Below are 57134 nucleotides of genomic sequence, written 5' to 3'. Positions count from 1 at the left end.
AACGCCGCAACGGCTGCGCCTGCCTGGTCATCGCCCTCGTGCTGGCCGGCGGCCTCGGCGGCCTCGGCTACGTCGGCTACAACTTCTGGAGCGACCGGTTCGGCGCCGCCCCCGACTACTCGGGCGAGGGCGAGGGCTCCGTGACCGTGGAGATCCCCGAGGGCGCGACCGTCACGCAGATGGGGAACATCCTCAAGGACAAGGGCGTGGTCAAGAGCGTCCAGGCGTTCATCGACGCCGCCGGCGACGAGATGCTCCACCCCGGCGCGTACACGCTGCACAAGGGCATGTCGGGCGAGGCCGCGGTCGAGATGATGCTGAGCCCGGAGGCGGCCAACCAGCTCGTCATCCCCGAGGGCCGGCGCGCCACCGCCGTCTACGCGATGATCGACGAGCACCTCGGGCTCGACGAGGACACCACCGCCAAGATCGCCGAGAAGGGCGACCTGGGCCTGCCCGACTGGGCGGACGGCAACCCCGAGGGCTTCCTGTGGCCCTCCAGCTACTCCGCCGCCGAGGGCACCGACCCCAAGAAGCTGCTGCGCGAGATGGTCAAGCGCGCCAACGGCAAGTACACGGAACTGGGCCTGGAGGCCAAGGCGGAGAAGGTGGGCCAGACCCCGCACGAGATCCTCACCATCGCCAGCCTCATCGAGGCGGAGGGGCAGTCGAAGGAGGAGTTCGGCAAGGTCTCGCGGGTCATCTACAACCGCCTGAAGCCGGACAACACCGCCACCAACGGCATGCTGCAGTTCGACTCCACCATCAACTACGCCAAGGGCGAGTCGAACCTCGACATCTCCAACCAGGACACCCAGTTCGACTCCCCGTACAACACCTACCTCCACGCCGGCCTGCCGCCCGGGCCCATCGACAACCCCAGCGAGCGGGCCATCGAGGCCGCCCTCGACCCGACCCCCGGCGACTGGCTGTACTTCGTCACCGTCAAGCCGGGCGACACGCGCTTCACCGCCAGCAAGGAAGAACACGACAAGAACGTCGAGGAGTTCAACGAGAACCAGCGCAAGAAGGAGGACGAGTGAGGGACCGGCCCTCGCGCGCGGCCGTGCTCGGCTCGCCCATCACCCACTCGCTGTCCCCGGTGCTGCACCGCGCCGCGTACGCAGAACTGGGCCTGACCGGCTGGACCTACGGCCGCTACGACGTGGACGAGAAGCGGCTCCCCGCCTTCCTCGACAGCCTGGAGCCGGCCGAGTGGGCCGGGCTCTCGCTGACCATGCCGCTCAAGCGCGCGGTCATCCCGCTGCTCGACCAGGTCAGCGCCACGGCCCGGTCCGTCGAGGCCGCCAACACCGTTGTCCTGCACGACGACGGCCGCCGCTTCGGCGACAACACCGACATTCCGGGCATCACCGCCGCGCTGCGCGAGCGCGGCATCGAGAAGGTCGAGCGCGCCGCCGTCCTCGGCGCCGGTGCCACCGCCTCCTCCGCGCTCGCCGCGCTGGCCGCCGTCTGCACCGGGGAGGTCACGGCGTACGTGCGCTCCGCCGCCCGGGCGACGGAGATGGAGCAGTGGGGCGAGCGCCTCGGCGTCCCGGTGCGCTGCGCGGACTGGTCCGAGGCCGCCGCCGCCTTCGACGCGCCGCTGGTCGTCGCCACCACCCCGGCCGGTGCCACCGACGACCTCGCGGGCGTGGTCCCGGAGCGCCCCGGCGCGCTCTTCGACGTGCTGTACGAGCCGTGGCCCACCCCGCTCGCCGGCGCGTGGGCCGCGCGCGGCGGCACAGTCGTCGGAGGTCTCGACCTGCTGGTGCACCAGGCGGTGCTCCAGGTCGAGCAGATGACGGGCGCCGCCCGCGCCCCGCTGGCGGCCATGCGCGAGGCCGGCGAGGCCGCGCTCCGCGCCCGTACGGTCTGAGGCGGCCCGGGGCGGCCCTGCCGTACCGCCCGCCAAGGGGTACAACAAGGGGTACAAGAACCTGTCGGTCCGGTCGTCCATTCCGTGGACCTGGACGAGTGCGCGGCCCGGAGCGTGCGAGGATCGGGACGAGGACTTCGCACTCGTAAGGGAGCACCGTTGAGCAGGTTGCGCTGGCTCACCGCAGGGGAATCGCACGGCCCGGCACTCGTCGCGACGCTGGAGGGCCTCCCCGCGGGGGTGCCCGTCACCACCGACCTGGTCGCCGACCACCTCGCCCGCCGCCGGCTGGGGTACGGCCGCGGGGCGCGGATGAAGTTCGAGCGCGACGAGGTCACCTTCATCGGCGGCGTACGCCACGGGCTCACCCTCGGCTCCCCGGTCGCGGTCATGATCGGGAACACCGAGTGGCCCAAGTGGGAGAAGGTCATGGCCGCCGACCCGGTGGACCCGGCCGAGCTGGCGGGGATCGCCCGCAACGCCCCGCTGACCCGCCCCCGCCCCGGCCACGCCGACCTCGCCGGCATGCAGAAGTACGGCTTCGACGAGGCCCGCCCCGTGCTGGAGCGCGCCTCCGCCCGCGAGACCGCGGCCCGGGTCGCGCTGGGCGCCGTGGCCCGCTCGTACCTGAAGGAGACCGCCGGCGTCGAGGTCGTCTCGCATGTCGTGGAGCTGGGCGGCGCCAGGGCCCCGTACGGCAGCATCCCCGGTCCCGCGGACGTGGCGCGGCTGGACGAGGACCCCGTGCGCTGCCTGGACGCGGACGCGAGCAAGGCGATGGTCGCCGAGATCGACCAGGCTCACAAGGACGGCGACACCCTCGGCGGCGTCGTCGAGGTCGTCGCGTACGGCGTGCCGGTCGGCCTCGGCTCGCACGTGCACTGGGACCGCCGGCTGGACTCCCGGCTGGCCGGTGCCCTGATGGGCATCCAGGCCATCAAGGGCGTCGAGCTGGGCGACGGCTTCGCGCTGGCGCGCGTGCCCGGCTCGCAGGCCCACGACGAGATCGTCGGCACCGACGACGGCATCCGCCGCTCCTCCGGCCGCTCCGGCGGCACCGAGGGCGGGCTGAGCACCGGGGAGGTGCTGCGGGTGCGCGCCGCGATGAAGCCCATCGCGACCGTGCCGCGCGCGCTGGCCACCGTGGACGTCGCCACCGGCGAGGCCACCAAGGCCCATCACCAGCGCTCCGATGTCTGCGCCGTGCCCGCGGCGGGCATCGTGGCGGAGGCGATGGTGGCGCTGGTGCTGGCCGACGCGGTGGCCGAGAAGTTCGGCGGCGACAGCGTCACCGAGACCGCCCGCAACGTCCGCGGCTACCTGGAGAACCTGGCGATCCGATGACCAGCAGCACCGAGGGCCGCGAGCGCCCCGACACCGCAGACACCGCAGCCGCGGCGGCACGTACGGACGGCCCCGCCGTGGTGCTCGTCGGCCCGCCCGGCGCCGGCAAGTCCACCGTCGGCGCCGTTCTCGCCGCCCGCCTCGGCACCACCGTCCGCGACACCGACGAGGACGTCGAGGAGGCCGCGGGCAAGGCCATCCCCGACATCTTCTACGACGAGGGCGAACCCGCCTTCCGCGCCCTGGAGCGCGCCGCCGTGCGCGCCGGGCTCGCCGAGCACCCGGGCGTGCTGGCCCTCGGCGGCGGCGCCGTCATGGACCCCGGCATCCGCGAGCTGCTCGCCGCGCACCGCGTCGTCTTCCTCGACGTGGAGATGGCCGACGCCGTCAAGCGCGTCGGCCTCGACGCCCCGCGTCCGCTGCTCGCCGTCAACCCGCGCCAGCAGTGGCGCACCCTGATGGAACAGCGCCGTCCGCACTACACCGAGGTCGCCCGCGCGACCGTCACCACCGCCGGCCGCACGCCGGACGAGGTCGCCGAGCTCGTACTCGCAGCATTGGAGAGCCACCCCGCATGACACCGAGCGCCGAAGGGGCCGAGGCCACCCGCATCCACATCGGCGGCACGGCCGGCACGGACCCGTACGAGGCCGTCGTCGGCCGGCAGCTCCTCGGCGAGCTGCCCCGGCTGATCGGCCGGCGGGCCAAGCGCGTCGCCGTCATCGTGCCGGAGGCGCTGGCCGAGACCGGCGAGGCGCTGCGCGCGGACCTGGCGGAGCAGGCGTACGAGGCCGTCGTCATCCAGGTGCCGAACGCCGAGGAGGCCAAGACCGCCGAGGTCGCCGCGTACTGCTGGCGGGCGCTGGGCCAGTCCGGCTTCACCCGCAGCGACGCCGTCGTCGGCGTCGGCGGCGGCGCCACCACCGACCTCGCCGGGTTCGTGGCCGCGACCTGGCTGCGCGGCGTGCGCTGGGTCGCCGTGCCGACGACCGTGCTGGGCATGGTGGACGCGGCGGTCGGCGGCAAGACCGGCATCAACACCGCGGAGGGCAAGAACCTCGTCGGCGCCTTCCACCCCCCGGCCGGGGTGCTGTGCGACCTCGCCGCGCTGGACTCCCTCGGCGTCCACGACTACGTCTCCGGCCTCGCCGAGGTCGTCAAGGCCGGCTTCATCGCCGACCCGGCGATCCTGGAGCTGATCGAGGCCGACCCCGAGGGCGCCCGCAGCCCCGCGGGACCGCACACCGCGGAGCTGGTCGAGCGCGCGATCCGGGTCAAGGCCGAGGTGGTCTCGGCGGATCTGAAGGAGTCGGGCCGGCGGGAGATCCTGAACTACGGGCACACCCTCGGCCACGCCATCGAGAAGAACGAGCGCTACAAGTGGCGGCACGGCGCGGCCGTCTCCATCGGTATGGTCTTCGCCGCCGAGCTGGGCCGGATCGCCGGCCGCCTCGACGACGCCACCGCCGACCGGCACCGCGCCGTGCTGCGCGCCGTGGGGCTGCCCGTGACGTACCGCGGCGACCAGTGGCCCAGGCTGCTGGAGACGATGAAGGTGGACAAGAAGACCCGCGGCGACCTGCTGCGCTTCATCGTCCTCGACGGGCTGGCGAAGCCGGCCGTGCTGGAGGGCCCCGACCCGGCCATGCTGCTCGCCGCGCACGCCGAGATCGCGGCCGGCGCCGAGGAGGCCGCCGGATGACGCGCGTGCTGGTGCTCAACGGGCCGAACCTCGGCCGCCTCGGCTCCCGCGAGCCCGACGTCTACGGCGCCACGTCCTACGCCGGCCTGGTCGAGCAGTGCACCGCCCTCGGCAAGGAGCTGGGCTTCGAGGTCGAGGTGCGGGAGACCAACGACGAGGCGGAGATGATCCGCTGGCTGCACGAGGCCGCGGACGGCCGGCTGCCCGTCGTGATCAACCCGGGCGCCTTCACGCACTACTCGTACGGGATGCGGGACGCGGCCGCCCAGCGCACGGCGCCCCTGATCGAGGTGCACATCTCCAACCCGTACGCGCGCGAGGAGTTCCGGCACAACTCGGTGATCGCCGCGGTGGCCTCCGGCACCATCGCGGGCTTCGGCATCGGCTCGTACCTGCTGGCACTGCGCGCTCTCGCGGAGGACCTGGCCTCCTCCTGAAGCCGCGGGTTCGAACTCCCGGGCCGAGCGGGCGCCCCTGACGGCCCGTACGGTACGGGCCGTCAGCCGCCGTCCCGGACGGTGTAGCCCTCCGCGCCGGTCGCGCGCCGGCCGATGAACGACACGACGCGATCGCCCGCGGCGGCGACCCGCCGGTCCGTCGGGTCCTCGAACGATGCGGGCAGCGTCCCGTCGCCGAGGACCTCCCCGTCATCCAGCGCGTACTCCACCAGGTGCACCTCGTCCTCGGTGCCGAACTCGGTTCGTACGGTCACCGATTCACCGTCCACCGACAGGATCGACGGCGCACCGAAGGTCAGGCCCTTGTGCCAGCGGATCTCGCCGGTCACCGCGTCGATCGCCGCCAGCCGGTCCGGCGACACCACGCTCGGCGCCTCGACGGCGACGACCACGCTGTCGCCGTACGCGCCGATCCAGGGGAGGGCGATGTCCTCGGCGCCGCGGAGGTTCATCTCGCCGAACGGCGTGTTCCTCGGGATCTCGTGGTGGTACTTGCCGGTCCGGTCGATGACCAGCAGCGCGTTCTTGCTGCCGTCGCCGCCGCGCCCGAGCTGGACCGAGACCGGCTCCGCGGTCAGCGGCCACGACTCGGTGGCGTTGTCCGGCAGTTCGAAGCGCCAGCGCTCCTTGCCGGTGGCGGAGTCGAGTTCGACGACCGTGTTGGGGTTGGTGGCCCGGCCGCAGGTCTCCATCAGCACCGTCGTGCGCGGTCCGGTGAGCGCGTCGGACAACTGGCAGCCGTCGATGCCCTCGGTGCGCTGCCAGCGCTCGTCCCCGGTGCGCGGATCGAGGCCGAGCACCCCCTTCTCGGCGGCGATGACCAGCAGCCCGCCGGACATGCCGACCGTCGGGCTGCGGGTCGAGGAGCCGCCGGTCTCCCGCTGCCACAGCAGCTTGCCGGCGGCGGTGTCGACGGCGCCGACCACGCCGCAGTCGTCGAGCCCGTCGTCCCTGTCGCCGTAGACGACTGCGCCGATCCCGTCGTGCGTGGCGGTGCGGCCCTGGGACGTCCGGCACGCCACCGCCGAGCCCTTCGGCGGCGGTACGGACCACAGCCGGCTGCCGTCGGCGGGGTCGAGTCCGAGGGTGCCGCGGGAGTCGGTGCGGGCGGCGGCCTGGTCGGTGAGCCAGCCCCCGACCAGGGCCGTCTGGTTCTCGGTGCCGGAGACCGGGGCGCGCCAGTCGCGCACGCGGTCGCCGGCTGCGGTGACGCCGGCGGGGGAGTCGGCGGCGGGACCGGAGGGCTCGGGCGCCGCGGTACGGCCGCCGCCCTTGCCCTCGCCCTTGTCCCCGTCCTTGCCCCCGGCGGGGGTACGGGGCGAGGTCGTGCCCGGCCCGGCGGACGCCTCCCCGCCGTCGTCGTCGCCGGGGAGGAGGAGGAAGGCGCCGGCCAGCAGCGCCGCCGTCGTCACCGCCGCCGTGGCGGCGAGCGCCACGGGGCGGGCCGCCAGCCGCCGGAGCCCGCTCCGGTCCGCCGCGGCCGTCGGCGCGGGGGAGCGGGGCGGAGCCAGCGGGTACGAGGTGGTCGCGCCGCGGCCCGGGGCCGGGGCGCCGCCGGCCCCGGGCGACCGCTGTGTACCGGGATGCGGCGACCCGGGATCCGGTGCCTCCGGATCCGGTGACTCCGCCGCCCGGGCCGCCGCGATCACCTCCGCCGGCGTCGGCCGGTCCGCGGGCTCGCGCGCCAGGCAGGTCCGTACGAGATCGGCCAGCTCGGCCGGCACCCCCGTCACGTCCGGCGTGCCGTGCACCGTCCAGTACGCCAGCGTCGCCGCGGGCGCGTCGCCGTAGGGCGGCCGCCCGGTTGCGGCGTACAGCAGCACCGCGCCGAGGGAGTACACGTCGCCGGCCGGGCCCACGGGGCCGTCGTCGACGAGCTGCTCCGGCGATGCGTAGCCGAGGGTGCCGATGGCCATGCCCGTACCGGTCAGGCCCGTCGCGTCGGCGGCCCGCGCGATGCCGAAGTCGATGACGCGCGGCCCGTCGTCGGCGAGCAGGACGTTCGACGGCTTCAGGTCGCGGTGCACGATCCCGGCGGCGTGCACCACGACGAGCGCCTCGCCGAGCGCGGCGGCCAGCGAGCACAGCCGGCGCGGTGGCAGCGGCCCGTCCGCCGCCACCGCCTGCGCCAGCGAGGGGCCCGGGACGTACTGCGTGGCCAGCCAGGGTGCCGGGTCGTCGGGGCCGGCGGCGACGAGCGGCACGGTGAAGAAGCTCAGCACCCGGCGCGCGGCGTCGACCTCCTGGCGGAAGCGCGCCCGGAACTCGGGGTCGGCGGCCAGTTCCTCGTGCACCAGCTTCAGCGCCACGTGCCTGCCGTCCTCGGCCCGCGCGAGGTGCACCTCGCCCATGCCGCCCGCGCCGAGCAGCCGCACCAGCCGGTACGGTCCGACGCGCGCGCCGGCCTCCCGGCCGCCCGGCTCCGCCCCCCGCGGCGTACTCATGCGCCCGGCGCGGACAGCAGCGCCATGCCCTCGGTGGAAGTCGGCGAGTCGAAGATGATCACGGTGTCCTCTCGTGCCAGCAGGGCGTCGACGCCGGGGATCTGCAGCGGGAGCGTGCCGCCGGTGCGGACGTCCCCGTCCGCCAGGGCCAGCCGCATCAGCGGGATGTTGCCGAGGACCTTCTCCGAGCTGCCGAGGAGCACCCCGTCGTCGTCCACGCCGTAGACCGCGCCGATGGCGTCCCCGGGCAGGGTGCGGTGCCAGCGCCACTCGCCGGTGCGCGCGTCGTACGCCGCGATGCCGAACCTCGGCCGCGTCTCGGGTCCGGCGTGGTACGGGGTGACCAGGGTGTTCCGCCAGCCGACCAGTTCGGGCGCGAGGGCCTCGCCGAAGTTGCTCGTGACGACGTCGCCGAACGGCTGCTTCCCGGTCAGCGGCCGGTGCGCGGCCCCGTCCGGGGCGAAGACCTGGAGCGGCTGCTCGTCGGAGTCCTCCAGGTAGGTCCGTACGGCGACGGGCTCGACCGTCTCGATGTTGCCGCCGGTGATCCCCGCGCCCAGCTCGGTGGACCAGCGCTCCGTGCCGTCCGCCGCGTTGAGCTGCGCGACGCGCACCCGGCTCCCGCTCGACTGGTCGGCCCGTCGCCGGTCGTCGCCCGGGGGCGCGCAGACGGAGATCATCGCGACGCTCCTCTGCCCCGCGGCGGCGTCGCCGAGGGCGCACCCGTCGCCGGTCCTCGGGGTGCGCAGCCACACCGGGCGGCCGTCGCCGAGGGCGTAGCCGACGAGGCCGGAGTACGAGCGGACGACGACCCGGTCGCCCACGACCCCGACCCTCGTGCTCACCGCGTGGTCCCGGTCTCCGTCCGGGGGCCGCAGCCCGGTGCGCCAGACGGTCGCGCCACTGCCGGTGTCGAGGACGGCGAGCCGGTCGCAGCCCTCGTCGGCCTCGGCGGAGGTGCCGTACGCGACGGCACCCCGGCCGTCGCTCACGGTCCGGGACATGGCGCACGGCACCAGCCCCCTCGCCGGGGGCGTGGCGGTCCACCGGAGGTCGCCGTCGGCACGGTCGTAGCCGCGCACGGCGTGCTCGTCGGCCTGGACGACGGTGTCGTCGGTGAGCCAGACGCCGAGCAGGCCGAGGGGGGTGATCTCGTTGGTGCCTTCCCCGGCAGCGGGCTCGGGCGGACGGTTGTCCCAGGTCACGGACCACTCGCCGGCGGCAAGGCTGACGTCGTCGACGAGGCTGGCGGGCTCGGGCAGGGCCCGGTCGCCGCCGGGCTGCGCCGGGTTGGTGACGGGCGAGCCGGAGGCCGAGGGGCGGCCGCGGCCGGCGGCGCCCGGCGGCGCGCCGTTCCCGCCGCGCTCGCCCCCGTCGCCGCCGTCGCCGAGGAGGGACGTGGCGAGGACGGCGGTGGCCGCGAGCACCGCGACGGCGGCGCCAGCGGCGGCGAGCACGCCCCGGCGGCGCCGGGGGCCGCCGGCGTAGCGGCGCGCGTCGGCGGTGACGGGCGGTCCCGGCAGGGCGCGTGCCCCGGGGTCCGCCGTCGGCGGTGCGGGGCCGAGGTCGGACGGCGGCCCGAAGACCCCCGCGGGGCCTGCGCCGTTCCGCGGCACGGGCCGGTCGCGGGGGAGATCGGCGGGCGGCTCGTCGTGCATGTCGCGCACGTCGGGCGCGCCGCCCGCGTCCCGCGGGGTCCCTGCCCCGCCGGGGCCGGATGCGCCTTCCTCCCGTACGGGCCCGGCCCCCCGGTCCCGTACCGCCTCCGCCGCGAACGCCCACGACACCCCGCCCGCGGGACCGGCCGCCTCCGCGACCGCCGCCAACCCGGGCCGCCCGTCCGGGTCCTTGGCCAGGCAGCCCGCGACCAACTCCCGCAGCCCCTCCGGCACTCCCGCGAGGTCCGGCTCCCCGTGCACCGTCCGGTACGCCGCCGCGTGCGCAGGGCCGTCGCCGAACGGCCGCCGCCCCGTGGCCGCCGTCGCCAGCACCGCGCCCAGCGCGAACACGTCGCAGGCCGGCGTCGAGACGCCCTCGGTCAGGTGTTCCGGCGCCGCGTACCCGGCGGTGCCCATCAGCACGCCTGTTCCCGTCAGCCGCGTCGCGTCGGCCGCGCGGGCCACCCCGAAGTCGATGACGCACGGCCCGCCGGCGCCCACGATCACGTTCGACGGCTTCAGGTCCCGGTGCACGATCCCCGCCGCGTGGATCGCCGCCAGCGCCGCCGCCAGCGCGGCGGCCAGCCCTCTCAACCGCCCCTCGTCCAGCGGCCCGTGCGCCCTCAGCAGCGCGGCGAGCGTCGGCCCCGCGACGTACGCGGAGGCCAGCCAGGGACGTTCGGCGTCGGGGTCCGCGGCCAGCAGCGCCGCCGTGCAGGGGCTCGTCACCGCCCCCGCCGCAGCCACCTCCCGGGCGAACCGGACGCGGAACTCGGGGTCGCGGGCGAGGAAGGAGTGCACGACCTTGACGGCCGCCGCCCGGCCGGCGGCGTCGCGGGCGAGGAACACCCGGCCCATGGCGCCCCGGCCGAGCGATCCGACCACGCGGTACGGGCCGAACCGCGCCCCGCCGTCCGCCTCCTGCCGACCACTCATCCGCCGCTCCTTCGCCGGTCCTTCGTCTCCCGCCGCTCGGATGACAGAGACGCCCCGTACCGCCATTGGAGTTCCGGATCTTCTCCTCGGTACGAAGGCGTAACCTCGCCGCCCCTCTGGCGGATAGGAAGGCGGGACCGCCGGGTCCCCGTCAGAAGCACTCGGCAACACCGACGACGAGGAGAAACGCGTATGCGCGTATGGGCACGGGTGGCGGTCGCGATGGTCGCGGCGCCGGCGGGCGTGGGACTGCAGGGAGGAGTCGCCGCCGCCGACGAGCACTACAACGGCGGCACCGTCTCGAACGGGTCGAGCTTCGCGCTGCTGCGCACCGGGCAGATCGACGACCCGATGGAGGACGTACTGGAGCACACGTTGCTGCTGGGCGGAAAGCACACCTGGGACTAGGCCCCCGCGGGGCTCCTGGCAGGATCGTTCCCACCATGGCGGGTCGTACGGGTACCGTGCGGGGCTAAGGCAGCCGCGGACCGCGGTACGGCCATGACCAGCCGGGTGTCGGTACGTGACGGGTCAAGAGCGAGGGTGCACGGGATGCAGCACGCAGTGGGGGTTCCGCAGCCGCCCCAGGGCAGACCTGGCCCTGCCGGCCCGCCGCCGCCGGCCGGGCCGCACGACGCGGTGGAGACGACCGGCCACATCAAGCTCCCGGTCGGCGGCCCCGTGGCCCTGCCCAGCCCGCCGCCCGCACCCATGCCCCACGGAGCACCGCCACCGACGGTGGCGGTGCTCCTCATCGGCCCGGCCGGGGCCGGCAAGACCACCGTGGCGCGGCACTGGGCCGACACCCGCCGGGCACCCACCGCGCACATCAGCCTCGACGACGTACGCGAGTGGGTGCGCGCCGGCTTCGCCGACCCGCAGGCCGGCTGGACCGACCACTCCGAGGCGCAGTACCGGCTGGCCCGCCGCACCTGCGGCTTCGCCGCCCGCAACTACCTGGCCAACGGCATCTCCTGCATCCTCGACGACGCGGTCTTCCCCGACCGCCCCGTGGTCGGCCTCGGCGGCTGGAAGCGGCACGTCGGCCCCGGGCTGCTGCCCGTGGTGCTGCTGCCGGGCCTGGAGTCGGTCCTCGCACGCAATGCGGCCCGCACCGGCAACCGGCGGCTCGCGGACGAGGAAGTGGCCCGCATCCACGGCCGGATGGCGGGCTGGTACGGCTCGGGCCTGCCGATCATCGACAACTCGCGCCACGACGTGCCCGCGACCGTGCGGATGCTCGACGACGTCGTCGGGCGCAGCCTGGCGAGCCCGCCGGCCTGGTAGCCCGCCGCCCGCGTACGGCCCGCAGCGCACCTCCGCCGCACAGGCCCGTCCCCCTCCCCGCGTCCTCCGTCTCCCCGTCCCGCCGGGGCCGCCCGCCGCATACGGCCCGTGCCCGTACGGACGCGCTCGGGCAGCCCCGCCTGCCGGGCCGCCCTAGGCTCGGATCATGCCCGAGGTGCACGCTGCCCGCCGTACCCGACTGCGCTCCCACTGCGAGGCGGCCGGCAGCGACGCCGTGCTCGTCTCCCGGCCGGCGAACATCACCTACCTCGCCGGCTGCGCCCCGCCCGGCTCCGTCCTGCTGCTCGGGTCGGGCGAGGACGTCCTCGTCCGCCCCGGCGACCCCGCGCAGGATCCGGCGGGCGCGCCGCAACCCGACGACCTGCGCGTCCACGCCCTCGGCGGCCCCGAGGGGGACGCCGCCGTCGCGGCCACCGGGCTCGCCGCCGCCGGCGGCGCCACCGCGCTCGCCGTCGAGGAGCACCACCTGACCGTGGCCAGGCACCGCGCCCTGGCCTCCGTCGCGCCCCGGCTCGCGCTGACCGACCTGTCCCGCGCCGTCGAGCAGCAGCGGCTCGTCAAGGACGACGAGGAGATCGCCTGCCTGCGGGTCGCCGCCGAGATCGGCGACCAGGCGCTCGGCGAACTGCTGGAGTCCATCCTCGTCGGCCGCACGGAACGGCACCTGGCGCTGGAGCTGGAGCGGCGGCTCGTCGACCACGGCGCCGAGGGCCCGGCGTTCCCCACTGCCGTCGGCACCGGGCCGCACGCCGGCCGGGCCGGGCACGTACCGACCGACCGGCGGGTGGAGGAGGGCGACTTCCTCACCGTCTGCCTGGGCGCGCGCTACCGCGGCTACCGCTGCGAGATCGGCCGCACCTTCGTCGTCGGCACCGCCCCGGACGACTGGCAGATCGAGCTGTACGACCTGGTCTTCGCCGCGCAGCGGGCCGGCCGGGAGGCGCTGACGCCGGGCGCGGAGTACCGCGAGGTGGACCGCGCGGCACGCCAGGTGCTCACCGCGGCCGGACACGGCGACGGCGTCGGACCGTCCACCGGTCACGGGGTGGGACTCGAAATCGACGAGGACCCGCGGCTGGCCCCGGCGGCGATGGGTAAACTGGACGCTCGTGTGCCGGTCACCGTCGAGCCGGGAGTCCATCTCCCCGGCCGGGGCGGGGTCCGGATCGACGACACGCTCGTCGTCCGCTCGCCGGCGGACGGCGGTCCCGAGCTACTCACCATCACGACGAAGGAACTGCTCGCCCTCTGACCCCGGCCGGGTCGCAGGCGTGCCGGGCTTCCTCCGTCGTCCACGCAGTCCAGGAGATTTCGCGACGTGGCCACCACGAACGACCTGAAGAACGGCTTGGTGCTCAAGCTCGACGGCGACCAGCTCTGGTCCGTCGTCGAGTTCCAGCACGTCAAGCCCGGCAAGGGCCCTGCCTTCGTCCGTACGAAGCTGAAGAACGTGCTCTCCGGCAAGACCGTCGACAAGACGTTCAACGCCGGGGTGAAGGTCGAGACGGCCAACGTCGACCGCAGGGACATGCAGTTCTCGTACAAGGACGGCGAGTACTTCGTCTTCATGGACATGGAGACGTACGACCAGCTCCACGTCGACCCCAAGACCGTCGGCGACACCGCCAACTACCTGCTGGAGGGCTTCGACACCACCGTCGCGCTGCACGAGGGCACGCCGCTGTACGTCGAGCTGCCCGCGGCCGTCGAGCTGACCATCGCGCAGACCGACCCGGGCGTGCAGGGCGACCGCTCCACCGGCGGCACCAAGCCGGCCGAGCTGGAGACCGGCTTCTCCATCCAGGTCCCGCTGTTCATCACCACCGGCGAGAAGATCAAGGTCGACACCCGCTCCGGCGAGTACCTCGGCCGCGTGAGCGGCTGACGTGGCCGCACGGAACACGGCTCGCAAGCGCGCGTTCCAGATCATCTTCGAGTCCGACCAGCGCGGCGCGCCCGCGGGGCAGGTGCTGGAGGACTGGATCCGGCTGGGCAGCACCGACCCCCGGCAGCCGCCGGTCGGCGACTTCACGCGGAAGCTGGTCGAGGGCTACGAGGCGCACGCCGCCCGCATCGACGAGCTGCTGGGCTCGTACTCGGTCGGCTGGACCCTGGACCGGATGCCGGTCGTGGACCGCAGCATCCTGCGGCTGGGGGCGTACGAGCTGATCTGGGAGGACGAGACGCCGGACGCGGTGGCGATCGACGAGGCGGTGCAGCTCACGAAGGAGTTCTCCACCGACGACTCGCCGGGCTTCGTCAACGGCCTGCTGGGCCGGCTGCAGGAGCTGAAGCCGCGGCTGCGCCGGGACGCCGACGCGGGCGGCGGCGAGGCGGCGGAGGCCGTCCCGGAGGCCCGCGCGGATCCGGAAAGCGACGACGTCCCGGACCGGACCGGGAGCGCCCCGGGGGACGACGGCCCGGCGACGGCGGAGGCCGAGGGCCCCGGCGCCCGAGCGGCGACGCAGGTACCCGGCGCCGCCGCGGCGGAGGACGCGCCGGACGGCACTGCGCGGCCGGAGGCCGGCTAGCTCCGGCGCTGATCCGGGGATGCGCTGGTCCTCGGGGTCCGGGGCGGAGCCCCGGAATCCTTCCGGCGCCGGGGCCCGGCGGAGCCACCTTGCCGCCGCAACCGCGCGCCTCGAACGCACGCCGCCGTCGGCGGGTCGGACCCGGATGGGTCCGACCCGCCGACGGCGGTACGTTTCTGCTGGTGACCAGCCGTCAGGCGTCCTCGTGGACCACGACCGCGCGGCGGGCGTCGGCGTCCAGGACGCCCCAGCCGATGAGCTGCTCGGTCAGCACCGAGGGCGACTGGTCGTAGATCACGGCGAGCGTGCGCAGGTCGTCCTGGCGGATCGAGAGGACCTTGCCGTTGTAGTCCCCGCGCTGGCTCTGGATCGTCGCCGCATAGCGCTGCAGCGGTCCCGCCTTCTCCGCGGGGATCTGGGCAAGCCGCTCCAGGTCCAGCACGAGCTTCGGCGGCGGCTCTGCGGCGCCGCCGGGCGCCGAACCCGGGAGAAGCTCCTGCACCGGCACCCCGTAGAAGTCCGCCAGCTCGGCCAGGCGCTGCACGGTGACCGCACGGTCCCCGCGCTCGTACGACCCGACGACGACGGCCTTCCAGCGCCCCTGGGACTTCTCCTCCACGCCGTGCAGTGAGAGGCCCTGCTGGGTACGGATGCCCCGGAGCTTGGCCCCGAGCTGTTTGGCGTATTCGCTGGACATATGGCTCCCCGGACGACAGTCTGGTAACTCACTGTGAGGTTACGCAGCGTAACTTGGCTTCGTCAAGCGGAAGATTCATCCGGTCGCCACCCATGAGGGTGGTAGGCGGACGGTGGAGACGGGGCAGAGACCCGGCGGCGGTGGTGTCGGCCCGCGCTGTTACGGTAGAGGGGACCTGACGTCCTTTAACGCTCGTCCCGTGAGGCGAGGAAGGGGGTCCTTTTCGTATGGACACGCACGGCACAGACCCGGCCCGGCCCGTTCTGGAGGCGCCGGACATCCAGCGGGTGCTGACCCGCATCGCGCACGAGATCGTGGAGCGCACCAAAGGCGCCCACGACGTGGTGCTCCTGGGCATCCCGACCCGCGGCGTGTGGCTCGGCCACCGGCTCGCCGCGAAGCTCGAAGAGATCACCGGCAGCAAGTTCGGCCAGTCGGGCGTCGGCTCGCTCGACATCACGATGTACCGCGACGATCTGCGCATGGGTCCGCCCCGCGCGCTGGCCCGCACCGACATCCCCGCGGAGGGGATCGACGGCCGGCTGGTGGTCCTCGTGGACGACGTGCTCTTCTCCGGCCGCACGATCCGCGCGGCCCTCGACGCGCTGAACGACATCGGCAGACCGCGGGCAGTGCAGCTCGCCGTCCTCGTCGACCGCGGCCACCGCGAGCTGCCCATCCGCGCCGACTACGTCGGCAAGAACCTCCCCACGTCGCTGCGGGAGACGGTCCGCGTCCAGCTCACCGAACAGGACGGCCGCGACGCCGTGCTGCTCGGCTCCAAGTAGGACGCCCGCCCCGCCCCGCCGGCCGCCGGAGGCGTACGCCCCCGTGAGCCGCGGCGCGCGACCCGCCGTACCCACCACACCCCGGAGCACCCAGTGAAGCGCCATCTGATCTCGGCCGCCGACCTGTCCCGCGACGACGCCGTGCTGATCCTCGACACCGCCGAGGAGCTGGCCCGGATCGCGGACCGGCCCATCAAGAAGCTGCCGACCCTGCGCGGCCGCACCGTGGTCAACCTCTTCTACGAGGACTCCACCCGCACCCGCATCTCCTTCGAAGCCGCCGCGAAGCGGCTCTCCGCCGACGTCATCAACTTCTCCGCCAAGGGCTCGTCCGTCTCCAAGGGCGAGTCGCTGAAGGACACCGCCCTGACCCTGGAGGCCATGGGCGCCGACGCCGTCGTCATCCGCCACCACGACTCCGGCGCCCCGCACCGGCTGGCGACCTCCGGCTGGATCAACGGCTCCGTCGTCAACGCCGGCGACGGCACCCACGAGCACCCCACGCAGGCGCTCCTCGACGCCTTCACCATGCGCCGCCACCTGGCGCCCGGCACCGGCGGCGGGCTCGACGGCCGCCGCATCACGGTCGTCGGCGACATCCTGCACAGCCGGGTCGCCCGCTCGAACGTGCTGCTGCTGCACACCCTCGGCGCCGAGGTCACGCTCGTCGCGCCGCCCACGCTGGTGCCGGTCGGCGTGGAGCGCTGGCCCTGCGAGGTCTCGTACGACCTGGACGCCGTGCTGCCGAAGTCCGACGGCGTGATGATGCTGCGGGTGCAGCGGGAGCGGATGAACGCCGCGTTCTTCCCCACCGAGCGCGAGTACGCCCGCCGCTACGGCCTCGACGGCGACCGGATGGCGCGCATGCCCGAGCACGCCCTCGTCATGCACCCCGGCCCGATGAACCGCGGCATGGAGATCACCGCCGAGGTCGCCGACTCGCCCCGCTGCACCGCGGTCGAGCAGGTCGCCAACGGCGTCTCCATCCGCATGGCCGTGCTCTACCTGCTGCTCGGCGGCGCCCCCGGAGAGGCCCCCGCCGCCGCCCCCGCCCCGACCACCGCACGCACCGAGGAGAACGACCGATGAGCAAGACCCTGATCCGCGGCGCGCAGATCCTCGGCGGCGAGGCCCGGGACGTCCTGATCGACGGCGAGACCATCGCCGAGGTCGCCGAGGCCGGCGTCGCGCTGCCCGCCGACGGTGCCGAGGTGGTCGAGGCGGCGGGGCACATCCTGCTGCCCGGCCTGGTCGACCTCCACACCCACCTGCGCGAGCCCGGCCGCGAGGACTCCGAGACCGTCCTGACCGGCACCCGCGCCGCCGCGAAGGGCGGCTTCACCGCCGTGCACGCGATGGCCAACACCTTCCCCGTCGCCGACACCGCCGGCGTCGTCGAGCAGGTCTGGCGGCTCGGCCGCGAGTCCGGCTACTGCGACGTGCAGCCGGTCGGCGCCGTCACCGTGGGCCTGGAGGGCAAGCAGCTCGCCGAGCTGGGCGCCATGCACGAGTCGGCGGCCGGCGTCGTGGTCTTCTCCGACGACGGCAAGTGCGTGGACGACGCCGTGATCATGCGCCGGGCGCTGGAGTACGTGAAGGCGTTCGACGGCGTCGTCGCCCAGCACGCGCAGGAGCCGCGGCTGACCGAGGGCGCCCAGATGAACGAGGGCGTCGTCTCCGCCGAGCTGGGCCTCGGCGGCTGGCCCGCCGCCGCCGAGGAGTCGGTCATCGCCCGGGACGTGCTGCTCGCCGCCCACGTCGACTCCCGCGTGCACATCTGCCACCTGTCCACCGCCGGCTCGGTGGAGATCGTGCGGTGGGCGAAGTCCAAGGGCTGGCGCGTCACCGCCGAGGTCACCCCGCACCACCTGCTGCTCACCGACGAGCTGGTCCGCTCGTACGACCCCGTCTACAAGGTCAACCCGCCGCTGCGCACCGAGACCGACGTGCGCGCGCTGCGCGAGGCGCTGGCCGACGGCACCATCGACTGCGTCGCCACCGACCACGCCCCGCACCCGCAGGAGGACAAGGACTGCGAGTGGGCCGCCGCCGCCATGGGCATGGTCGGCCTGGAGACGGCGCTGTCCGTCGTGCAGCAGACGATGGTCGACACCGGCCTGCTCGACTGGTCCGGCGTCGCCGACCGGATGTCCTTCCGGCCCGCCGCCATCGGCCGCCTCGACGGCCACGGCCGGCCCATCGCCTCCGGCGAGCCCGCCAACCTCACCCTGCTGGATCCGGCCTACCGTGGTCATGTGGATCCGCACAGCTTCGTCTCCCGCAGCCGGAACACCCCCTACGCAGGGCGCGAGCTGCCCGGCCGGGTCACGCACACCTTCCTGCGCGGCCGGGCCACCCTCGCCGGGGGTGAGCCGGCGTGACGCTCGCCACCCTCCTCGCCGACGAACGGCAGTCGCAGCCCGTGACCGACTGGGCGGCACGCATCGGCTGGATCGTCGGCCTGGTCCTGTTCATCGCGCTCGTCTACTGGCTGATGCGCGAGGGCTGGAAGTGGCGCGGCCAGCTCCAGTCCGGTATTCCGGACCTGCCCCCGGTCCCCGACGACGCCGGGGAGGTGCGGTTGGAGCTGACCGGGCGCTACCACGGCAGCACCGTCGCCGGGCAGTGGCTCGACCGCATCGTCGCCCACGGCCTGGGCGTGCGCAGCCGCGTCGAGCTGACCCTCACCGAGCAGGGCCTCGCGGTCGTACGCCCCGGGGCCACGGACTTCTTCGTGCCCGCCGCGCACCTGCGCGGCGCCCGGCTCGACAAGGCCATCGCCGGCAAGGTCCTCACCGAGGGCGGGCTGCTGGTGATCACCTGGGCGCACGACGGCGCGGAGTACGACTCCGGCTTCCGCTCCGACCGCGCCGCCGAGCACGCCGCCTGGGTGGCGGCGCTCGGCGCCCCGCCCGCCGAGACCGCTCCCGCCGACGCCGCCGCGAGCTCCGCAGACAGCACCACCACGGAAGGCACACGATGACCGCAGCCCACCGCGGCCAGGAAAGCCCCGCCGTACTCGTCCTGGAGGACGGCCGCAGCTTCCGCGGCCGCGCCTACGGGGCGACGGGGGAGACCTTCGGCGAAGCCGTGTTCTCCACCGGCATGACCGGCTACCAGGAGACCCTGACCGACCCCTCGTACCACCGCCAGGTCGTCGTCATGACCGCCCCGCACGTCGGCAACACCGGCGTCAACGACGAGGACGCCGAGTCCGCCCGCATCTGGGTCTCCGGCTACGTCGTGCGCGACCCCGCCCGCGTCCCCTCCAGCTGGCGCGCCACGCGCTCCCTCGACGAGGAGCTGCGCCGCCAGGGCGTCGTCGGCATCTCCGGCGTCGACACCCGGGCGATCACGCGGCACCTGCGCGAGCGCGGCGCGATGCGCGTCGGCATCTTCTCCGGCGACCGGGTCGCGGACCCGGACGCGATGCTCGCCCGCGTGCGGGTCCAGGAGCAGATGAAGGGCGCGGACCTCGCGCCCGAGGTCGCCACCGAGGAGGCGTACGTCGTCCCCGCGGCCGGCGCGAAGCGCTTCACCGTCGCCGCACTCGACCTCGGCATCAAGGGCATGACGCCGCGGCGACTGGCCGAGCGCGGCATAGAGGTGCACGTGCTGCCCGCCACCGCCACGGTCGAGGAGGTCTACGCGGTCCGGCCCGACGGCGTCTTCCTCTCCAACGGCCCCGGCGACCCGGCCGCCGCCGACCTCACCGTGGTCCGCGCCGTGCTGGAGCGCGGCACCCCGCTGTTCGGCATCTGCTTCGGCAACCAGCTCCTCGGCCGCGCGCTCGGCTTCGGCACGTACAAGCTGAAGTACGGCCACCGCGGCATCAACCAGCCCGTCCAGGACCGCACCACGGGCCGCGTCGAGGTCACCGCGCACAACCACGGCTTCGCCGTCGACGCGCCCCTCGACACGGTCGCCGACACCCCCTACGGGCGCGCCGAGGTCAGCCACGTGTGCCTCAACGACCAGGTCGTGGAGGGACTGCGGCTGCTGGACCGGCCGGCGTTCTCCGTCCAGTACCACCCCGAGGCGGCCGCGGGGCCGCACGACGCCGCGTACCTCTTCGACCGCTTCGCCGGACTCATGGCGGAGCACGCGGCGCAGACAGCACAGGGAGCCCAGCGTGCCTAAGCGCACCGATATCCGGTCCGTCCTGGTCATCGGCTCGGGCCCGATCGTCATCGGCCAGGCCGCCGAGTTCGACTACTCCGGCACCCAGGCGTGCCGCGTGCTGCGGGCCGAGGGCCTGCGCGTCGTGCTCGTCAACTCCAACCCGGCGACGATCATGACCGACCCGGAGATCGCCGACGCCACGTACGTCGAGCCGATCACGCCCGAGTTCGTCGAGAAGATCATCGCGCGCGAGCGCCCCGACGCCCTGCTGCCCACCCTCGGCGGCCAGACCGCGCTCAACACCGCGGTCTCGCTGCACGACTCCGGAGTGCTGGAGAAGTACGGCGTGGAGCTGATCGGCGCCAACGTCGAGGCGATCCAGAAGGGCGAGGACCGCGACCAGTTCAAGGAGGTCGTGGCGGAGGTCCGCCGCAAGACCGGGTACGGCGAGTCCGCCCGCTCGGTCATCTGCCACACCATGGACGAGGTGCTGGCCGGCGTCGAAGGACTCGGCGGCTACCCCGTGGTCGTGCGCCCCTCCTTCACCATGGGCGGCGCCGGCTCCGGCTTCGCCCACGACGAGGAGGAGCTGCGCCGCATCGCCGGGCAGGGGCTCGCGCTCTCGCCGACGACCGAGGTGCTGCTGGAGGAGTCCATCCTCGGGTGGAAGGAGTACGAGCTGGAGCTGATGCGCGACAAGCACGACAACGTCGTGGTCGTCTGCTCCATCGAGAACCTCGACCCCATGGGCGTGCACACCGGCGACTCCGTGACCGTCGCCCCGTCGATGACGCTCACCGACCGTGAGTACCAGATCCTCCGCGACATCGGCATCGCCGTCATCCGCGAGGTCGGCGTCGACACCGGCGGCTGCAACATCCAGTTCGCGGTCGACCCCGCGGACGGCCGGGTCGTCGTCATCGAGATGAACCCGCGCGTCTCCCGCTCCTCCGCGCTCGCCTCCAAGGCCACCGGCTTCCCCATCGCCAAGATCGCCGCGAAGCTGGCCGTGGGCTACACGCTCGACGAGATCCCCAACGACATCACCCGCGAGACCCCCGCGTCCTTCGAGCCGACGCTCGACTACGTGGTGGTGAAGGTGCCCCGCTTCGCCTTCGAGAAGTTCCCGGCCGCCGACTCCTCGCTCACCACCACGATGAAGTCCGTCGGCGAGGCCATGGCCATCGGCCGCAACTTCACCGAGGCGCTCAACAAGGCGCTCCGCTCGGTCGAGAAGAAGGACGCCCCGTTCGACTTCGCCGGCCCGCCGCCCGGCCCCGGCGAGAAGGCCGCGCTGCTCGCGAAGGCCGCCGTGCCCACCGACGGCCGGCTGAACACCGTGATGGCCGCCATCCGCGCCGGCGCCACCGAGGCGGAGGTGCACGAGGCGACGCGGATCGACCCCTGGTTCGTCGACCAGCTCTTCCTGATCAAGGAGGTCGCCGACGAGCTGGCCGCCGCGGACCACCTCGACCCCGGCCTCCTGGCGTACGCCAAGCGCCACGGCTTCTCCGACGCCCAGATCGCCGGCGTGCGCGGGCTGCGCGAGGACGTGGTGCGCGAGGTGCGGCACGCGCTGGGCGTACGCCCGGTGTACAAGACGGTCGACACCTGCGCCGCCGAGTTCGCGGCCCGCACCCCGTACCTCTACTCCTCGTACGACGAGGAGACCGAGGTCGCCCCGCGCGAGCGCCCCGCCGTGATCATCCTCGGCTCCGGGCCCAACCGCATCGGCCAGGGCATCGAGTTCGACTACTCCTGCGTCCACGCCTCCTTCGCCCTCGGCGAGGCGGGCTACGAGACCGTGATGGTCAACTGCAACCCGGAGACCGTCTCCACCGACTACGACACCTCCGACCGGCTGTACTTCGAGCCGCTGACGCTGGAGGACGTGCTGGAGGTCGTGCACGCCGAAACCCAGGCGGGCCCGGTCGCCGGCGTCCTCGTCCAACTCGGCGGGCAGACCCCGCTGGGGCTCGCGCAGGCGCTGAAGGACAACGGCGTGCCCGTCGTGGGCACGTCGCCGGAGGCGATCCACGCCGCCGAGGACCGCGGCGCGTTCGGCCGCGTGCTCGCCGAGGCAGGGCTGCCGGCGCCCAAGTACGGCACCGCGTTCTCCTTCGCCGAGGCCAAGAACATCGCCGCCGGGATCGGCTACCCGGTCATGGTGCGCCCCTCGTACGTGCTCGGCGGGCGCGGCATGGAGATCGTCTACGACGAGCCGTCGCTGGCCGCGTACCTGGAGCGGCACGCGGGCCTCATCTCCGAACACCCCGTCCTCGTCGACCGGTTCCTCGACGACACCATCGAGATCGACGTCGACGCGCTCTACGACGGCGAGGAGCTGTACCTCGGCGGCGTGATGGAGCACATCGAGGAGGCCGGCATCCACTCCGGCGACTCCGCGTGCGCCCTGCCCCCCATCACCCTCGGCGGGCACGACATCAAGCGGCTGCGCGCCTCCACCGAGGCCATCGCGCGCGGCGTCGGCGTCCGCGGGCTGATCAACATCCAGTTCGCGCTGGCCGGGGACATCCTGTACGTGCTGGAGGCCAACCCGCGCGCCTCGCGCACCGTCCCCTTCACCTCCAAGGCCACCGCCGTCCCGCTGGCCAAGGCCGCCGCCCGCATCTCGCTCGGCGCCACCGTCGCCGAACTGCGCGCGGAGGGCATGCTGCCGGCCACCGGGGACGGCGGCACGCTGCCGCTGGACGCGCCGATCTCGGTGAAGGAGGCCGTGCTGCCGTGGACGCGCTTCCGCGACATCCGCGGCCGGGGCGTCGACACGGTGCTCGGCCCGGAGATGCGCTCCACCGGTGAGGTCATGGGCATCGACAGCGTCTTCGGCACGGCGTACGCCAAGTCGCAGGCCGCCGCGTACGGCGCGCTGCCCACCCGCGGCCGGGCGTTCGTCTCGGTCGCCAACCGCGACAAGCGCTCGATGGTCTTCCCGGCCCGTGAGCTGGTCCAGCACGGCTTCGAGCTGCTGGCCACCTCCGGCACCGCCGAGGTGCTCAGGCGCAACGGCATCGCCGCGACCGTCGTACGCAAGCACTCGCAGGGCCCCGGGCCGGACGGCGAGCGGACGATCGTGCAGCTCATCCACGACGGCGACGTCGACCTCATCGTCAACACCCCGTACGGCACCGGCGGCCGCCTCGACGGCTACGACATCCGCACCGCCGCCGTCGCCCGCGGGGTGCCGTGCCTGACGACGGTCCAGGCCCTGGCCGCCGCCGTCCAGGGCATCGAGGCGCTGACCCGCGGCGAGGTGGGGGTGCGCTCCCTCCAGGAGCACGCCGGCCACCTCACCGAGGCCCGCGCCCGCTAGGAGACCGCCCCAGCCCACCCGAGTCCCGCCGGCCCGCCACCGGGCCGGCGGGGCACGGCACCCGAAGCAGCCGAAGGTCCCTTATGTACCCCTTGCTCTTCCGCAGCGCCCTCGCCCGGATGGATCCGGAGCGGGCCCACACCATGGCGTTCGCGGCCATCCGCGGCGCCGCCGCCGCACCCGGCGTGCGCAGCGCGGTCCGCGCCGCCGCCGCGCCCCGCCACCCGGAGCTGCGCGTCCGCGCGCTCGGCATCGACTTCCCCGGCCCCTTCGGGCTCGCCGCGGGCTTCGACAAGAACGCGGTCGGCGTCGACGGGCTGACCATGCTCGGCTTCGACTTCGTCGAGGTCGGCACCGTCACCGCGCGCCCCCAGGCCGGGAACGAGCCGACCCGGCTGTTCCGGCTGATCCCCGACCGGGCGCTGGTCAACCGGATGGGCTTCAACAACGACGGCTCCGCCGCCGTCGCCGCCCGGCTGGCCCGCCGCCGCCACGGGCAGCGCACCCCGTACCGGCCCAACGCCGTCGTCGGCGTCAACATCGGCAAGACCAAGGCCGTCCCCGAATCGGGTGCCATCGCCGACTACGTCACCTCCGCCGAACGGCTCGCCGGCCACGCCGACTACCTCGTCGTCAACGTCTCCTCGCCCAACACCCCGGGCCTGCGCGACCTCCAGGCCGTCGAGCACCTGCGCCCGCTGCTCGCGGCGGTCCGCGCCGCCGCCGACCTCCCCCAGAGCCCTGAGGGCACGGGCGGCACCCCCACCGCCGGCGGCACCGCCCCGGCCGCGGCGCCGGGCGCCTCCGGGCGCGTACCGCTGCTGGTCAAGATCGCCCCCGACCTCGCGGACGAGGACGTCGACGCGGTCGCCGACCTGGCCCTGGAGCTGGGCCTCGACGGCATCATCGCCACCAACACCACCATCGCCCGCGACGGCCTGGCCACCCCGGCGGCCCGCGTCGAGTCCATCGGCGCCGGCGGCCTGTCCGGGGCGCCGCTGCGCCGCCGCTCCCTGGAGGTGCTGCGCCGCCTCTACGCGCGCGTGGGCGCCCCCGGCGAGCACGGCATCGTGCTCGTCGGTGCCGGCGGCGTGGAGACCGCCGCGCACGCCTGGGAGCGCATCCTCGCCGGCGCCACCCTCGTCCAGGGCTACACCGGCTTCATCTACGAGGGCCCGCTGTGGCCCCGGAGGATCCACCGCGGCCTGGCCGAGCTGCTGGCCGCGTCCCCGTACGCGACCCTCGCCGACGCCGTCGGCGCAGACGTCAGGAAGGCGACCGCATGAGCCCCGAGACCGCCGCGACACCCGCGCCCTCCGAGGCCTCCGAGCCCTTCGGTGTCCGGCTGCACCGCGCCATGGCCGCCCGCGGCCCGCTGTGCGTCGGCATCGACCCGCACGCCGCGCTGCTGGCGCGCTGGGAGCTGCCGGACGACCCGGCGGGCCTGGAGCGCTTCACCATGGCCGCCGTCGAGGCCCTGGCGGACCGCGTAGCCGTGCTCAAGCCGCAGTCCGCGTTCTTCGAGCGCTTCGGCTCCCGGGGAGTCGCCGTCCTGGAGAAGGCCGTCACGGCGGCGCGCGCGGCCGGCGCGCTGGTCCTCATGGACGCCAAGCGCGGCGACATCGGCTCGACGATGGGCGGCTACGCCGCCGCGTACCTCGACAAGGACGCCCCGCTGCGCTCCGACGCGCTGACCGTCACGCCCTACCTCGGGTACGAGTCGCTGCGCCCCGCGCTGGACGCCGCCCGCGCCGCCGGCGCCGGGCTCTTCGTCGTCACGCTCACCTCCAACCCGGAGGGCGGCGAGGTGCAGCGCGCCTCCGTGCACGGCGCGCACGGCGCACGGACCGTCGCGCAGACGATGCTGGACCACATCGCCGCCGAGAACCGCGGTGCCGAGCCGCTCGGTTCGACCGGCGCCGTCATCGGCGCCACCCTCGCCGAGGCGGGCGCCGACCTGGCCGTGAACGGCCCGCTGCTGGCCCCCGGCATCGGCGCCCAGGGCGCCGCGCCGGCCGACCTTCCGCGGCTCTTCGGGGCCGCGCTGCCCCAAGTCCTGCCGAGCGCAAGCCGGTCGGTGCTGGCGCACGGACCCGATATCGCGAGGCTGCGGGCGGCGGCCGAACAATTGGCCGATGACGTACGGAACGTATCCTCATAAACCGGGTGATATACCCAGAACTTGTCGCGGAACTTGAGTCTGACCAGGACTTTTCGTCTGTTCTCGCTGACTGGCGCCTTCTCGGCCGCTAGTCTCCGTCATCAGAGCGCGGGCGCCAGGGCGTTGCTCGTTGCTCCGCAGGTGCGGGGCCACTAGGTTCCACACCGTTCCATATCCGATTAGTTCGACATCCGAGGTGACGTAGGCGTGGCTCTTCCGCCCCTTACCCCTGAACAGCGCGCAGCCGCGCTCGAGAAGGCCGCAGCGGCTCGCCGGGAGCGCGCCGAGGTCAAGAATCGGCTGAAGCACTCCGGCGCTTCCCTGCACGACGTCATCAAGCAGGGCCAGGAGAACGACGTCATCGGCAAGATGAAGGTCTCCGCCCTGCTTGAGTCCATGCCCGGCGTGGGCAAGGTGCGCGCCAAGCAGATCATGGAGCGGCTCGGCATCTCCGAGAGCCGTCGTGTGCGCGGTCTGGGCTCCAACCAGATCGCCTCGCTGGAGCGCGAGTTCGGCAGCACCGGTTCCTGACGTTCCGAGGCACTCCGGAAAACCGGGATAATCGCTGCATGAGTACAGCCTTCTCCCGGGGGGCGGCCCCCGTCCCGCCGGCAGATCGTCCGCGGCTGACCGTGCTCTCCGGCCCCTCCGGGGTCGGCAAGAGCACGGTCGTCGCGCATCTGCGCAAGGTCCATCCCGAGGTGTGGCTCTCGGTGTCCGCGACGACCCGCAGGCCGCGCCCCGGCGAACGGCACGGCGTCCAGTACTTCTTCGTCAGCGACGACGAGTTCGACAAGCTCGTCGCCAACGGCGAGCTGCTGGAGTGGGCGGAGTTCTCCGGCAACCGGTACGGCACCCCGCGCGGGCCCGTGCTGGAGCGGCTGGACGCCGGCGAGCCCGTGCTGCTGGAGATCGACCTCCAGGGGGCCCGGCTCGTCCGGGAGAGCATGCCGGACGCGCAGCTGGTCTTCCTCGCCCCGCCGAGCTGGGACGAGCTGGTGCGCCGGCTCACCGGGCGCGGCACGGAGCCGCCGGAGGTCATCGAGCGCCGGCTGGCCGCGGCCCGTACGGAGCTGGCGGCCGAGCAGGAGTTCGACTCGACGCTTGTCAATACCTCCGTCGAGGACGTCTCCGCCGAGCTGCTAGCCTTGATGCAGGTTTGATTCGTGAAGTTTCACTGGAAGGCTGGATAGGTTGTCCTCTCCCATCACCGCGCCCGAGGGCATCATCAACCCGCCGATCGACGAGCTGCTTGAGGCGACCGACTCCAAGTACAGCCTCGTGATCTACGCGGCGAAGCGCGCGCGGCAGATCAATGCGTACTACTCCCAGCTCGGCGAGGGCCTGCTGGAGTACGTCGGCCCGCTGGTGGACACCCACGTGCACGAGAAGCCGCTGTCCATCGCGCTCCGCGAGATCAACGCGGGTCTGCTGACCTCCGAGGCCACCGAAGGCCCCGCGCAGTAGGCATCCCTCATCCAACGGGCCCGGCAGCGCGGCTGCCGGGCCCGTGGTGTGTCATGGGGGGAGCAGACGACGAGCGGCGGGGAGCGGGACATGGCGGAAGCGTCCGAGGAAACGGCAGCGGGGGGAGCGGCGGCGCCGGCCGAGGTGGTGCTGGGCGTCAGCGGCGGCATCGCGGCGTACAAGGCGTGCGAGCTGCTGCGGCTCCTCACCGAGTCGGGCCACGCGGTACGGGCCGTGCCCACGGCCGCCGCGCTGCACTTCGTCGGCGAGGCCACCTGGGCGGCGCTCTCCGGCCGCCCCGCCGCCACCGAGACCTGGGCGGACGTGCACGAGGTCCCGCACGTACGGATCGGCCGGCGGGCCGACCTCGTGGTCGTCGCCCCCGCCACCGCCGACCTGCTGGCCAGGGCCGCCCACGGGCTGGCCGACGACCTGCTGACGAACACCCTGCTCACCGCCTCCTGCCCGGTCGTCTTCGCGCCGGCCATGCACACGGAGATGTGGGAGCACCCCGCCACCCGGGCCAACGTCGCCACGCTGCGCGCCCGCGGCGCCGTCGTCATCGAGCCCGCCGTCGGCCGGCTCACCGGCACCGACACCGGCAAGGGCCGGCTGCCGGAGCCGGCGGAGATCTTCGAGGTCTGCCGCCGCGCGCTCGCCCGCGGCGCCGGTGGCCTGGCTCCCGACCTGGCCGGCCGGCACGTCGTCGTCAGCGCCGGCGGCACCCGCGAGCCACTGGACCCCGTGCGCTTCCTGGGCAACCGCTCGTCGGGCCGGCAGGGCTACGCACTGGCCCGTACCGCCGTCGCCCGCGGCGCCCGGGTCACGCTGCTGGCCGCGAACACCGCGCTGCCCGACCCGGCGGGCGCGGACATCGTCCGCGTCGGCACCACCGTGGAGCTGCAGGAGGCCGTGGTGAAGGCCGCGGCCGACGCCGACGCCGTCGTCATGGCCGCCGCCGTCGCCGACTTCCGCCCCGTGACGTACGCCACGGGCAAGATCAAGAAGAAGGACGACCACGAGCCGGACCCGATCGGGCTCACCCGCAACCCCGACATCCTCGCCGGGATCTCCGCCGCCCGGCCGCGCGCCGGGCAGGTCGTCGTCGGCTTCGCCGCCGAGACCGACGACGTGCTCGCCAACGGCCGCGCCAAGCTCGCCCGCAAGGGCTGCGACCTGCTCGTCGTCAACGAGGTGGGGGAGACCAAGGCGTTCGGCGCCGAGGGCAACGAGGCCGTGGTGCTCACCGCCGACGGGCACGAGGTGCCCGTGCCGTTCGGGCCGAAGGAAGCGCTGGCCGACGTGGTGTGGGACCTCGTAGCGCAAAGGCTCGCCTGAGTCACCCCGGACGACACTCCGGGCAGATTATTGCTGCTTTACGGGCTGACTCCTGCGGGAACCTGCGGTTCCCCAGGTCAACCGGCATCCAGGGACCGAGACGGGTTGTCCCCTGGGCGAGGCTCCCGGATAAAATGGCCCCCGGGCCCGTCCCGGGAGCGCCCGGCCCGGGTCCGAACCGATCAGCCAGCAGCCGCTGCAACCATGGGGAGCGATGTGTCCCGCCGTCTATTCACCTCGGAGTCCGTTACCGAGGGCCACCCCGACAAGATCGCTGACCAGATCAGCGACGCCATCCTCGACGCCCTTCTCAAGGACGACCCGCACTCGCGAGTCGCCGTCGAGACGCTGATCACCACCGGCCAGGTGCACGTGGCCGGCGAGGTGACCACCTCCGGCTACGCGGACATCGCGACCCTCGTGCGGAACAAGATCCTGGAGATCGGCTACGACTCGTCGAAGAAGGGCTTCGACGGCGCCTCGTGCGGCGTCTCCGTCTCCATCGGCGCGCAGTCGCCGGACATCGCCCAGGGCGTGGACACCGCGTACGAGAGCCGCGTCGAGGGCTCCGGCGGCGACGACCTCGACCTCCAGGGCGCCGGCGACCAGGGCCTGATGTTCGGCTACGCCTGCGACGAGACGCCCGAGCTGATGCCGCTGCCCATCCACCTGGCGCACCGGCTGTCCGCCCGGCTCAGCGAGGTCCGCAAGAACGGGACCATCCCCTACCTGCGCCCCGACGGCAAGACGCAGGTCACCATCGAGTACAACGGCGACAAGGCGGCCCGCCTCGACACCGTCGTCGTCTCCTCGCAGCACGCCTCCGACATCGACCTCGACTCGCTGCTGACGCCCGACATCCGCGAGTTCGTCGTGGAGCCGGAGCTGAAGGCCCTCCTCGACGACGGCATCAAGCTGGACACCGAGGGCTACCGCCTGCTGGTCAACCCCACCGGCCGGTTCGAGATCGGCGGCCCGATGGGCGACGCCGGGCTCACCGGCCGCAAGATCATCATCGACACCTACGGCGGCATGGCCCGGCACGGCGGCGGCGCCTTCTCCGGCAAGGACCCGTCCAAGGTCGACCGCTCCGCCGCCTACGCCATGCGCTGGGTCGCCAAGAACGTCGTGGCCGCCGGGCTCGCCTCGCGCTGCGAGGTGCAGGTGGCGTACGCGATCGGCAAGGCCGAGCCGGTCGGGCTCTTCGTCGAGACCTTCGGCACCGCCACGGTCGACGTCGAGAAGATCGAGAACGCTATCTCCGAGGTCTTCGACCTCCGCCCCGCGGCGCTCATCCGCGACTTGGACCTGCTGCGCCCGATCTACTCCCAGACCGCCGCGTACGGCCACTTCGGCCGCCCGCTGGCCGACTTCACCTGGGAGCGGACCGACCGCGTCGACGCGCTGCGCAAGGCCGCCGGCATCTGAACCCCTTCTTCGTGCGCGCCGCAGCCCCGGACCCCGGTCCGGGGCTGCGGGCCGTCCGGCGGGCTGTCGGCGGAGGTGTCCGCGGTGTCTGGTAGGACGGAGGGGTGAGCAGCGACGACGGCCGGGAGCCGGCACCCGAGGGGGGGGAGCAGCTCGCCCTCATCCGGGAGACCGTGCGCAAGGCCAAGGGCCCCCGCGCCCTCCCGCGCACCTGGCGCGGCGCCGCGCTCGCCGAGGAGCTGCCCGTCGCCCGCGTCCTCGTCGACAAGGGCCTGCTCCACCTCGACCGCCTCTTCGACTACGCCGTGCCCGCCGCCATGGACGCCGAGGCGCGCCCCGGCGTGCGGGTACGCGTCCGCTTCGGCGCCGGCGAGCGCGAGGGCCGCCGCGAGGGCGGCGGGCTGATCAACGGGTACGTGGTCGAGCGCGTCGCCGACAGCGACTTCCCCGGCGCCCTCGCGCCGATCGCCCAGGTCCTCTCGCCCGAGCCCGTCCTCGGGGCGCAGCTCCTGGGGCTGTGCCAGGCCGTCGCCGACCGGTACGCGGGAGCCCTGGCCGACGTCGTCCAGCTCGCGCTGCCGCCGCGGATGGCGCGCGCCGAGAAGAAGCCCTCGCCCGACCCCCTCCCGCCGCCGGACGCCCCCGACCCCGCCGGCTGGGCGCGCTACGCCAACGGGCCCGAGCTGCTCGCCGCGCTGGCCGACGGCACCGGTCCGCGTGCGGTGTGGACGGCGCTGCCGGGGCCCGGGTGGCCCGACGAGCTGGCCCGCGCGCTGGCCGCCACCCTGGCCGCCGGCCGCGGCGCCCTCGCCGTGCTGCCCGAGGGCCGCGCCGCGGCCCGCGTCGACGAGGCGCTGACCGCCCTCGTCGGCCGGGGCCGGCACGTGCTGCTCACCGCCGACGCCGGACCCGAGGCCCGCTACCGCCGCTGGCTCGCCGTCAACCGCGGCGCCGTCCGCTGCGTCGTCGGCACCCGGGCCGCCGCCTTCGCGCCCGTACGGGACCTGGGGCTCGCCGCCATCTGGGACGACGCCGACACCTCGCACGCCGACGACCACGCCCCGCAGCCGCACGCCCGCGAGATCCTGGCCCTGCGCGCCGCCCGGGAGCACACCGCGCTCCTCGTCGGCGGCCACGCGTGCAGCGTCGAGGCCGCGCGCTACGTCGAGAGCGGCTGGGCCCAGCCGGTCGCCGCCCCCCGCGAGACGGTCCGGGCCGCGGCCCCGCTCGTCCGCACGGTCGGCGACAGCGAGCAGGCCCGCGACGCGGCGGCCCGCGCCGCCCGGCTGCCGACGCTCGCGTGGCAGGTCGCGCGGGAGGGGCTGCGCGCCGGGCCGGTCCTGGTGCAGGTGCCCCGCCGCGGCTACGCGCCCCGGCTGGCCTGCGCCCGCTGCCGTACGCCCGCGCGCTGCGTGCGCTGCGCCGGGCCGCTCGTCGGCGAGGGCCGCGCGGAGGCGCTGGTGTGCGGCTGGTGCGCGACGCGGGAGCACGCCTGGCGCTGCCCCGAGTGCGGCGGTACGCGGCTGCGCGCGCAGGTCGTCGGCGCCCGGCGGACGGCGGAGGAGCTGGGGCGGGCGTTCCCGTCGGTGCCGGTGCGCACGTCCGGCCGGGACCACGTGCTGGCGCAGGTGCCGGACACCCCGGCGCTGGTCGTCAGCACGCCCGGTGCGGAGCCCGTTGCCGAGCGCGGGTACGCGGCTGCGCTGCTGCTCGACGGCTGGGCGCTGCTGAACCGCCCGGACCTGCGGGCCGGGGAGGAGGCGCTACGGCGCTGGCTGACCGCCGCCGCGCTGGTCCGCGGCTCCGCGGCGGGCGGGGTCGCGGCGGTCGTCGCGGACCCGGCGCAGCGTCCCGTGCAGGCCCTGGTGCGCTGGGACCCGGCGGGCTTCGCCCGCACCGAGCTGGGGGAGCGGGCGGAGCTGGGCTTCCCGCCGGTCTCCCGGATGGCGGCGGTCTGGGGACCGGGGGAGGCGGTCACGGCGTTCGTCGGCGACGCGGAGCTGCCGCCGTCGACGGAGGTGCTGGGACCCGTACCGGTGCCGGAGTCGCCCGCGGGCCCGCGGGGCGGGGCGGGCGGCGGCCCGGGGCCGGGGGAGTCGTGGGAGCGGATGCTGCTGCGCGTACCGCCGGGCCACGGAGCCGCCCTGGCGGCGGCCCTCAAGGCGGCGCAGGCCGCCCGCATGGCCCGCCGCACGGGCCCGCCCCTGCGGATCCGCATCGACCCCCCGGACATCGGCTGAGCCGAGCCCTCGCCGGGCAGGCAGGCCGGGGCGGAGGGTCCGGAGGCCGGCCGGGGCGGCGGGTCGCCCGGGGAGTGCGCGCACGGTGCGGCACATGGGCGTCGGCGGGCTCCCGGGGTCATCAGTGCCGGGAGCCGCGTGTCGCCGGTACGGCCGGGCGGGCACGCCGGAGCGGCGGGGCCCGGGGCGGTTCGTGGGCCGGGCCGCAGATGGCGGGCGGCACGGTCCGGGGCCCTGCCGGGCCGTTCCGCCCGGGGGCGGAGGGTCCGCGGGCGGTCAGGGTTCGTCCGCGGATACGCCGGTGGGGCCCCGGCGACGCAGGTGCCGGGAGCGGTCCGGGAGCCGCGTGCCGTCGGCGCCGGGCCGCGCGCCCGTGCGGGTGGCCCTGCCGCTCGCGGTCCCGGCCGGCCGCCGTCAGGACTGCGTGATCGCCACCGCGTCCGTCTGCTGGGCCGACGTGCCCGTGCCGGGAGCCGGCCGGGCCGCCGGCACGACGGGGAGCGTGCCCGCCGGCAGCCGGGACTCGCCGGGAGGTGCTCCCGCGGCCTCGGCGGAGCCGGCCTCGCGCGGCGCCCCCTGCTGCGCGCGGCGGGTGCCGTAGCGGCGGTGGACCGCCTGCTTCGTGACGCCCAGGGCCGAGCCCACCGCGTCCCAGGAGAAGCCGAGCGAGCGGTCGAAGTCGACGGCCGCGGTCACCAGCGTCTCGACGCTGTCCCGCAGCTCCTGGGCGAGCCGCACCGTGGGCGCCGGGGCCCGCCCGTACACGACGAAGCCCGCGGACGGACCCGTCCGCCGGGGGCGGTAGACGTTGCCCAGCTGGGCGGTGAGGGTGCGGAGCGCGTCGACCTGCCTGCGCACCCTTTCGATGTCCCGCACCAGGAGCTGCAGGCTCGCCCGCGCCTGGGCGTCGTGGCTTGCGTGGTCGGCCATGGAGAAGCCTCTCGAACCGGCGTCGTTCGGATCGGGCCGCAGAGCGGCCCGTTTCGGTCACTTTTCACTTTCCTGACTGAGCAACGCGACACGGACGCGGCGGTCACGGGTCGGGGGCGCGCGCTCCGCGTCCGGGAGCGTGCGGCCGACCGCACGCCCCGGGCGTATCCGGACCCTGACGTTCCGTCCGTGCCCGCCCCGGGCCGGCCTGCACCGGGTCCTAGACTTGGCGCACCGCCGCGGCGCCGCCTGGCCGCCCCGCGACGCCCCCCCGTAGCAGCCGAGAGGACCCGCACCGCCCATGAGGCTCGTTTTCGCCGGTACGCCCGAAGTCGCCGTCCCCGCCCTCGACGCCCTCCTCGCGTCGGACCGGCACGAGGTCGTCGCCGTCGTCACCCGGCCCGACGCACCCGCCGGGCGGGGCCGGCGGCTGGTGGCGAGCCCGGTCGCGCAGCGGGCCGAGGAGGCCGGCATCGAGGTGCTGAAGCCCGGGCGGCCCAAGGACCCCGAGTTCCTGGACCGGCTGCGGGCCATCGGCCCCGACTGCTGCCCCGTCGTCGCGTACGGGGCGCTGCTGCCCAAGCCCGCGCTCGACATCCCCGCCCACGGCTGGGTCAACCTGCACTTCTCGCTGCTGCCCGCCTGGCGCGGCGCCGCGCCCGTGCAGCACGCGATCCTCGCCGGCGACGAGGTGACCGGGGCGACCACGTTCCGTATCGAGGAAGGGCTCGACTCCGGGCCGGTGTTCGGCGTGGTCACCGAGCAGGTGCGGCCCACCGACACCAGCGGCGACCTGCTGACCCGGCTGGCCATGGCCGGCGCCGGGCTGCTCGCCGCCACCATGGACGGGATCGCGGACGGCAGCCTGGAGGCCGTGCCGCAGCCCGCCGAGGGCGTGACCTCGGCGCCGAAGATCCAGGTGGCGGACGCGCGGCTGGACTTCGGCGCCCCCGCGCTGCGCGTCGACCGCGTGGTCCGCGGCTGCTCCCCCGCGCCCGGCGCGTGGACGACGTTCCGCGGCGAGCGGCTGAAGGTCCGCGCGGTCGCGCCGCGCCCCGAGCGCACCGACCTGGCGCCCGGCGAGCTGGCGGTGACGAAGTCAGCGGTGCACGCCGGCACCGGTTCGTACGCCGTGGAGCTGCAGTGGGTGCAGGCCCAGGGCAAGCGGCCGATGGCGGCGGCGGACTGGGCGCGCGGCGTGCGCGTCGCCTCCGGCGAATGCCTCGGCGACGGACCGGAGCCGGCCGGGGCGTAGGCTTCCGGTGTACGCAACTGCCAGCCCCGGAGCACATTTCACGTGAGCGACCAGCAGCGCCGTCGCCGGCCCGCCAAGCCCTACCGCAGGCCGCAGAAGGACCCCGTACGGATCCTCGCCTACGACGCGCTCCGCGCGGTCGACGAGCGCGACGCCTACGCCAACCTCGTGCTGCCGCCCATGCTCCGCCAGGCCCGGCAGCAGAGCGGCTTCGACGCCCGGGACGCGGCGCTGGCCACCGAACTGGTCTACGGCACGCTGCGCCGCCAGGGCACGTACGACAGGATCATCGCCGAGTGCGTCGACCGCCCCCTGCGCGAGGTCGACCCGGAGGTGCTGGACGTCCTCAGCCTCGGCGCCCACCAGCTCCTCGGCACCCGCATCCCGTCGCACGCCGCGGTCTCGGCGACGGTCGAGCTGGCGCGCGTGGTGCTCGGCGACGGCCGGGCGCGGTTCGTCAACGCCGTGCTGCGCAAGATCGCCGCCCGCGACCTCGACGCCTGGCTGGCCGAGGTGGCGCCGCCGTACGCCGAGGACCCCGAGGAGCACCTCGCCGTCGTCCACTCCCACCCCCGGTGGATCGTCTCCGCGCTCTGGGACGCCCTCGGCGGCGGCCGGGCCGGGATGGAGGAGCTGCTCGCCGCCGACAACGAGCGGCCCGAGGTCACCCTCGTCGCCCGCCCGGGGCGGGCCGCCCCGGCGGAGCTGAGCGGGCCGGACACGCTGCCGGGGCGCTGGTCCCCGTACGCGGTGCGGCTGGCCGAGGGCGGCGACCCGGGCGCGCTGGACGCGGTGCGCGACGGGCGGGCAGGGGTGCAGGACGAGGGCAGCCAGCTCGTCGCGCTGGCGCTGGCCAACGCGCCGCTGGAGGGGCCCGACACCCGCTGGCTCGACGGCTGCGCGGGCCCGGGCGGCAAGGCGGCGCTGCTCGCGGCGCTGGCCGCGGAGCGCGGCGCGGCGCTGGTGGCGGCGGAGAAGCAGCCGCACCGGGCCAAGCTGGTGGCCCGCACGCTGGCCGGCAACCCGGGCCCGTACCAGGTCGTCGTCGCCGACGGCACCCGCCCGGCCTGGCGCCCCGGCGGCTTCGACCGCGTCCTCGTCGACGTCCCCTGTACGGGCCTGGGCGCCCTGCGCCGCCGCCCCGAGGCCCGCTGGCGCCGCCGCCCGGAGGACCTGGAGGGCTTCGCGCCGCTCCAGCGGGCGCTGCTGACGGACGCGCTGCGGGCCGTACGCACCGGCGGCGTCGTCGGCTACGTCACCTGCTCCCCGCACCCCGCCGAGACCCGCGCCGTCGTCGACGACGTGCGGAAGGCGTCCGGGGCCCCCGCCGCCGAGCTGGTCGACGCCCGCCCGCTGCTGCCCGGCGTACCCGACCTCGGCGACGGCCCCGACGTCCAGCTCTGGCCGCACCGCCACGGCACCGACGCGATGTACCTCGCGCTGCTGCGCCGCACCGACTGACGCCCCGACGGCCCGCCGCCCGCGGCTCCCGGGGCGGCGGACCGGCACCGAACCGACATTCCGGCCCACGCACGGTGAACAAGCAGTGGCAGCACGGGTACCGCGGCCCTGGCCCCGGCGCGGGCATGGCAGGCTGGGGGGCATGGCAGTCCAGATCAACCCCAGCATCCTGTCCGCCGACTTTGCCCGTCTCGCCGAGGAGGCGGACGCCGTCTCGGGTGCCGACTGGCTCCACGTCGACGTCATGGACAACCACTTCGTGCCCAACCTGACGCTCGGCGTCCCGGTCGTCGAGTCGCTGCGCCGGGCCACCGACACCCCCCTGGACTGCCACCTGATGATCGACGAGCCGGACCGCTGGGCCCCCGCGTTCGTGGACGCGGGCGCCGGCTCCGTGACCTTCCACGCCGAGGCCGCCGCGGCCCCGGTGCGCCTGGCGCGCGAGCTGCGCGCGAAGGGGGCGCGCGCCGCGATGGCGCTGAAGCCCGCGACCCCGGTCGAGCCGTACGAGGACCTGCTGCCCGAGCTGGACATGCTGCTGGTCATGACGGTCGAGCCGGGGTTCGGCGGCCAGGCGTTCCTGGACATCATGCTGCCCAAGATCCGCCGCACCCGGGAGCTGATCGCCAAGCACGGCCTGGAGCTGTGGCTCCAGGTCGACGGCGGGGTCTCCGCGCAGACCATCGAGCGGTGCGCGGAGGCGGGCGCGGACGTGTTCGTCGCGGGCTCCGCGGTGTACGGGGCCGAGGACCCGGCCGCCGCCGTGCGGGCGCTGCGCGCCCAGGCGACGGCGGCCAGCGAGGGCGCGGCCTGGGCGGCGGGCTGCCACTAGCGTCCGCGTACCACCGGCTCCGGCCCGCGCCCGCGGCCCAGGCCTGCCCGGAGCCGGCGCCTCCGGGCGCGGATCGTGAAAGTATTGAAGACGGAGCAGCGCCTTCGAGCAGCGCCGCTGGGGAGAGCAAAGGAGATCTCGTGTCGACGGGCCGGACGGCTGCGCGGATGGGACCCGCGGAGCTGGTGCAGGCGGCGGCGATGGCCCGCCGCTTCTACCTCGAGGGCAAGTCCAAGATCCAGATCGCCGACGAGTTCGGCGTGAGCCGGTTCAAGGTGGCCCGGGTGCTGGAGACCGCGCTCGAACGCGACCTCGTACGGATCGAGATCCGCGTCCCCGCCGAGCTGGACGCCGAGCGCTCCGACGCCCTGCGCGCGCGCTTCGGGCTGCGGCACGCCGTCGTCGTCGAGGCGCCGGCCGACGCCGTGCCCGACACCCGCGACCCGGAGAACCTCGGCAGCGTGGCCGCCGACCTGCTCGCCGAGCTGGTCACCGAGGGCGACGTGCTGGGCCTGGCCTGGGGCCGGTCCACGATCAACATGGCGCAGGCGCTGCACCGGCTGCCCCCGTGCACCGTCGTCCAGCTCACCGGCGTGTACGACGCGGGCACCGCCGAGCGCGGCTCCGTGGAGGCGGTACGCCGCGCCGCGGAGGTCGCCGGCGGCGAGGCCCACCCCATCTACGCGCCGATGCTGCTGCCCGACGCGGCCACCGCCACCGCGCTGCGCAGCCAGACCGGGGTGGCCCGCGCCTTCGAGTACTTCGACAAGGTGACCGTCGCCGCCGTCTCCATCGGCTCCTGGGAGGAGGGCATCTCCGCCATGCACGACATGCTCTCCGAGGACGAGCGCGCGCACTACGCCTCGCTGGGCGCCGCCGCCGAGATGTCCGCGCACCTCTTCGACGCCGAGGGCCGCCGCATCGGGCGCGACCTGGGGGAGCGGTGCATCACCGTCGAGGCGGACCGGCTGCGCCGGATCCCCGAGGTGGTCGCCATCGCCGGGGGCGCGCGCAAGCGCGAGGCCATCGTGGCGGTGCTGCGCTCCGGCCTGGTCACCAGCCTGGTCACGGACACCGTCGCCGCTGACTACCTGCTGGACGAGGTGGCGCCGGGCCGCCGCCCCGCCCTGGACCGCGCCGACCCGGACGACCTGTAGCACCGCGGGGCGCACTCCGTACGGCCGCCGGGCCGTTCCGTACGGCCTGCCCGCCGGCGCGGACCGTCCCGTACGGACCCGGGCGCGCGCCTCAGTCCGCGCGCGCCTCCAGGGGGCCGGAGAGGACGGCCGGGATCTGGGAGCGCGAGGTGAAGCCGAACTTCGCGAGGATGTGCTCCACGTGCGCGTCCACCGTGCGCTTGGAGATCACCAGCTTCTCGGCGATCTCCCGGTTCGTCAGCCCCCTGGCCACCAGCGCCGCCACCTGCCGCTGCCGCGGCGTGAGTCCGTCGCCCGGGCCCGGCGGCTGCGCCGGGACCGCGGGGGCGGCCGGGGCCGCCTCGTCGGCGAGCGCCAGGGCCACGGCGGCGTCGGTGGGCAGCCGGCCGCCCTCGCGGAACGCGGTGTCGTAGCCGTCGTTGCCCAGTGCCTCGCGCGCAGCGTCCGCCGCGCCGCCGTGCAGGTCGTGCAGGACGGAGATGCCGAACCTGGCCTCCTTGACCGCCCGCCGCCACAGCGCGTCCGCCGCGCCCTGCAGCGCGGCCACCCGCTCGAAGTGCCGCAGCTCCGCCGCGCGCCAGGCGAAGCCCTCCAGGAAGTGCGCGACGCCCATCAGGTCGTGCAGCACCGCCTTGGCGCGGATGCCCTGCCGGGCGCAGTCGATGCTCTCCAGGTGCTCGCCCTTGAGCCACAGGCCGATGCTCTTCACCCACAGCGCCCAGCCCCGCGACCACAGTTCTGCGGGGGTGTCCGCGTTGCGCCGGAGCGAGTCCTCGCTGAGCGCGATGCCCTCGCCCGTACCGCCGTTGAGGACGTGGAAGAAGCCCGCGATGAAGCCGCTCATCAGCAGCCCGGTCTCGTCGCCCTGCTCGGCCATCTCCCGCCGGGCCGCCTCGAAGCCCTCGGCGACGCCTTCGGCGCGGCCGCGGAAGTAGCGGGAGTGGTGGCGGAAGGTGCGCGTCCAGGCGAGACCCCTGCGGTCGTCGATGCGCAGCGCCACGGCCTCGGCCTCGTCCAGCAGCGCGAAGGTGTCGCCGCGCTCGCCCTGCATGTCCATGAACCAGCAGGTCAGCCAGAGCGCCCTGACGCGCTCCGCGCGGTCCTCCGGGCAGCGGTCGAGGGCGCGGCGCAGCCAGTAGCGCCCCTCGGTGAGCAGCCCGGTGCAGTGCCAGTAGCCCCAGAGCATCGTGGCCATCTTCAGGCCCGCGGAGCCGTCGTCCGGGTCGGCGACGCAGAACTCCAGCGCGACCCGTACGTCGGCCTGGTCGCGCACCATCTGCCGCAGCAGCAGCGCCTGCCGGTCGCCGGTCCACTCGGCGTCGAACAGCCGGGCCCGGCGCAGGAAGTGGTCGCGGTGCCGGCGCCGGGTCTGCTCGGCCTCCGGGCCGGGGCCGAGCTGTTCCAGGCCGAACTCCCGGATGGTGTCGAGCATCCGGTAGCGGGTGCCGTCCTCGGACTCCACCCGCAGCACCACCGACTTCTCCACCAGCCCGATCAACGCGTCGAGGACGCCCTCGACGGGCAGCGCCCCTTCCGCACCGACCGCCTCGGCGACGTCGAGGCTGAACTCCCCGGCGCACACGGCGAGCCGGGACCACAGCAGCCGCTCGGACTCGGTGGACAGCTCGTAGCTCCAGCCGATGGTCGTACGCAGCGTCTGGTGCCGCGGCACCGCGGTCCGCCGGCCCCCGGTGAGCAACTGGAAGCGGTGGTCGAGCCGGTTCAGCATCTCCTCGGGGGAGAGCACCCGCAGCCGGCTGACCGCCAGCTCGATGGCCAGCGGGATGCCGTCGAGGCGGCGGCAGAGTGCGAGGACGTCGGCGCGGTTGTCGTCGTCGACGGCGAAGCCGGGCACGGCTGCCGCGGCCCGGTCGGTGAACAGCTGCAGCGCGTCGTCCGAGGGGCCGGAGTCCGCGACGGCCAGCGGCGGGATCGGCAGGATGTGCTCGCCGGCGACGTCCAGGGGCTGCCGGCTGGTGGCGACGACGTGCAGCTGCGGCGCGGCCCGCAGCAGGTCCTCGGCGAGCACGGCGCAGGCGTCGACCAGGTGCTCGCAGGTGTCCAGGATGAGCAGCGCCGACTTGTCCTTGAGGTACGCGGCGAGCGCGTCCTGCGCCGGCAGCGCGGTCTGCTCCGGCAGGTCGAGCGCGGCGGCGACGGTGTTGGGCAGCAGGCGCGGGTCCGCGAGGGCGGACAGCGGCACGAGGGTGACCCCGTCGGGGAAGCGGGCGCGCAGCCGGTGCGCGCCGCGCACGGCGGTGCGGGTCTTGCCGACTCCGCCGGGCCCGGTGAGCGTCACCATCCGGGCCTGCCGCAGACATGCGTCGAGCAGCGCGAGCTCCTGCCGGCGGCCGACGAAGCTGGTGGCTTCGGCGGGCAGCTCACCGGCGCTGCGGTTCCTCATCGTGGTCCCCCGGAGGTCGGTGACCGGCTGGCGGCGTACGACCGGCGGTCGTACAACCGACGACGGTAAGGGGCGCGGGGGCGGAGGCCGGAGCGGGATCGCGGGATTCAACCGAACGGGGGGCGCGAGACGGCACCATGCCCGCCGGGCGGAAGAGCGGCGCGAGCCGCGGCTCGACCGCCCAGCGCAGCGCCCGGCGCACGGGCGGCGTGCACAACAGGGCCATGCCCGCGGCGGCGGCCAGGGTGACGGCGGGCGGCCCGGCGGGCGTGGCCAGCCAGGCGGGCTCGTACCAGCCGCCGTAGCGGGCCCCTTGGGTGACGAAGGCGTGCAGCAGGTAGCCGTAGAGCGTGCCCGCGCCCAGCACGGTCCACCACAGGCGCCGCTCCGGCACCCAGGCGAGGAACGCCGCGACCAGCAGCAGCGAGCAGCAGAACAGCACGGGCGCGGCGAGCAGGCCGAAGCCGCCGGAGTGGCCGATCTCCTGGGCGGCGGTGCTGCGGTAGAGCCAGCGCCGGTCGGTGTGCGGGCCGAGGAGGTACGCGGCCACCGGCGCGGCGAGGAGCACCGGGGCGGCCAGGAGCCGCGCCTCGCGCCGCCGCAGCAGCCGCAGCCGGGCCGGGTCGCACGTCAGCCCGAGGACGAAGAACGGCAGGAGCTGCAGGACGCGTTGCAGCTCCAGGTCGTTGCCGATGTCGGGGGTGGCGGTGGCGAGCGCCGCGACGGCCAGGGCGACCGGCAGCGGCCGGCGCAGCGCCGTCCACATGGGCACGGTCAGCCGCCAGACGAACAGCGCGAGCAGGAACCAGGTCACGCCCCAGGGGTCGAGCGGGCTGAGGGGGCTCTGGTTGCCGCCGGCCGCGCGGCCGAAGAGCGTGTACGCCGTCTCGAAGACCAGGTACGGCACCAGCAGGCCGGTGATCAGCCCCCGGGCCCGCCGCGGCGAGCCGTCCTGGCCGCGGGAGAAGTAGCCGGAGATCAGCACGAACGCGGGCATGTGGAAGGCGTAGACGGTCTCGTACGCCGCGGCGACCGCCCGGCTGCCGTCCACCAGCGGCTCCCAGGCGTGCCCGCACGCGACGAGCACCACCGCCAGGAACTTGGCGTTGTCGAAGTACGGGTCCCGGGACGTGCCGGGGCTGTCCCTGTCTTTGCCGGTCACCGCTCTTCCCTATCATGCCGATGGGAATACTGGGGAAACTGACGCGGCCCCGGCGCCGCGCACTCCCGGGCTCCTCCGGCCCGCGCCCCCGACTCCCCGGCGCCCACCCGCACTTCAGCCCGCGCGGACGATCTCGTACAGTGTCGGCCGACCCTGCCGAGGAGCGCGCATGACGGCCGACGCCCGCCGCACGGACCCCGCCCTCGGCGTCCCCGCACCCGCGGCCGGCCGGCCGCCGGGCGGCTCGCGGCGCTGGATGTGGCTCGCCGCCTGGCCTGTCGTCGCCGCGCTCGCCCTGTCCAACGAGCCCGCGCCGCTGTACGTGCTGTGGCAGGGCAGGTTCGGCTTCTCCGCCGCCACGGTCACGCTGATCTACGCCGCCTACATCGGCGGCCTGCTCGTCACCCTGACGTTCGCCGGCACCCTCGCCGACCGGTACGGCCGCAAGCCGGTGCTGCTGCCGGGGCTGGCGCTGTCGCTCACCGCCGCCGTGCTCTTCGCCACCGCCGAGTCGGTCGCCGTGCTGGGGGTGGCGCGGCTGCTCAGCGGGTTCGCGGTGGGCGCGGTGCTGGCGGCGGGGATGGCGGCGGTGGCCGACCTCGCGCCGCCGGGGCAGAAGCAGTTCGGCGGGCTGGTCGCGTCCGCGTCGATGGTCGGCGGGGCGGCGCTGGGGCCGATGCTCGCCGGGGTGCTGTCGGAGGCGCTGCCGCATCCCACGAGGCTGGTCTTCGTCGTGCAGGCGGGGCTGCTGCTGGTCGCGCTGGCGGTGGTGGTGCGGATGCCGCTGGCCCGGCCGGGGGAGCACCCGGGCGGGGCGGCGGACGCGGAGCCGGGCGGCGGGGGCGCCGCGGAGCCGGCGTCCCGGCGTGCACGCCGGCTCGTGCGCATCCCCTCCGTCCCCCGCCCGCACCGCCGCACACTGCTGCTCAGCCTCGCCGTCCTGGCCCCGGGCATGACCGCCACCGGCTTCGTGCTCTCCCTCGGCCCCTCCCTGCTGGCCGACCTGCTGGACAGCGACAACCGCGCGCTCGCCGGGGGCATGATCTTCCTGCTCTTCGCGGCGGCGACCGGCGTGCAGTTCGCGGTGCGGACCCTGCGGGTACGCGTCCTCTTCGCGCTCGGCGCCGCACTGACGACCGCGGGCATGGCGGCGCTGGTGGTGGCCACCGCCGTGACCTCCGTGCCGCTGCTGCTCGCCGCGGCCGTGCTCGCCGGGCTCGGCCAGGGCAGCGCGCAGCTCGCCGGGCTCAGCACCCTCAGCTCCCGCATATCCGCCACCCGGCTCGCCGAGGCCAACGCGGCGCTCACCGGCGGCGGTTACCTGATGGCCGGGGTGCTGCCGGTCGCCGCCGGGTACCTCAGCGACGCGGTGGGGCTGACGGCGGGCACCACGGCGTTCGGCATCGCCGTCGCGGTGCTGGTGACGGCGGGCGCGGTGGCGGCGACCCGCCGCTGAGCCGCCGCCTCCGCCCGGCAGCCCGCCGCGGGCCGCGGCGCGTCACGGCCCGCACGGCGTCTTTGCCCCGTCGCGTCCTGGTCCCGCCCCCGGCCCGTCACCACTCCGCGTACGATCCGTCCGGGTGCCGCCACACCGGGTTGTGCCAGTCGGCCGCCGTGCCGTCCGCCTCCCGTACCGCCCGCTCGTCGATCTCCACGCCCAGCCCGGGGCCGGTCGGCCGCAGCAGGTGCCCGGCGTGGAAGCGGAAGACCTCCGGGTCCGCGACGTAGTCGAGGAGTTCGGCGCCGGTGTTGTAGTGGATGCCGATCGACTGCTCCTGGATGAGGAAGTTCGGCGTGCAGAACGCGAGTTGCAGGCTCGCGGCCAGCGCCAGCGGCCCCAGCGGGCAGTGCGGCGCGACCGGCACGTCGAACGTCTCGGCCAGCGAGGCGATCCGCCGGCACTCCGAGATCCCGCCGGCGTGCGAGAGGTCCGGCTGCAGCACCGCGACGCCCGCCCGCAGCGCCGGCAGCATCTCGCCGCGCGAGAACAGCCGCTCGCCGGTCGCCACCGGCAGCGTCGTCGAGCCGGTGACCCGCTCCAGCAGATGCGTGTGCTCGGGAAGCACCGGCTCCTCCACGAACATCGGCCCGTACGGCTCCAGCACCCCGATCGCCCGGATCGCGCCGGCCGCCGAGAAGCGCCCGTGGAAGTCGACGGCGAAGTCCCGCTCCGGGCCGAGCGCGTCGCGGGCGGCCTCCGCGCGGGCGGCGACCCGGTGCAGCTCCGCGACGTCCGGGAGCCGGTCCATCCGCCCCGAGCCGTTCATCTTCACCGCCGTGAAGCCCGCCTCCACCTGCGCGGTGACCTGGTCGTGCACCTCGCCGGGCTCGTCGCCGCCGACCCAGCAGTACGCGCGGGCGCGCTCGCGCACCGGGCCGCCGAGCAACTGGTGCACGGGCGCGCCGAACGCCTTGCCCGCGAGGTCCCACAGCGCCTGGTCGAGGCCGGCGACGGCGGAGGAGAGCACGGGGCCGCCGCGGTAGAAGGACCCCTTGGTCATGAGCTGCCAGTGGTCCTCGATCCGCAGCGGGTCGGCCCCCAGGAGGAACTGCTCGGCGAGTTCGCGGACGGCCGCGCGGACGGTCGCCGCACGGCCCTCCACGACGGGCTCGCCCCAGCCCACGAGGCCGTCGTCCGTCTCGATCCGGCAGAACAGCCAGCGCGGCGGCACGGCGAAGGTCTCGACCCGGGTGATCTTCAACTGCTACTCCTTGACGCTGCCCTCGGTCAGCCCGGTCTGCCAGAAGCGCTGGAGGACGAGCATCGCGACGGCCAGGGGGATGACGGACACGAAGGCTCCGCCGATGGTGTACTGCGTGAGTTCGGGCACCCGGTCCGCGGCCTGCTGCCAGGTGACCAGCCCGAGGGTGATGGGGTACTTCCGGTCGTCGGAGAGCATTACCAACGGCAGGAAGTAGTTGTTCCAGATGTGCACGAACTGGAAGAGGAAGACGGTCACCAGCGCGGGGGTCATGATCCGCAGCACCAGCGAGAAGAAGATCCGCGCCTCGCCCGCGCCGTCCACGCGCGCCGCCTCCAGCACCGTGTCGGGCACCGCCGCCTCCGCGTAGATGCGGCACAGGTAGACGCCGAACGGGCTGACGACGCTGGGTATCAGGACGCCCCAGTAGGTGTTGGTCAGCTCCAGCTTGCTGAACATCAGGTACAGCGGCAGCGCCAGTGCCGTCGAGGGCAGCAGCACGCCGGCGAGGACGAACTTGAACACCGCCTCCCGGCCCGCGAAGCGGTACTTGGCGAGCGCGTAGCCGGCCGCGGCGGACAGGAGCGTCGCCAGCACCGCGCCGACGCCCGCGTACAGCAGGGAGTTCAGCGTCCAGCGCAGGTAGACGTGCCCGTCGTAGCTGAAGACGCGGCTCAGGTTGTCCCACAGCCGCGGGTCGTCGAACCACAGTCCGAAGGAGCCGTAGAGGCTGTCGTTCGACTTGGTGGCCGCGACCACCAGCCAGTAGACCGGCAGCAGGAAGTACAGCGCGGCCACCGTGAGCACGGCCACGAGGACGATGCGGCCGGGGCGCGGCGCCCTGCGCCGCCGCGGTGCGGGCGCGGCGGGCGGCTGCGCGGCCGCCTCGCTGCCGGTCGTGGTTCTGGTACTCGTGGCGCTCACCGCTCGCTCCTTTGCTTGCGGGTGACGAGGCTGAGGAACCCGAACGACAGCGCCATGGCGACGACGGCGAGGATGACCGACTTGGCCGCCGCCAGATACAGGTTGGCGTTCGCGAACGCGTCGAAGTACGCGCTGAGGTTGGGGGTGTAGTCGGTGGTGACGGCCGGGGCGACCTTCTTCAGCACCAGCGGTTCCGCGAAGAGCTGCATCGTGCCGATGATCGAGAACACGGTGGTCAGCACGAGCGCCGGCCGCACCAGCGGGATCTTGATGTGCAGCGCCGTCTGCCACGGCCCGGCGCCGTCGACCCTGGCGGCCTCGTACAGCTCCTGCGGTACGGACTTGAGCTGGGCGACGATGATCAGCATGTTGTAGCCGGCGAACTGCCAGACCACGATGTTGGCGATCGACCACAGCACGTTGTCGTAGCCGAGGAAGTCCGGCTGGAAGCCGAGGTCGCCGAGTACGTCGGTGACCGGGCTGACCCCGGGCACGTACAGGAAGCCCCACAGGATGGTGGCGATCACCCCGGGGATGCCGTACGGCAGGAAGTACGTGGCCCGCAGCAGCCCCGCCCAGCGGTGGGAGACCTGGTCCAGCAGCAGCGCGAGCACCAGCGCGAGCAGCAGCATCACCGGCACCTGCACGAGGCCGAAGAGCAGCACCCGGCCGAAGCCGTCGACGAACGTCTCCTGCTGCAGGGCGAGGGAGTAGTTCTCGAAGCCGGCGAAGCCGACGGACGGCTCGCCCAGCCCCATGGGGCCGCTGCGCTCGACCTTCAGCATGCTCTGGTAGATGGCGTAGAAGACCGGCACCACCATCGCGAACAGGTACAGCGCGAGGAACGGGCCCAGGAACGCCCACGCCTTGCGGTCGGGGCGGCCGCGGCGCCTGCCGCGGGCTGCGGCCGTGCCGGAGGGTTTCACGGATGTGCTCATCGCGCGCTCCTCGCTTCGAGCCCCTTGGCCTTCAGGTCGTCCACGAACTTGCCCTCGGCGTCCTTGAGGGCGTCCGCGAGCGTGCCGTGGCCGGCCAGGACGCGGCCGAAGGCGTCCTGGACGTGCGCGTACGACTGCGTCGTCGTCGGCGCGAAGCGCCAGGAGGTGTCGACGTTGCGGTCGGAGAGCTGGAAGACCTCGTTGTAGCGCTGGCCGCCGAAGAACGGGTCGGGCTTGCCGAGCGCGGAGCCCGCCAGCTCGATCCGCGCCGCGGGCCAGCCGTAGCCCGCGGCGATCAGCAGGTCGATCGCCGCGGGGTCGGTGTTGAGCCAGTGCGCGAACTCCAGCGCCTCCACCGGGTGCCGGCTGCCCTGGAGGATCGCGGTGGCCGAGCCGCCCCAGTTGGAGGAGGCGTGTGCGCCGCGCTCCCACTGCGGCAGTTCTGCGACCCGCCACCTGCCCTCGGTGCGCGGCGCGTTGCCGCGGATCAGGGCGTCGTACCACTGCGCGCCCGGCCAGGTGGCGAGCCCGCCCGTCTGCAGGCCCTTGAAGAACGCCGACTGCGAGTCCTGGATGGGGGAGACGAGTCCGTCGGAGATCATCCCGTCCCAGAAGTCGGCGACTTCGAGCGATTCCGGGGACGTGAGGTCGACCACCCAGGTGTCGCCCTCGGTGGTCACCCAGCGGGCGCCGCGCTGCCAGGGCAGGGCGGCGAACCACTGGGCGTTGGCGGGCGGGAAGGCGGTGATGAGGGAGCCGCGCTTCTTGATCTTCACCGCGGCGGCCCGGTACTCGTCCCACGTGGCCGGGACCTCGACGTCCCACTTGTCGAAGAGGTCCTGGCGGTAGAAGAGCCCCATCGGGCCGGACGCCTGCGGGATCGCGTACGTCTTCCCGGCGAACACCCCCTGCTGCCACTGCCAGTCGACGTACGCGCCCTTCAGCTCGTCGGCGCCGTACTCGCTCAGGTTCGTCAGGCCGTTGACGAGCATGAACTCGGGCAGCGCGTAGTACTCCACCTGCGCCAGGTCGGGCGGGTCGCCCGCGGTGAGGGAGGAGTGCATCTTCTGGTAGCCGCCGGAGGTGTTCGCGGGCACCGTCTGCACGTCGACCCGGACGTCCGGGTTCTGCTTGTTCCACAGCGCCACGGCCTTCTGCAGCGGCACCCAGGTCCAGAAGGTCAGCGTGACCTTCTGCCCCGGCCTGCGCCTGGTCGCCGTGGTGGTGCGGGCCGCGCCGACCTTCTCGCCGCAGCCCGCCAGGGCGGGCGCGGCGGCGGCCGCGGCGCCCCATGCCAGGACTTTCCTTCGGGTGGGCATCCGACCTCCTTGTCAGAGTGCGCCTCAGTACTGAAGGACGACGACCCCGCGGGCGGGCAGGTCGACGGCCGGGACCGGCCCGGCCCCGGGGTCCGGGCCGTCGCCGGCCAGCGCCGACATCGGCTCGGGCAGGGTGACGGTCGCGGTGCTCGTACCGTGGTTGAGCAGGAACAGGAAGCGCCCGTCCGCGCCTTCGCGCACGGTGGCCTGCACGCCCGCCGGGAGCCCCGGGAGCACCGGCGCCACCCCGGCCCCGGCGCGCACCCGGTCCACCAGGGTGCGCATCTCCTGCGTCGGCAGCCGGGTGCCCGCGTACCAGGCGACCCCGTCCCCGTACGCGTGCCTGGTGAGCGCCGGCCGCCCGGCCAGCTCACCCGCGCCGAACTCCGCGACGGCCTCGGCGCCTTCGAGGTCGATCGCCTCGGACCACAGGTCGCCGCTGCCGGCCAGCGACCCGGTCAGCGGCAGGGTCCGGCCCTCCGCCAGCGGCCAGAACTCCTCCACCCGCAGCCCCAGCACCTCGCGCAGGGGCGCCGGGTAGCCGCCGAGGTGGACGCGGTCGCAGTCGTCGGAGATGCCGGTGAAGTACGAGACGAGCAGGTGGCCCCCGGCCCGTACGAACTCCGTCAGCCTGGCCCCCGTCTCCGCGCTCATCAGGTACAGGTTCGGCACCACCACGAGCCGGTACGCGGACAGGTCGCGGTCCGGCGGCACCACGTCGCACTCCACGCCGGCCTCGAAGAACGGCCGGTGGTGGCGGCGCAGCGTCTCGGCGAAGTCCAGGTCCCCGGACGGGTGCGAGTCCTGCTCCAGCGCCCACCAGCTGTGCCAGTCCGCGAGCAGCGCCACCTCCGGGCGCGAGCGCGCACCGGCGAGCTGCGGGACCGTGCCCAGCTCCCGCCCCAGCGCGCTGACCTCGCGGAAGATCCGGGTGTCGGTGCCGGCGTGCGGCACCATCGCCGAGTGGAACTTCTCGGCGCCGCCGGGGGTCGCCCGCCACTGGAAGTACAGCACCGCGTCCGCGCCCTGCGCCACGGCCTGCCAGCTCCACAGCCGCATCGTGCCGGGCGGCTTGGGGCTGTTGCGCGCCCGCCAGTTGACGGCGCTCGGCGCCTGCTCCATCAGCATCCAGGGGCGCCCGCCGCCCGCGGAGCGCGTCACGTCGAAGGCGAGGGCGGCGGTGAGGTGGGTTTCGGGGTCGTACGGGTCCTGGTAGAAGTCCAGCGCCTGCACGTCCTCGTGCGCCGCCCAGGAGTACGGGTCGACGGGCTTGTGCATCGGCATGTGGTTCGTGGTGACCGGCACGTCGGGGGTGATCCGGTGCAGCGCCTCCTTCTCGGCGAGGTAGCACTGCAGCAGCGCGTCGTCGCAGAAGCGGGCGTAGTCCAGTACCTGCGCCGGGTTGGGGAGCGTGGGAGTGGTGCGCGGCGGGAGCACCTGCTCGAAGGTGCCGTAGCGCTGCGACCAGAACGTGGTGGCCCAGGCGGCGTTGAGCGCCTCGACGCTGCCGTAGCGCTCGCGCAGCCAGCGGCGGAAGTCCGCGGCGGAGACGTCGCAGTAGCAGCGGGGGTTGGAGCAGCCGTACTCGTTGCCGATGTGCCAGCTGTCCAGGGCGGGATGGGTGCCGTAGCGGGTGGCCAGCTCGGTGACCAGGCGCACGGCGCGCTCGCGGTAGACCGGGCTGGAGGGGCAGAAGTGCTGGCGCGAGCCGGGCCACCTGCGTACGCCGTCGGCGTCCTGCGGCAGCACCTCGGGGTGCTGCTCGGTCAGCCACGGCGGCGGGGAGGCCGTCATGGTCGCCAGGCAGACGCGGATGCCGGCGCCGTGCAGGTCGTCCAGCACGCGGCCGAACCAGTCGAAGTCGTACTCACCGGGTGCCGGCTCGACCAGCGCCCAGGAGAAGATCCCGGCGGTGACCATGGAGACCCCGGCCTCCCGCATCAGCCGGATGTCCTCGGCCCTGACCTCCTCCGGCCAGTGCTCGGGGTTGTAGTCGCCGCCGAAGTGGATGCGCCCCACGCTGCTTCCGCCCCTCTTGCTCAATTCTTAAATTACGAATTAACCTTGCGGGGCAACGTAGAAGTGCCACGGCAGATCCGTCAACACCCGGAGCGCGATCTCGTGACAGCAGCCGGAGCCGTACAACTCCCCGACACCGCCCGCTTCGCCGGCCGCACCGCCGTCGTCACCGGCGCCGCCGCAGGCATCGGCGCCGCCACGGCCCGCCGGCTCGCCGCCGAGGGCGCCGCCGTCGTCGTCGCCGACATCGACGGCGGGCGGGCGGAGGCCGCGGCCGCGGAGATCCGCGCCGCCGGCGGCACGGCCGCCGCGGTCGCCGCGGACGTGGCCGGGGAGGAGGGCTGGGCCCGGATCCTGGCCGCCGCCGGGGACTTCGGGCCCGTCGGCGTCCTCGTCTCCAACGCCGTCGCCGTCGAGGTCGCCCCCGTACACGAGACCTCGCCCGACTCCTGGCGGCGCCAGGTCGACGTCGGGCTGACCGCCGCGTTCCTCGGCTTCCGCGCCTGCCTGCCCGGCCTGCGCGCCCAGGAGGGCGCCCCCGGCGCCGCCGTGCTGGTCTCGTCCGTGCACGCCAGGCACGGCATCCCCGGCCACCCCGCGTACGCCGCCGCCAAGGGCGGGCTGCTGTCGCTGGCCGGCCAGCTCGCCGTCGAGTACGGCCCGTCGGTGCGGGTGAACTCGGTGCTGCCGGGGCCGGTGCTCACCCGGCTGTGGGACCGCGTTCCCGAGGCGGACCGCAGGGCCAGCGCCGAGCAGACCGCCGCGGGGCGGCTGGGCGCGCCGGAGGAGGTGGCCGCCGCCGTCGCCTTCCTCGCCTCGCCGGAGGCGTCCTACGTCACCGGCACGAGCCTGGTCGTGGACGGCGGCTGGAGCGTCGTAAAGTCGTCCGCCTGAAGCGGGGAGCGCCGCACGGGGCGGCGGGGACAGGGGAGCAGGAACGTGAGGGAGGAGCGAGCGGCCATGTCGGGTTACGCCCGCCGCGGGGTGCACGGGCAGACGGTGGAGACACTCGCGCACCGCGTCCTCGGCGGCGAGATAGCCGAGGGCCAGACCCTCGACATCGCCGCCCTCCAGGCCGAACTGGGCGTCAGCCTCACCGCGTTGCGGGAGTCGCTGAAGGTGCTGGCGGCCAAGGGCCTCGTGGACGCCCGGCAGAAGCGCGGCACGTTCGTCCGGCCGCGTGCCGACTGGCACCTCCTCGACGCCGACGTGCTGCGCTGGCGCTTCGAGACCGCGGCCCGGCAGCAGGGCGACGGCGCCGCCGCGCGGTCCCGCCCTGTCGACGCCCCGCTGCTGCGCGACCTGGACGAGGTGCGCGGCATCGTCGAGCCGGCCGCGGTCCGGCTGGCGGCGGTGCGCCGCACCGCCGCGGACCTCACCGCGCTGGAGGCGGCCCTCGCGGCGATGGCCGGGGCGCGCGACGGCACGGCCGGGGCGGTGGCGGCGGACCTCGCGTTCCACCGCGCCCTGCTGGCGGCCTCGCACAACGAGCTGCTGGAGCGCATGGACCTGGTCATCGCCAGCGGACTGGCCGCCCGCGACAGCCTGGTGCACGGCCCCGGGCACCATCCGCGCGACCCGGTGCCGGGCCACCGCGCCGTGCTGGAGGCGATACGGGCCGGCGACCCGGACGCCGCGGAGTCGGCGATGCACGCGCTCCTCGCGCAGGCGGTGCGGGACCTCGCCGAACTGGCCGCGGCGCCCGCGGCGGAACCGGAGCCGGCGCCCGCGGCGGAACCGGCGGCCGGGGCGTAGCACTTCCGGCCGGTCCGTGGCGCGGGTCGGTCCAACCGGCTTGCGGCGACCGGCCGTACACCGGTGCCCGCACGAGCGCGCCCCGCCGCGCGGACGGATCCGTGCGGCGGGGCGGGAGACTCACGCGGGCGCGGGGGCCCGGGGAATCAGTACCAGTTGTTGGCCTGCCAGAAGTCCCAGGCGCCACACGGGCTGCCGTAGCGGTCGTTCATGTAGTCCAGGCCCCACTTGAGCTGGGTGACCGGGTTGGTGCGCCAGTCGTCGCCGGCCGAGGCCATCTTGTCGCCCGGCAGCGCCTGCATCAGGCCGTACGCGCCCGAGCTGGGGTTGGTCGCGGTGTGGTCCCAGCCGCTCTCCCGCTCCACGATGTTGGAGAAGCAGGTGAACTGGTCCGCGGGCACGATCTCCCGCGCCGCGGCCTGGATGCCGGACTCGGTGGTCGGGACGCTCGCCTGCGACGCCTCGGTGGCGCCGCCGGAGCCGCCGGAACTCCCGGAGGACGACGAGCCGTTCGGGTCGATCGACTGGGAGACCTTGCCGCCCTCGGTGTCGACGCGCAGCTCGGTGCCGACCTTCAGCGCGGCCGGGTTGTCGCCGATGGCCTTCTCGTTGTCGACGTACACGCGCTGCCAGCCGCCCGGCACGTCGTACTCCGAGGCGATCTCGGCCAGCGTCTCGCCGGCGCCGACGGTGTGCTCGACGTAGCGCTGCTGCTTCTTCTCGGCCTTGGCGGCGGTCTGGTCGGCCTCGGCGGGCTTGCTCGCCGCCTTCTCGCCGCCCAGGTCCAACTCCTGGCCCGGAAGGATCAGGTGGGGGTTGTCGCCGACGGCTTCCTTGTTGGCCTCGTACAGCTGCTGCCAGTCGGGGCCGAAGCCGTTGTCCTCGGCGATCTCCGAGAGGGTGTCGCCCTTCTCGACCGTATAGGCGTGCGCGGCGGTCGCCGCGATTCCGCCGGCGACGGGCAGGGCTATGCCCACCCCCGCAGCGGCGGCATAGCGGCGGGTGGAGCGCGACTTGGGCGCGCGCCGGGTGCCGGTTCCGGCCATGGTGGCTCGCTCTTTCTCCGACGCCTGCGAAGTGAGCTGTCGGGTTCGGGCTGGAGTTGCCCGGCCGCGTCGTGCTGTGCGGCTTCACCCCGAGTCGGGGAGTCCGGTGCGGTCCTGCCACCGTGCTCCGCCCGACGGAGAAGTGGTTCCCCCGCTCCTGCCCGAACGGCGGTGGGGACGACGGTTCCGGGCTCCGACGGGCAGGATTCGGCGTACCGGAGCGCGGTGCTCGCGTCTGCGAACGCCTCGGACACTAGGAGATCGAACGGCAGATCACAAGAGGATCACGAGGATCGACGCGTACTCTGACGCTCCGTGGTGACGCGCGCACGCGTGGGGCGGCTGGGGCGGATGTGACGTTCGGCACCCGATCCGCGGTGCAGCGCGTCCAACAGCGGCTGCCCGGCCGGTACGACGAGACCGCGCACCCCGCGCTGCGCGGCGCCGGCGAGCGCGGCCCGCCAGGCGTCGGGACCGGCGGGCGCGGCCGCCGGCGTCCAACGCCCGCCGCCCGGCTCCTCGTACCCGGGGCCGGCGGGCGCGAGCCGGCGGAAGGCGGGCACCGCGGGGGCGACGGCGACGAGTTCGGCGCACCGCCGGGAGCCGGCGGCGAGTGCGAGGCGGCCGCCGCTGAGCAGCACGACGGTGGCCAGCGTGCGGGCCAGCAGCGCGGCCTGCGGCACGCTGTCGGGCAGGCCGACGACGAGTTGCGCCCGGCTCGTCGCGGCGGCCACGGAGGCGGCGAGTGCCAGCACGTCGTGCGCCGGGTCGGGGCCGCCGTCCAGCCACAGCGCGTCGGCGCCGGCGGAGTCGTACGCCGCGCACTCCGCGAGCCAGGCGCCGGGCTCCTCCAGCAGCCTGGGGAGCAGCACCCCGACGCGGACCGCCCGCGCGCCGGCCCCGGCGGCGCCGGGGGACGGGAGTGGAGATGCGCTCATCGCGGGCCTCCCCGAGTGGCTGATGAGGGCCATCGGGGGCATACCGTACGCCGATACGTCGCGGAAGGCAGCGCTGCGTACACCCACGGTTCATGATTTCTGGAATTTCATGTGCCCTGCCGCCGGGCGGAGTTGCGCGCCCGGCCCCCGCCAACGCCGAGGGAGGGGACCCCCCCGGGGTGTCCCCTCCCTCACTGTGCTCCCGGCCGGCGGCCCGCGTCAGTGCCTGCGGGCCACACCCCCGATCGCCGGGATGGGCTCGCCGTCCGGGAGGGACGGCGAGTGGACCTGGGGGCGCCGCAGTCGGTGCGCGGGCACGGCGCCGGGCGCGGTCACGCCGGGCTCCGCGAGAGCAGGAAGTCGGCTTCGCCCGCCTTGGCGCCCTCGATGAACGCGTCCATCTCACCGGGGGTGTAGATGAGGGCGGGACCGTCGGGGTGGGCCGAGTGCCGTACCGCTATCCGGCCGTCCTTGAGCCTCATGGCCTCGACGCAGTTGCCGCCGTTGCCGCCGCTCCACGGCTTGTGCCAGCCCTCGGTGCCGAGGTCCGCGGCCGGCATGCCGTTGTAAATGCGTTCCATTCACAGCTCCTTGCGGAAGTCCCGGAGGACGTCCTTCGTGCGTTTCGCCGTCGCCGCCTGGGCCGCCATGTGGTCCAGGGCGGCGAGGTGTGTGGCCACCTCGTGCCGGCCGTCGAGGTAGACGGCGCCGGTGAGGTACTCCATGTAGATCATGTCCGGCAGCTCGGGCATGGCGAACCGGAAGAGGACGAAGGGGCTGTACGTGCCCGGGTGGTGCCCGGTGCGGAACTCCGCCATCTGGAGTGTGACGTTGGGCAGGGAGGCGAGGTCGAGGAGCTTGTCGATCTGCGCGCGCATCACCGCCCCGTCGCCCACCGGGCGGCGCAGTACCGTTTCGTCGACGACGGCCCAGAACCGCGGCGCGTGCTCGCGGGTGAGCAGCTCCTGGCGCTCCATGCGCAGCGCGACGTGCCGCTCGATCTCGGCGGGCGTGACGCGGCCGAGGGAGCCGACCTTCAGCACGTGCCGCGCGTAGTCCTCGGTCTGCATCAGGCCGGGCACGAAGTGCGGCTCGTACGACCTGATGAGCGACGCGGCGCCCTCCAGGCTCACGTACATGCTGAACCAGTCGGGCAGGATGTCGTGGAAGCGCTGCCACCAGCCGGGCTGGTTGGCCTCCTCGGTCAGCGCGACGAAGGAGTCGATCTCCTCCCGGTCGATGCCGTACGCCTGGAGCAGGACCTGCACGTACGGGATCTTCAGCGCGACTTCGGCGGTCTCCATCCGGCGCACGGTGGCCGGGGCGACGCGCAGGGTCCTGGCGGCTTCCTCACGCTTGAGCCCGGCCCGCTCGCGCAGCTCCTGGAGCCGCTTCCCGAGCACGACCTGCCCCACGGTCGGCGCGGACCGCGGTTCGCTCACGCCATACCTCCCTGTCGGACTGCCTCAAGCAGTGTGCCACGCCCAGAGCTTGACGGACACAGTGCAACCGCAACTCTGAAAAATTCACAGTGCGGGTTGCCAAGTGGTCGCGGCGGGGCCATAGTTTGAGATGTGAGCCAGTCCACACAGCCGCATCGCACGGGGGTCGTGACACGGGACCCCGGCTTGCCGGGGGTCCGTTCGGGGGCGGATGCGTCGCGGTGCGGTTTCGAGGTGCCAGGTCGGGCGGACGCCGTCACGGTGGCCCGCCGGCTGGCCCGCGAGCAGCTGCACCGCTGGGGGGTGGAGGGCGAGGTCGGCGACAGCGCCACCCTCGTCCTCTCGGAGCTGGTGACCAACGCACTGCTGCACACGGGGAGTCGGCGCATAGGGTGCGAGCTGCACTGCAGCGCCGACCGCCTGCGGCTGGCCGTCACCGACCAGGGTGCCGAGCCGGGAAGCCTGCGGGTGCAGCGGTCGTCCGCGGACGAGCAGGGTCGGGGGCTCCTGCTCGTCACCGCGGTGAGCAGCAGCTGGGGGGCGTACGACGCCCGGCCAGGACCGGGCCTGGTGGTCTGGGCGGAGCTGCTGCGGGAGGCGTCGGAGGCCGGGGGAGCCGCCGCCCCGCGCACGCTGTCCGGCCGCTCCGGGGCTGCTCGTTCCGCGTTCGGCGGTCCCGGGTCCGGTGCTTCCGGGTCCGGCGGTCCGGGGTCCGGCCGTGCGGCCGGCGAGCGAGCCGCCGGATGATGCGCACCGAGCCCGCGGGCCGGCTCCGGCTGGCCGTGCCGGGCGCGGGCGCCGCGCCGCTCGGCTGCGACGCGGTGGGCGTGCCGGAGCGTATCGGGTACGACGTCATGGCCCGACTGCCCCGCGTCGGCTGTGTCTTCGCCGACGGCAGCCGCTGGTGGTGGATCGTGCCGGCCGGCTCCGACCTCGGCCTGCAGTGGCCGCGCGGCGTCGACTACGCCCCGGGCGCCGCCGTCTCCGGCCCGGCCCCCGGTACGGGCGGGGCGATGGCCGTACCCCGGCTGGTGCACCGGCCGGCGGACGGCGTTCCGTACACGCCGCCGATCCCGCTGTACCTGCTGGTCTGCCGGCGCACCGGCGTCGCGCCCGCCTGGTCCTGCGACGTCGCCCGGGCGGCCGCGGGCCGCAGCGACGCCGCCTGAACACCCGCGACGGACCGGTCGGCGGGCACCTCCTTGTTTCGGTTGCGGGGGAGGAGCCCGCGGCCGGCCCGCCGCGGGAATGCAACGACCGCGGGACCTGCGCCGCCGGCAACGGCGGCGCAGGTCCCGTGGTCTGCTGCCTGCGCGTGTGCGGTGACCGGGGTCAGCAGCCCGGGCGGCGGCGCAGCGCGCGTATCGCGCCGTAACTCTCCTCGGCCGCCCAGATCGAGCCCTGCGGCTCCTGCGGAGCGCGGTCCTGCTCCCACAGGTACAGCGGCACCCCCGGCGCGCGAAGCCCGCTGAAGAACCGGCGGAAGTCCAGCTCGCCCTGGCCGAAGACGACGTCGCGGTACTGGTTCGTCTGCGCCGGGTCCTGCACGCCGTCCTTGACGTGGAAGGCGATGTAGCGCTGCGGGGCGGCGTTGACGTAGTCCAGCGGGTCGAACTCGCCGAGCTGGTCGCGGAAGCGGATCGAGGCGCCGAACGCCCACAGGATGTCCAGCTCCAGGAACACGTACCGCGGGTCGGTGCCCTTCAGGAACACGTCGTGGCGCCGCTCGCCGGGCCGGTCGGAGACGGGGCCGAACTCGTTGGTGTGGTTGTGCTGGTAGACCTTCAGGCCGTAGCTGCGGGCGACCTCGCCGGATTCGTTGAAGCGGTCGGCGCCGGCCTGGATCTCGGCGGCGGTACGGCCGGGGAAGTCGCTGGCCGTGCCGACGTACTCCATGCCGAGCGTTACCGCGTTCTCGAACTCCCGCTCCCGGGTGTCCGCGTTGAGCAGCACGTCGAGCCCGAGGTGGGAGCCGCCGGCCCGCAGGCCGTTGGCGTCGAGCAGCTGGCGCAGCTTGGGTACGGTCATGTCGGGCTCGGCCGGCGAGGTGTAGCCGGCGAACTCGACGTACTTGTAGCCGAGGTCGGCCAGCTCCCCCAGCACCGGCGTGAAGCCGCGCTGCTGGATCTGGTCGCGGACGCTGTAGAGCTGGAGGCCGATGCGGCCGCGGGGGACCAGGGTGCCGCGGCCGCGGGCGGCGGCGGGGGCCGCGAGGGCCCCGGCGCCCGCGGCGATCGCGGCGGTGCCGGCCGCGGTGCCGGCGGCGGCCCGGAGGAATCCACGGCGGTGCAGGCTGGGCTTGCTCATGTCGAGTCTCTCCTGCGAAGTTCGGGTGTGGACGGGGTGGGAACCGCGGGGCGGCGTACGCGCGCACGCCACCCCGCGTCGTACCGGAACGTCAGCCGACGGCCTTCATGACGGCCCGGTCGCTGCCGGTCAGTCCGCCCCCGTCGGTGTACTCGGCGACGAACACGCCGGTGACGTTGCCCTCGGAGGGGTCGTGGCCCGCGACGGGCTCGGTCTGGATCGTGCCGCTGCAGCCCGCGGTGGTGCTCTGCGGGTGGCCGTGGGCGTCATGGCCCACGATGTAGTGGACCTGGACCTTGCTGCAGTCCACCTCGGCCTCGTCGGTCACCGTGACCTCGAACTGCACCGCGTCGCCGAAGTGGAAGTCCTGGCCGTCGACGGGCTTGACGAGGGTCACGACCGGGGCCTGGTTGCCCACGGTGACGTCGATGTCCTTGTACGCCGCCCGGCCCCTGCTGTCGGTGACCTTCAGGGCCGCCTTGTGGGTGCCGTCCTCCTCGTACGTGTACGAGGGGCTGACGTCGGTGGAGTCGGTCCTGCCGTCACCGTCGAAGTCCCAGGCATAGCGCACCTGGTCACCGTCCGGGTCCGTGGTGCCCTCCGCGGAGAACTCGACGGTCAGGGGCGCGAGGCCCTTGACCGGCGCGGCCGCCAGCTCGGGCTTCGGCGCGTGGTTGCCGGTGCGGCCGATGTAGTCGATCCGGGAGAGCT

At 74.6% G+C, this 57134-nt stretch carries 50 protein-coding genes, 1 pseudogene and 1 riboswitch (2 of these 52 cut by a window edge); of the genes and pseudogenes, 34 read left to right on the top strand and 17 right to left on the bottom strand.

All coding sequences use genetic code 11. From position 1 onward, the window contains the following. The 6 genes from mltG to aroQ all read left to right on the top strand — a co-directional run. Window positions 1-1043: the 3' portion of an endolytic transglycosylase MltG gene (mltG, locus tag LG396_RS16225; RefSeq protein WP_225795312.1), read on the top strand. It extends 595 nt beyond the left edge of the window; only the last 1043 of its 1638 coding nucleotides appear in the window; the start codon falls outside the window, past its left edge; the stop codon is at window positions 1041-1043. Beyond that, on the top strand, window positions 1040-1879 hold the full coding sequence (locus LG396_RS16220; protein ID WP_225795311.1) for a shikimate dehydrogenase: 840 nt from the start codon (window positions 1040-1042) through the stop codon (window positions 1877-1879). The genes mltG and LG396_RS16220 overlap by 4 nt, the downstream gene beginning before the upstream one ends. A gap of 159 nt (window positions 1880-2038) precedes the next feature. Continuing rightward, entirely contained in the window at window positions 2039-3223 is a 1185-nt protein-coding gene (gene aroC, locus LG396_RS16215) for a chorismate synthase (protein WP_026276292.1), read from the top strand. After that, the gene (locus LG396_RS16210) at window positions 3220-3801 is read left to right on the top strand and encodes a shikimate kinase (RefSeq protein ID WP_225795310.1); all 582 of its coding nucleotides are present in this window, start codon (window positions 3220-3222) and stop codon (window positions 3799-3801) included. Before aroC ends, LG396_RS16210 begins: the two co-directional genes overlap by 4 nt. Continuing rightward, a complete protein-coding gene (gene aroB / locus LG396_RS16205; RefSeq protein ID WP_018836725.1) occupies window positions 3798-4925 on the top strand; it encodes a 3-dehydroquinate synthase in 1128 nt (375 codons plus the stop codon). Before LG396_RS16210 ends, aroB begins: the two co-directional genes overlap by 4 nt. Continuing rightward, a complete protein-coding gene (aroQ, locus tag LG396_RS16200) occupies window positions 4922-5362 on the top strand; it encodes a type II 3-dehydroquinate dehydratase (RefSeq protein WP_018836724.1) in 441 nt (146 codons plus the stop codon). Before aroB ends, aroQ begins: the two co-directional genes overlap by 4 nt. 62 nt (window positions 5363-5424) lie before the next feature. Here the strand turns inward: aroQ and LG396_RS16195 are convergent, their stop codons facing one another. After that, window positions 5425-7827 carry a protein kinase domain-containing protein gene (locus LG396_RS16195; protein ID WP_225795309.1) on the bottom strand — a complete coding sequence of 801 codons (2403 nt, stop codon included), beginning with the start codon at window positions 7825-7827 and terminating at the stop codon, window positions 5425-5427. Next, complete coding sequence (locus LG396_RS16190; RefSeq protein WP_225795308.1) at window positions 7824-10421, bottom strand: protein kinase domain-containing protein; 2598 nt, start codon at window positions 10419-10421, stop codon at window positions 7824-7826. The genes LG396_RS16195 and LG396_RS16190 overlap by 4 nt, the downstream gene beginning before the upstream one ends. A 192-nt stretch (window positions 10422-10613) precedes the next feature. On the opposite strand from LG396_RS16190, the gene LG396_RS16185 reads away from it, so the two are divergent. The 5 genes and pseudogenes from LG396_RS16185 to nusB all read left to right on the top strand — a co-directional run. Continuing rightward, complete coding sequence (locus LG396_RS16185; protein ID WP_225795307.1) at window positions 10614-10829, top strand: hypothetical protein; 216 nt, start codon at window positions 10614-10616, stop codon at window positions 10827-10829. 144 nt (window positions 10830-10973) lie between these two features. Next, window positions 10974-11708, top strand: a complete 735-nt coding sequence (locus tag LG396_RS16180) for an AAA family ATPase (protein WP_078536365.1) — start codon at window positions 10974-10976, stop codon at window positions 11706-11708. A gap of 166 nt (window positions 11709-11874) precedes the next feature. After that, window positions 11875-12981: an aminopeptidase P family protein gene (locus LG396_RS16175; RefSeq protein ID WP_225795306.1), complete on the top strand. Its 1107-nt coding sequence runs from the start codon at window positions 11875-11877 to the stop codon at window positions 12979-12981. Window positions 12982-13047: 66 nt separating this feature from the next. Then, the gene (efp, locus tag LG396_RS16170; protein ID WP_018836718.1) at window positions 13048-13614 is read left to right on the top strand and encodes an elongation factor P; all 567 of its coding nucleotides are present in this window, start codon (window positions 13048-13050) and stop codon (window positions 13612-13614) included. A 1-nt stretch (window position 13615) separates the two neighbouring features. Continuing rightward, a pseudogene (nusB, locus tag LG396_RS16165) lies at window positions 13616-14041 on the top strand (transcription antitermination factor NusB); the annotation flags it as partial. A gap of 412 nt (window positions 14042-14453) precedes the next feature. On the opposite strand, the gene bldD reads toward nusB, so the two are convergent. Then, entirely contained in the window at window positions 14454-14957 is a 504-nt protein-coding gene (bldD, locus tag LG396_RS16160; protein ID WP_018836716.1) for a transcriptional regulator BldD, read from the bottom strand. 227 nt (window positions 14958-15184) lie between these two features. Between bldD and pyrR the strand changes: the two genes are divergently transcribed. The 14 genes from pyrR to LG396_RS16090 all read left to right on the top strand — a co-directional run bounded on the left by pyrR (window position 15185) and on the right by LG396_RS16090 (window position 31832). After that, a complete protein-coding gene (gene pyrR, locus LG396_RS16155; RefSeq protein ID WP_018836715.1) occupies window positions 15185-15745 on the top strand; it encodes a bifunctional pyr operon transcriptional regulator/uracil phosphoribosyltransferase PyrR in 561 nt (186 codons plus the stop codon). A 93-nt stretch (window positions 15746-15838) separates the two neighbouring features. Beyond that, the gene (locus tag LG396_RS16150) at window positions 15839-16834 is read left to right on the top strand and encodes an aspartate carbamoyltransferase catalytic subunit (RefSeq protein ID WP_018836714.1); all 996 of its coding nucleotides are present in this window, start codon (window positions 15839-15841) and stop codon (window positions 16832-16834) included. After that, the gene (locus tag LG396_RS16145) at window positions 16831-18126 is read left to right on the top strand and encodes a dihydroorotase (RefSeq protein ID WP_225795305.1); all 1296 of its coding nucleotides are present in this window, start codon (window positions 16831-16833) and stop codon (window positions 18124-18126) included. Before LG396_RS16150 ends, LG396_RS16145 begins: the two co-directional genes overlap by 4 nt. Further along, complete coding sequence (locus LG396_RS16140; RefSeq protein WP_037742180.1) at window positions 18123-18728, top strand: PH-like domain-containing protein; 606 nt, start codon at window positions 18123-18125, stop codon at window positions 18726-18728. The genes LG396_RS16145 and LG396_RS16140 overlap by 4 nt, the downstream gene beginning before the upstream one ends. Then, a complete protein-coding gene (gene carA / locus LG396_RS16135) occupies window positions 18725-19885 on the top strand; it encodes a glutamine-hydrolyzing carbamoyl-phosphate synthase small subunit (protein ID WP_225795304.1) in 1161 nt (386 codons plus the stop codon). Before LG396_RS16140 ends, carA begins: the two co-directional genes overlap by 4 nt. Next, complete coding sequence (carB, locus tag LG396_RS16130) at window positions 19878-23198, top strand: carbamoyl-phosphate synthase large subunit (protein ID WP_100298336.1); 3321 nt, start codon at window positions 19878-19880, stop codon at window positions 23196-23198. Before carA ends, carB begins: the two co-directional genes overlap by 8 nt. A gap of 83 nt (window positions 23199-23281) precedes the next feature. Further along, window positions 23282-24484 carry a quinone-dependent dihydroorotate dehydrogenase gene (locus tag LG396_RS16125; protein ID WP_225795303.1) on the top strand — a complete coding sequence of 401 codons (1203 nt, stop codon included), beginning with the start codon at window positions 23282-23284 and terminating at the stop codon, window positions 24482-24484. Continuing rightward, window positions 24481-25359 (top strand): orotidine-5'-phosphate decarboxylase, encoded by an 879-nt coding sequence (gene pyrF, locus LG396_RS16120; RefSeq protein ID WP_225795302.1) that lies wholly within the window; start codon window positions 24481-24483, stop codon window positions 25357-25359. Before LG396_RS16125 ends, pyrF begins: the two co-directional genes overlap by 4 nt. Before the next feature lie 207 nt (window positions 25360-25566). Continuing rightward, window positions 25567-25890 (top strand): integration host factor, encoded by a 324-nt coding sequence (locus tag LG396_RS16115; RefSeq protein ID WP_018836707.1) that lies wholly within the window; start codon window positions 25567-25569, stop codon window positions 25888-25890. A 38-nt stretch (window positions 25891-25928) separates the two neighbouring features. Beyond that, entirely contained in the window at window positions 25929-26522 is a 594-nt protein-coding gene (gmk, locus tag LG396_RS16110; RefSeq protein ID WP_051642434.1) for a guanylate kinase, read from the top strand. A 31-nt stretch (window positions 26523-26553) separates the two neighbouring features. Beyond that, the gene (gene rpoZ, locus LG396_RS16105) at window positions 26554-26826 is read left to right on the top strand and encodes a DNA-directed RNA polymerase subunit omega (protein WP_018836705.1); all 273 of its coding nucleotides are present in this window, start codon (window positions 26554-26556) and stop codon (window positions 26824-26826) included. Window positions 26827-26916: 90 nt separating this feature from the next. Next, complete coding sequence (coaBC, locus tag LG396_RS16100; protein WP_225795301.1) at window positions 26917-28164, top strand: bifunctional phosphopantothenoylcysteine decarboxylase/phosphopantothenate--cysteine ligase CoaBC; 1248 nt, start codon at window positions 26917-26919, stop codon at window positions 28162-28164. Between the two features lie 216 nt (window positions 28165-28380). Continuing rightward, window positions 28381-29592 carry a methionine adenosyltransferase gene (metK, locus tag LG396_RS16095; protein ID WP_018836703.1) on the top strand — a complete coding sequence of 404 codons (1212 nt, stop codon included), beginning with the start codon at window positions 28381-28383 and terminating at the stop codon, window positions 29590-29592. Window positions 29593-29696: 104 nt separating this feature from the next. Continuing rightward, complete coding sequence (locus LG396_RS16090) at window positions 29697-31832, top strand: primosomal protein N' (RefSeq protein ID WP_225795300.1); 2136 nt, start codon at window positions 29697-29699, stop codon at window positions 31830-31832. Window positions 31833-32246: 414 nt separating this feature from the next. On the opposite strand, the gene LG396_RS16085 is transcribed toward LG396_RS16090, so the two are convergent. After that, entirely contained in the window at window positions 32247-32762 is a 516-nt protein-coding gene (locus LG396_RS16085; RefSeq protein ID WP_037742161.1) for a hypothetical protein, read from the bottom strand. A 301-nt stretch (window positions 32763-33063) separates the two neighbouring features. Between LG396_RS16085 and fmt the strand changes: the two genes are divergently transcribed. The 4 genes from fmt (at window position 33064) to LG396_RS16065 (ending at window position 37467) form a co-directional block, all read left to right on the top strand. After that, window positions 33064-34017 (top strand): methionyl-tRNA formyltransferase, encoded by a 954-nt coding sequence (fmt, locus tag LG396_RS16080; RefSeq protein ID WP_037742159.1) that lies wholly within the window; start codon window positions 33064-33066, stop codon window positions 34015-34017. 42 nt (window positions 34018-34059) lie between these two features. After that, window positions 34060-35478: an RsmB/NOP family class I SAM-dependent RNA methyltransferase gene (locus tag LG396_RS16075; protein ID WP_018843073.1), complete on the top strand. Its 1419-nt coding sequence runs from the start codon at window positions 34060-34062 to the stop codon at window positions 35476-35478. Window positions 35479-35620: 142 nt separating this feature from the next. Further along, entirely contained in the window at window positions 35621-36310 is a 690-nt protein-coding gene (rpe, locus tag LG396_RS16070; RefSeq protein WP_027746469.1) for a ribulose-phosphate 3-epimerase, read from the top strand. 140 nt (window positions 36311-36450) lie between these two features. Continuing rightward, complete coding sequence (locus LG396_RS16065) at window positions 36451-37467, top strand: sugar-binding transcriptional regulator (RefSeq protein ID WP_037730003.1); 1017 nt, start codon at window positions 36451-36453, stop codon at window positions 37465-37467. Between the two features lie 91 nt (window positions 37468-37558). Here the strand turns inward: LG396_RS16065 and LG396_RS16060 are convergent, their stop codons facing one another. Together LG396_RS16060 and LG396_RS16055 are read right to left on the bottom strand one after the other, a co-directional pair. Beyond that, window positions 37559-39871, bottom strand: a complete 2313-nt coding sequence (locus LG396_RS16060; RefSeq protein ID WP_225795299.1) for an ATP-binding protein — start codon at window positions 39869-39871, stop codon at window positions 37559-37561. Then, window positions 39849-41033, bottom strand: coding sequence for an acyltransferase family protein (locus LG396_RS16055; RefSeq protein ID WP_225795298.1), 1185 nt, complete (start codon window positions 41031-41033; stop codon window positions 39849-39851). Before LG396_RS16055 ends, LG396_RS16060 begins: the two co-directional genes overlap by 23 nt. 169 nt (window positions 41034-41202) lie before the next feature. Here LG396_RS16055 and LG396_RS16050 point away from each other — a divergent pair, with 169 nt between their 5' ends. Continuing rightward, entirely contained in the window at window positions 41203-42489 is a 1287-nt protein-coding gene (locus tag LG396_RS16050) for an MFS transporter (protein ID WP_225795297.1), read from the top strand. A gap of 97 nt (window positions 42490-42586) precedes the next feature. Here the strand turns inward: LG396_RS16050 and dgoD are convergent, their stop codons facing one another. Genes dgoD through LG396_RS16025 form a run of 5 tightly spaced genes read right to left on the bottom strand, consistent with a single transcriptional unit; the run spans window position 42587 to window position 48935 of the window. After that, entirely contained in the window at window positions 42587-43735 is a 1149-nt protein-coding gene (gene dgoD / locus LG396_RS16045) for a galactonate dehydratase (protein ID WP_100298327.1), read from the bottom strand. A 3-nt stretch (window positions 43736-43738) separates the two neighbouring features. Further along, complete coding sequence (locus tag LG396_RS16040) at window positions 43739-44659, bottom strand: carbohydrate ABC transporter permease (protein WP_225795296.1); 921 nt, start codon at window positions 44657-44659, stop codon at window positions 43739-43741. Next, a complete protein-coding gene (locus tag LG396_RS16035) occupies window positions 44656-45597 on the bottom strand; it encodes a carbohydrate ABC transporter permease (protein ID WP_225795295.1) in 942 nt (313 codons plus the stop codon). The genes LG396_RS16040 and LG396_RS16035 overlap by 4 nt, the downstream gene beginning before the upstream one ends. Next, the gene (locus tag LG396_RS16030; RefSeq protein ID WP_018836690.1) at window positions 45594-46916 is read right to left on the bottom strand and encodes an ABC transporter substrate-binding protein; all 1323 of its coding nucleotides are present in this window, start codon (window positions 46914-46916) and stop codon (window positions 45594-45596) included. The genes LG396_RS16035 and LG396_RS16030 overlap by 4 nt, the downstream gene beginning before the upstream one ends. Before the next feature lie 24 nt (window positions 46917-46940). Next, complete coding sequence (locus LG396_RS16025) at window positions 46941-48935, bottom strand: beta-galactosidase (protein ID WP_225795294.1); 1995 nt, start codon at window positions 48933-48935, stop codon at window positions 46941-46943. Between the two features lie 102 nt (window positions 48936-49037). Between LG396_RS16025 and LG396_RS16020 the strand changes: the two genes are divergently transcribed. Next, window positions 49038-49829, top strand: coding sequence for an SDR family NAD(P)-dependent oxidoreductase (locus LG396_RS16020; RefSeq protein WP_225795293.1), 792 nt, complete (start codon window positions 49038-49040; stop codon window positions 49827-49829). A 66-nt stretch (window positions 49830-49895) separates the two neighbouring features. Continuing rightward, entirely contained in the window at window positions 49896-50690 is a 795-nt protein-coding gene (locus LG396_RS16015) for a FadR/GntR family transcriptional regulator (protein WP_225795292.1), read from the top strand. Between the two features lie 146 nt (window positions 50691-50836). Here LG396_RS16015 and LG396_RS16010 read toward each other — a convergent pair whose 3' ends face one another. The 4 genes from LG396_RS16010 to LG396_RS15995 form a co-directional block, all read right to left on the bottom strand. Continuing rightward, complete coding sequence (locus LG396_RS16010; RefSeq protein WP_225795291.1) at window positions 50837-51736, bottom strand: aggregation-promoting factor C-terminal-like domain-containing protein; 900 nt, start codon at window positions 51734-51736, stop codon at window positions 50837-50839. 6 nt (window positions 51737-51742) lie between these two features. Beyond that, window positions 51743-51917: riboswitch (cyclic di-AMP (ydaO/yuaA leader) on the bottom strand. Window positions 51918-52020: 103 nt separating this feature from the next. Beyond that, a complete protein-coding gene (locus LG396_RS16005; protein ID WP_225795290.1) occupies window positions 52021-52674 on the bottom strand; it encodes a hypothetical protein in 654 nt (217 codons plus the stop codon). Window positions 52675-53006: 332 nt separating this feature from the next. After that, on the bottom strand, window positions 53007-53255 hold the full coding sequence (locus tag LG396_RS16000) for a DUF397 domain-containing protein (protein ID WP_027746483.1): 249 nt from the start codon (window positions 53253-53255) through the stop codon (window positions 53007-53009). Next, complete coding sequence (locus LG396_RS15995; protein WP_018836682.1) at window positions 53256-54116, bottom strand: Sco1979 family transcriptional regulator; 861 nt, start codon at window positions 54114-54116, stop codon at window positions 53256-53258. A gap of 234 nt (window positions 54117-54350) precedes the next feature. On the opposite strand from LG396_RS15995, the gene LG396_RS15990 reads away from it, so the two are divergent. Beyond that, the gene (locus LG396_RS15990; protein WP_225795289.1) at window positions 54351-54863 is read left to right on the top strand and encodes an ATP-binding protein; all 513 of its coding nucleotides are present in this window, start codon (window positions 54351-54353) and stop codon (window positions 54861-54863) included. Next, entirely contained in the window at window positions 54860-55285 is a 426-nt protein-coding gene (locus LG396_RS15985) for a hypothetical protein (protein WP_018836680.1), read from the top strand. The genes LG396_RS15990 and LG396_RS15985 overlap by 4 nt, the downstream gene beginning before the upstream one ends. A gap of 163 nt (window positions 55286-55448) precedes the next feature. Here the strand turns inward: LG396_RS15985 and LG396_RS15980 are convergent, their stop codons facing one another. Then, complete coding sequence (locus LG396_RS15980; protein ID WP_225795288.1) at window positions 55449-56423, bottom strand: sugar phosphate isomerase/epimerase family protein; 975 nt, start codon at window positions 56421-56423, stop codon at window positions 55449-55451. 91 nt (window positions 56424-56514) lie between these two features. Then, on the bottom strand, window positions 56515-57134 hold the end of the coding sequence (locus LG396_RS15975) for a PQQ-dependent sugar dehydrogenase (protein ID WP_225795287.1). It continues 1480 nt past the right edge of the window; only the last 620 of its 2100 coding nucleotides appear in the window; its start codon lies off the right edge, out of view; its stop codon occupies window positions 56515-56517.

Origin of the sequence: Streptomyces aculeolatus (assembly GCF_020400605.1) — a bacterium.
Taxonomy (GTDB): domain Bacteria; phylum Actinomycetota; class Actinomycetes; order Streptomycetales; family Streptomycetaceae; genus Streptomyces; species Streptomyces aculeolatus.
The sequence above is the reverse complement of the archived record's forward strand: the minus strand, read 5'-3'. Positions and strand labels throughout refer to the sequence as shown.

Excerpts from the sequence above, each read along its gene's own strand:
- LG396_RS16210 (WP_225795310.1), top strand. The coding sequence starts at position 3,220 with ATGACCAGCAGCACCGAGGGCCGCGAGCGCCCCGACACCGCAGACACC.
- aroB (WP_018836725.1), top strand. The coding sequence starts at position 3,798 with ATGACACCGAGCGCCGAAGGGGCCGAGGCCACCCGCATCCACATCGGC.
- aroQ (WP_018836724.1), top strand. The coding sequence starts at position 4,922 with ATGACGCGCGTGCTGGTGCTCAACGGGCCGAACCTCGGCCGCCTCGGC.
- LG396_RS16195 (WP_225795309.1), bottom strand. The coding sequence starts at position 7,827 with ATGAGTACGCCGCGGGGGGCGGAGCCGGGCGGCCGGGAGGCCGGCGCG.
- LG396_RS16190 (WP_225795308.1), bottom strand. The coding sequence starts at position 10,421 with ATGAGTGGTCGGCAGGAGGCGGACGGCGGGGCGCGGTTCGGCCCGTAC.
- LG396_RS16185 (WP_225795307.1), top strand. The coding sequence starts at position 10,614 with ATGCGCGTATGGGCACGGGTGGCGGTCGCGATGGTCGCGGCGCCGGCG.
- LG396_RS16180 (WP_078536365.1), top strand. The coding sequence starts at position 10,974 with ATGCAGCACGCAGTGGGGGTTCCGCAGCCGCCCCAGGGCAGACCTGGC.
- LG396_RS16175 (WP_225795306.1), top strand. The coding sequence starts at position 11,875 with ATGCCCGAGGTGCACGCTGCCCGCCGTACCCGACTGCGCTCCCACTGC.
- bldD (WP_018836716.1), bottom strand. The coding sequence starts at position 14,957 with ATGTCCAGCGAATACGCCAAACAGCTCGGGGCCAAGCTCCGGGGCATC.
- pyrR (WP_018836715.1), top strand. The coding sequence starts at position 15,185 with ATGGACACGCACGGCACAGACCCGGCCCGGCCCGTTCTGGAGGCGCCG.
- LG396_RS16145 (WP_225795305.1), top strand. The coding sequence starts at position 16,831 with ATGAGCAAGACCCTGATCCGCGGCGCGCAGATCCTCGGCGGCGAGGCC.
- carA (WP_225795304.1), top strand. The coding sequence starts at position 18,725 with ATGACCGCAGCCCACCGCGGCCAGGAAAGCCCCGCCGTACTCGTCCTG.
- LG396_RS16125 (WP_225795303.1), top strand. The coding sequence starts at position 23,282 with ATGTACCCCTTGCTCTTCCGCAGCGCCCTCGCCCGGATGGATCCGGAG.
- pyrF (WP_225795302.1), top strand. The coding sequence starts at position 24,481 with ATGAGCCCCGAGACCGCCGCGACACCCGCGCCCTCCGAGGCCTCCGAG.
- gmk (WP_051642434.1), top strand. The coding sequence starts at position 25,929 with ATGAGTACAGCCTTCTCCCGGGGGGCGGCCCCCGTCCCGCCGGCAGAT.
- coaBC (WP_225795301.1), top strand. The coding sequence starts at position 26,917 with ATGGCGGAAGCGTCCGAGGAAACGGCAGCGGGGGGAGCGGCGGCGCCG.
- LG396_RS16085 (WP_037742161.1), bottom strand. The coding sequence starts at position 32,762 with ATGGCCGACCACGCAAGCCACGACGCCCAGGCGCGGGCGAGCCTGCAG.
- fmt (WP_037742159.1), top strand. The coding sequence starts at position 33,064 with ATGAGGCTCGTTTTCGCCGGTACGCCCGAAGTCGCCGTCCCCGCCCTC.
- rpe (WP_027746469.1), top strand. The coding sequence starts at position 35,621 with ATGGCAGTCCAGATCAACCCCAGCATCCTGTCCGCCGACTTTGCCCGT.
- LG396_RS16060 (WP_225795299.1), bottom strand. The coding sequence starts at position 39,871 with ATGAGGAACCGCAGCGCCGGTGAGCTGCCCGCCGAAGCCACCAGCTTC.
- LG396_RS16050 (WP_225795297.1), top strand. The coding sequence starts at position 41,203 with ATGACGGCCGACGCCCGCCGCACGGACCCCGCCCTCGGCGTCCCCGCA.
- LG396_RS16035 (WP_225795295.1), bottom strand. The coding sequence starts at position 45,597 with ATGAGCACATCCGTGAAACCCTCCGGCACGGCCGCAGCCCGCGGCAGG.
- LG396_RS16030 (WP_018836690.1), bottom strand. The coding sequence starts at position 46,916 with ATGCCCACCCGAAGGAAAGTCCTGGCATGGGGCGCCGCGGCCGCCGCC.
- LG396_RS16015 (WP_225795292.1), top strand. The coding sequence starts at position 49,896 with ATGTCGGGTTACGCCCGCCGCGGGGTGCACGGGCAGACGGTGGAGACA.
- LG396_RS16010 (WP_225795291.1), bottom strand. The coding sequence starts at position 51,736 with ATGGCCGGAACCGGCACCCGGCGCGCGCCCAAGTCGCGCTCCACCCGC.
- LG396_RS16005 (WP_225795290.1), bottom strand. The coding sequence starts at position 52,674 with ATGAGCGCATCTCCACTCCCGTCCCCCGGCGCCGCCGGGGCCGGCGCG.
- LG396_RS16000 (WP_027746483.1), bottom strand. The coding sequence starts at position 53,255 with ATGGAACGCATTTACAACGGCATGCCGGCCGCGGACCTCGGCACCGAG.
- LG396_RS15985 (WP_018836680.1), top strand. The coding sequence starts at position 54,860 with ATGATGCGCACCGAGCCCGCGGGCCGGCTCCGGCTGGCCGTGCCGGGC.
- LG396_RS15980 (WP_225795288.1), bottom strand. The coding sequence starts at position 56,423 with ATGAGCAAGCCCAGCCTGCACCGCCGTGGATTCCTCCGGGCCGCCGCC.